This is a genomic window from Curtobacterium flaccumfaciens, from assembly GCF_013359815.1.
Taxonomy (GTDB): domain Bacteria; phylum Actinomycetota; class Actinomycetes; order Actinomycetales; family Microbacteriaceae; genus Curtobacterium; species Curtobacterium flaccumfaciens.
Window position 1 is genome coordinate 285,000 of sequence record NZ_JABMCF010000040.1, and the last position, 55,590, is coordinate 340,589.

The window sequence follows — 55,590 nt, forward strand, 5'->3', positions numbered from 1 at the left end:
GGTCGTGGACGCTCGCGCGGAACCACGTGTCGTACAGGTCGTGCACGGTGGCGTCGAGGCCCTCGATCGGCGGCAGGTCGCCGGCCGCGGCGTTCGAGCGCGCCTGCTCCGGGTTGCGCGCGCCGGGGATCGCCGCGGTGACGCCGTCCTGCGCGAGGATCCACGCGAGCGCCGCCTGCGGGACCGAGACGGCGTCCGGCAGGGACGCCGCGAAGGTCTGTGCGGCACGCACGCCGTCGTCGTAGTCGACGCCGCTGAAGGTCTCGCCCTGGTCGAAGGCCTCGCCGTGGCGGTTGTAGTTGCGGTGGTCGCCCTCGGCGAACGACGTGTCGGTCGTGTACTTGCCCGAGAGCAGCCCCGAGGCCAACGGGACGCGCGCCATGATGCCGACCCCTGCCTCCTGGGCCGCCGGCAGCACGCGGTCGAGCGGCTTGAGACGGAACGCGTTGAGGATGATCTGGACGCTCGCGACGCCGGGCCGGGCGATCGCGGTCAGGGCCTGGTCGGCGGTCTCGACGCTGACGCCGTAGGCGGCGATCGAGCCGTCGGCGACCAGCGCGTCGAGGGCGTCGTAGACGGCGTCGTCCTCGTATACCGGGGTCGGCGGGCAGTGCAGCTGCACGAGGTCGAGGGTGTCCTGCCCGAGGTTCTTCCGCGAGCGGTCCACCCACTCGCGGAAGTTCGCGGCGACGTAGTTCTCGGGGACCTGGTCGGCGCGACGGCCCATCTTCGTGGTGATCGTCAGCGGCACGTCTGGGTTCGCGGCACGCCACGCGCCGATGAGCTGCTCGCTCCGGCCGTCGCCGTAGACGTCGGCGGTGTCGAACAGGGTGACGCCCGACTCGACGGAGGCGTCCATGACGGCGTGGCGTCGGCTTCGGAGACGGGACCCCAGTCACCGCCGAACTGCCAGGTGCCGAGACCGATGGGGGAGACGGAGCGGCCGGTGCGGCCGAGGGTGCGACTCTGCATGGGTCCGAGCGTAGTCAGACGCGGACGGGCGGGGTTCAGCCGATCGTCGAGACGCCGCGGCGCAGGAGCGCTCGCGCTGCCCGCGCGCGGGGGATGACCCAGACGGCTGCCCACAGGGCCATCGCGCTCCAGAGCAGGATGAGCATCGTCGTGATGAGGGTGCCGTGCTGGTCGCGCATCGACCAGGTCATCGCGATCCACAGCACGCCGAGGACGACCTTGCCCCAGCCGGCGCCCTCGCGGTCGGCCTGGGCCTGGACGAGCGGGATCCACTGGTCGGCCGGCACACCCGCGGGCACCTGGCCGTCGGCGATCCACTCGCGGACGACGATCGACCGTTCGTAGCCGCCCTCGGCACGCCAGGCACGGCGCTGCAGGACGACGGCGATCGCGGCACCGGCCACGGCGGTCGGGATACCGGCCGAGACCAGGACGGTGGTGGTCGCCTCGGTCCACGAGGACAGGACCAGCATGACCAGGACGACGGCGAAGGCCGCGCCCGTCACACCGGCGCCGAGCAGGCGGAGCCGCCCGGCTTCGTCGAGGACACCGACTCCGACACCGTTCACGGGGGAGAGCGTACCTGCGGTGATCGGGGGCCGGGGGCGTTGGTCAGCCCAGTGCCAGCAACCAGCACATGCCGGCGGCGGCGAAGGCCATCGCCCAGCTCACCAGGCTGCCGATGAGGAAGTACTCGGCCTGGTACCCGGTCGTCTCGCGGCGGATCTCGGGGAACCGGACGATCCCCTTCGCGGCGATCAGCGCGGCCACGACGGGGAAGGCGCCGGCCAACGAGAACCCGGCGAGCAGCAGGCGCTCGATCGGGCCGATCATGCGGCCGCCCTTGAGGGTGACCGTGCCGTCCGTGTCCGTGTCCGTGTCCGTGTCCGTGTCCGTGTCCGCCCCGGGTGCCCGGGTGGTGCGGCGCCAGTCGAAGCGCTTCCGGCGGGTCGGTTCGGCCGCCACTGCACCGGGCCGTGCGTCGGGCGACATCCCCGGCGGCAGCGCCTGGGCGACGACCACGTTGGCCGAGTCAACCAGGAACAGTGCGGACCCGATGCCGGCGACGAGCGCCGCGAGCGGCACCGCTCCGACGAACGCCGGGCCGGCGTCACGGTGCCAGTCCACCACGAAGCCGGACGCGTCGGCAGCCGGTGCCCAGAGCAGCAGCGCGGCGACGGCGACCGCGAGCAGGACGGCCGGCCAGGACCCGGAGCGTCGGAGCCAGGGGAGTGCCCGATCGCGACCGCCGGGTGCGCCCCCGGACCGCACCGGGATCGTCGTCGCGACCCACAGGGCTGCGAGCACGACCGTGACCAGCACCGACCAGACGGCGAGGCCGAGGCCGAGCACCGCCACGGCCGTCACGGCGACCCAGAGCAGGACGATCACCGTGGCGGTCAGCACGCGCCGTGGTGCCGCATCGGTCCCGGTCCGTGCGCGGACGACGTCGGCGAGCCCGACGAGGGTGAGGAGGACTCCGGCGAGCATCAGCGGCTCCCGTCCCCGAGGACACGCAGGCCCTCGACCAGGGCGGCGACGCCCGACTTCTGCACGGACTGGGACACCGCCGACGGGGTGATGCCCTCGTCCGCGGCGATCTGCGCCTGCGTGCGGCCCTGCACCAGACCGAGTGCGATCCGGCGGGCGCGGGGTGCGAGTCGCGAGACGACGTGGTCGCGGCTGAGGAAGTAGGCGTTCACGAGTCGCTCCGTCGTTCCGTGGCGGTCATCGGCGTCGTGGTACCAGGACCGCAGGAACGCGGTCCGGCCGTCCTCGCGCCGGTGGGTCTCGTTGATGGCGTCCCGCGCCGACCACCAGCCCGGGCCGTCCTGCAGCGGGCCGCCGGCGCCGCCGGTGCCGATCGTCCGGACCTGCCCGCGGCCGATGCCGAGGCGGATCTGCACGGTCGGGGGGAGTGCGAGGGTCGCGGCCGTCGTCGCCACGAGGGCGTCGGTGAGCGTGGCGTAGATGACCTGGAACTCGTCGCCGACGGTGGCGCGGAGGGGGTCGAGTGCGCTGACGTCCGCGGTACTGTCGAAGGCGCGCTCGACGTCCTGCTGGGCTGCGGAGCGGTCCTCGAGCGTGCGGGAGTCGACCAGGTCGACGATCACGGCGATCACGGGCTCGGACTGCATGGGTTAAGCGTAGAGCTTCATATCGCCGAAAGTAAGTCTGGGGCTAAACCATTTGGGGCGGCCACTCTCGCCGGCGCACGGGTCCGCGGCTGAAATGTCACCTTCTGGACGTCTGGCGTCGAACCTGACAGCATGGGCGGACGCTGTCGGAGGGGGACGAGCAGATGGATGGTGCACGACCGGGGACGGGTGTCGCCAGGGCGGGTTCGACCGAGACCGCGGTGCGGCGGCAGGACGGTCCGCCACCCGTGCCGTCGATCGCGTGGAGCGGGGGCCGCGCGGTGCTCGCCCTCGTCGTGCCGTTCGCTGCCGGGCTGCTGCTGGCCGGGGTGGTGCTGCTGCTCGACGTCCCTGGTGGTCGAGTCGCCCTGGTGAACGGTGCGTTCGTGGCGCTCGACGGTGCCGGGGTGCCCGTGGCCCTGCTCGCTGTAGCAGTGGTGATCGCGGGGCTCGGGCTCGGTCTCGGAGTGACCGCAACCACCGTGGTCATGCTCGCGGCCGCAGACGACGCGGTGGCGGGGCCGCGCGACGCCTGGCGGTGGTCGGTCCACCACTGGCGGCTCGTCGTCGAGGCCGCTCTCGTCGCGTTGGCGGCGTTGGCGGCGGGGACAGCCACCACCGTGTGGTGGCGGGCAGGTGGATGGGGCGCCGTCGTGATCGTCGTGCTGCTGGTGCTCGGTACCGTCATCGTGGCGCCGCTGCTGCTCGGGTGGGCGTTGCTCGTGGCCGGTGTGCCCCGTCGATCGGCCTTCCGTCGCGCCTGGGGATCTGGTCGGGTCATCGTCCGTGGTGGGCACGAGGCGACGGCGACGCCGCGTCGTGCGCTCGTCGGGGGAGCGGCGCTGGTGACGGTGCTCGGGGTCGGCGTCCTGCTGGTGCTGCGCCTGTTGCCGCCGTCCGTGCTCCGGAGCAGCGTCGTCGTGGCCTGGTGCTGCATCGCCGTGACCGGACTGGTGCTGCTCGTCGTCGCGATCGCGGTCCGCGGAGCCGCAACGCGGAACGAAGGCGGTCGGCTTCGGTCACCGCTGGCGGTCAATCCGGTCGACCCGGTCGACCCTGTGGCTCGGGGACGACGGGTGCGGCCTGGACTCGTCGGAGCGGGCGTGGTGCTCGTCCCGGCGGTGGTGTTCGCGGTGATCGTCTCGAGCAATCCGCTCGGCGTCGTACAGTACGACGCCGCCCGTGCCGACGCGCGCGGCCTGCTCGGCGGCGACATCGCGGACGTCGGAGGCCGGACGGCGGTCGTGAGCACGCCGTCGAAACCGCCCAGCCGTCTGCGGATGTGTGGGGGTGCGTCGTGCGACACCCCCGTGGAGATGCCCGGCCTGACCGGCGGCTCCGCGATCGGGAGCGCCGGCGACGGCGGGCTGCTCACTGCCCATTGGAAGGTGCGGTTCGAGGACGAGGTCGCGCAGGAGTACGAGCTCGAAGTCGTGCACTCACGCGCGGACCAACTCGATGTGGCACCGAAGTCGGACGATGCCGCCTGGCCCGCGGGGAGACGGGCGGAGCAGCGTGACTCCGCCGACGAGGCGCCGGCCGTCGATCGCCCGGAAGGGCACCGCACCACGGTCGCCGCCGTCGACATCGTGGAGACCGATCAGGGGCGCGTCAGCTACTGGATGACCGACGTGGCAGTCGCGAGTTCCGGCGACCGGCCGGTGGTGGTCGGGATCGCCCGCGGCGGTGAACCGGAAGGACGCTCGCACCTGGTCGCCGTGTTCTGCGAGGACGTGTCCTGCGTCGAACACACGGTTCGGCAGGTGGCGCTGCCGTGGATCCCGCCGCTGGACCACCAGGGTGTGGACGTCGCCGTCGCGCCGGACGGCACCGCGGTGGTCTCGCTGGTGTCGGAGACCGACGCTCGTTCGCCGACCTTCACCGCCCTTCGGCTCGTGTCGTTCAGCCCGGACGGCGGCCAGCCCGTCGTCCGCGACCTGTCGCACGCGATCCCGCCGGGGGAGCCGGTCCGGGCGTGGGACGAGGCGTACGACGCCCGGGTGGCGATCGGCGGCGACGGGAACCCGGTCGTGCTCGCGCGGTCGAACGGGATCGCGACCCAACGGCTGACGTTCTGCGCGGATGCGTCGTGCTCGTCTTCGTCGCACACGGACATCACGCCGAAGGGGCCGACGAACCTGCTTCCGGCGTTCGTCATCGACCGATCGGGGCGGCCACTCGTCGCGGTCCGTGACGAGGAACGCGGCACTCTGGGACTGCTCTCGTGCCGTGACGCACGGTGCACCAGTTCCGAGCAGACGACGATCGCCCGGTTCCCGCCGGTGCAGGACGAACGGTCGAGCACCAGCACGCTGGCGATCGGCCTCAGCGCCGACGACACCCCGATCGTGCTGTCCGGTGGCGTTCCGGAGGACCGGGACGAGGACGCGAAGGGACTCGTGATCCGCTGCGACCGACCCCGGTGCGGGGTGTCGTGACGTGCCCGCCTGGTTCGACGACGATCGAGCGCTGACGCCTTAGGATCGTGGTGAGGGCCTTTAGCTCAGCTGGTAGAGCGCCACGTTTACACCGTGGATGTCGTCGGTTCGATCCCGGCAGGGCCCACCGAGCCACCGCTGGCCGGTCTCCCACCGGGACCGACCAGCGATCCGTCAGTCGCCGAGGGCCCACAGCCATTCGGCTTCGAGGTCGCCTTCGACGAGTTCCGCGAGCTTGCCGAAGTAGTCCTGCATGTGTGGCTGCTGCACGTGGCGCGCGATGTCCGCCCCGGAGGACCACCGCTCGTAGAACGCGAACGCCCCGGGCTGCTCCTTCGTGGTGTGCACCGAGTACTGCTCGTAGCCGTGCTCGGATCGCACTGTGGGGATGATCGCGCGGATCGCGTCTTCGAGTTCCTGCTCCTTGCCGGCCCGGGCGCGGGCGAACCCGTAGACGGCCACCGGGGTCGTCGAGGCCAGGACGTCGGCGGGCATCAAGCCATCGGGGACGGTGTCTTCGGTCGTGCTCATGGTGACTGCTTCTTTCGTTTCGTTGCCGTCCCGAACGAGTGCTCCGGACGTCGTCAACGCTAGGAGCGGTCAGTGGGACGTTCAATGCTCCTGAGGACCAGGTTCATGTCCGCGAGGACCAACCGAAGCGGTTCCATGGTCCATCCGGAAAGACCGGCGTACATTCGTCGAAGTGGACGTCCTCTCCGAAGTGCTCGACGTCTCCGGAGTCCGGGGAAGTGCCGGCGCCCGGATCGCGGCCGCCGGCAACTGGGGCGTGGAATGGGTCCGGGATCGCGACGCCGTCGTCTACGCGGTCACTGCCGGTGTCGCCTACCTGATGGTCGAGGGCGGTGCCCCGAGGCTCCTGACGACGGGCGACGTCGTCGTCCTCACCACCGGCGCCGCCCATGCGCTCTCCAGCGCACCCGAGGTCGACATCCACTCGTGTGACGTCGCGGCCGCGGACGAGGCACGCCGCAACGGTGGCCTCCTGCGTCTGGGCGACGGGGACGAGCAGACGCAGATCCTGGGCGCGTCGTACTCCCACGATCCCGCTGGATCCACACCGGTCTTCGCCCTGCTTCCTCCGGTGATCCACCTCCGGGCCCAGCAACTCGACGCGAGCCTCGCGGACATCGTCCGGCTCATCGGACACGAACTCGCTCGTCCCGGCCTTGCGACCCACCTCGTCCTCGATCGTCTCGTCGACGTCCTCCTCGTCGCGATCTTGCGGACCTGGCTCGCCTCCTCGCCAGAACCCGGCGCCTCGTGGTGGGGAGTCCTCCGCGACCCACTCCTGACGCGGGCGGTCACGAGGATCCACGAGGCTCCTGGTCACCCCTGGACGACCGAAGCGCTCGCACGTGACGTCGCAACGTCGAAGCAGACGCTGGTGCGCCGCTTCCGGACGTTCGCGGACACCACGCCGGGGGAGTACCTAACCCGCTGGAGGATGGACCTCGCAGCGCGTCGACTCCGTGACACCGACGACGGCCTCCAGAAGATCGCCGCTGACGTCGGGTACACCTCCGTCTACGCGTTCAGCCGAGCCTTCAGCCGTGAACGGTCGCTCCCGCCCGGGCGGTACCGAACGGTCGCCCGCGCAGGTGAGCGCCCCGATTGACGGGAGCACTACTCGCTGATCGTCGATGTGCTCGCCGTGCCCATGGACAGCAGGATGAGCGCGCGCGCCGTTGCAGAGCCGGCCTCGCAGCCGTAGACGACCAGCTGCAGGCCGGGTGACCCCTCGACGGCGAAGGTGTGGGCGTCGAACTCCAGCCGCCCGACCTCCGCGTGCTCGAACTGCTTCGCGGTGGTCGTCTTGCGCCGTACCCGTTGCGTGCTCCACCGTTCGGCGAACTCCGGGCTGGCGTCGTTCACTCCCGCGATGAGACGGAGGAGGCGCGGGTCGCTCCCGAACTCCGCGGTCGCCGCCCGCAGGCTCGCGACGGTCGCGTCTGCGGCGCGGGCCCAGTCGGCGTGGAAGTGCCGCGCCGTCGGGTCGAGGAAGGTCATCCGCACGAGGTTGTCGAAGCGTCCGAAGGGTGCGTACACCGCACGGGCCAGGGCATTCGCGGCGAGGATCTCGTGCGCGGGGTCGATCACGAACGCGGGGTGTGCCGACCACGAGTCGAGCAGCTGCCCGAGAGCCGGCGTCACCGACGTCGCCACGCGCGGGAGTCGCGGGGGAGCAACCAGCCCGGCCAACGAGAACAGGTGGTCGCGCTCGTCGCCCTCGAGCTCGAGCCCGTCGGCGATGCCCTCGAGCACGGCGGCGCCGGGACTCACCTCCCGCCCTTGCTCGAGCCGTGTGTAGTAGTCGACGCTGAGGCCGCCCAGCACCGCGAGTTCCTCGCGGCGGAGCCCGGGCACCCGGCGGACACCGCCGCCTGGCAGTCCGAGCGACTCCGGGGCGAGGCGGCCGCGGACGGCGCGCAGGTACGCGGCGAGGGTGAGGTCGTCGGCGGGCACGGGACCAGGGTAGGTGGCAGGAGCGCCGCCTCCCTGGTCCTGCCGTACCCCGGCAGGACAGGGCGATGGTCCGGGGCTGAGCGGCGTCGAGGCTGGGGGCATGGACACCAGCAGCACGCCCCAGCCCGTTCACCCCTACCTCGGCCTCTGGATCACCGCCGACGGCCGCATCCGCCACGAGCTCCGGCCCGACGGCCGTTACGTGGAGGCCCGAGGTGACCGTGAGGCGGCCTACGTGGGCACCTACGAGGTCGACGGCGACCACATCGACTACCGAGACGACACCGGCTTCACCGCGGACGGCGACTTCAGGGACGACGTCCTGCACCACGCGGGCATGGTGCTGCACCGACGGAAGGTCGTCCTCGTGACGGGCGCCTCCAGCGGCATCGGGCGCGCGACGGCCGTCCGCCTCGCCGCGGCCGGCCACCCCGTCGTGCTCGGGGCTCGGCGCACCGACCGGCTCGACGAGCTCGTCACCGAGATCGAGGGGGCGGGCGGTACGGCGATGGCAGTGCCGCTCGACGTGACCGCCCTCGCCTCGGTGCAGGAGTTCGCTGCTGCTGCCAGGGCACGCTTCGGGCGGATCGACGTGCTCGTCGCGAACGCCGGCGTGATGCCGCTGTCGCCCCTCGCCGCAGGCCTCGTCGACGAGTGGGACAGGATGATCGACGTCAACGTCCGCGGCCTCCTCCACAGCATCACGGCGACCCTGCCCACCATGCTCGCGCAGGGCACCGGCCACGTCGTGACGATCGCGTCCGTCGGCGCCTACGACGTCTCGCCCACAGCGGCTGTCTACTGCGGCACGAAGTTCGCAGCACGGGCGATCACCGAGGGGCTGCGTCAGGAGTCACCGCGCGGGATCCGTGTCACCACCGTGTCACCAGGAGTCACCGAGTCCGAGCTCGCCGCAACGATCACCGACGCCTCCGCCGCCGCCGCGATGGTCGTCTACCGTGCCGAGTCGATCTCTGCCGATGCCATCGCCCGCGCTGTCTCCTACGCGGTGGCCGAGCGACCCGACGTCGACGTGAACGAGATCGTCGTGCGGCCTGCGGCCCAGCGTTGAGTTGCTCCGCACGAGGGGCTCTGCGTGCCCGGTCGGCTGGGCAGGACCTCGACGATGCCGTCCGCGGGTACGAGGACCGGAGGACCACCCGGGTCGCGTGAATCTGAACGCTCGGTCACGTGCCTGACGACGCCGGTGTGATCCGTGCTCAGGGGCGCCAGTCGGTCAGCTGGAGCTCCGGGAAGGCAGCCAGCAGCGCGGTGGGATCGCCAGGAGTGACCGGGTTGGCGAGGAGGTCGTCGATCGCTGGCGGGAGATCGTCCCGCCGGGTCGTGGGAGTCGGACCGCCGTGGGCGATGTCCACCCATTCCTGCATCGTGTGCTGCTGAGGCCCGACGAGGTCGAACACGCCACTCGGCGCGCCGGGCCGGGTCGCGAGCAGGATCGCCGTGACGACGTCATCGATGTGGATCGGACGGAAGACCTGGGAGCCGTCCCCGGCGATCGGGACCGGATCTCCGTCCGTGCCGCCACGCACCATGAAGTCGAACGGCTGGGGGTTGTCTCGGCCGCCGACGATCGCGCTGATGCGGAACACGGTGGCGTTCATCGGGGCGAGGATCTCTTCCGCCATGCCCTTGGCGCGCTCGTACCAGTTCTCGGCGGAGGAGTCCGCCCCGAGTTGGGAGAGGTAGACGATGCGGGTGCCTTCGCCGACCGAATCGGCGACCCGTCGGGTGGTCTCGACCGTGCCGGCGAGGTAGTCCTCCCAGTTCGGCGCGCCGAAGTTCCCGGCGAGGTGCGCAACGGCGTCGACCTGGCCGAGGGCGGTCTCGGCGGCAGTCGACGTCGTCCAGTCCGTGATCACCGTGGCGGCATCGACCCGGCCACTCCGGCGAACGAGCGCGACGGCGTCTCCGTGCAGTTCGGCGAGCATCTGCTGACCGGTGCGACTGTTCGCGCCGGTGATCGCGAGGCGAGGGCCATTCAAGTGCGATGTCATAATGTGCTACAGCATATGCCTGCTGTGGGAGGATCGAGGGATGGATGACCTCGAACGACTGGGATTGCTGACGAAGGCTGTCTCGCGGGAGTCGGACAGGCGCCTGACCGAGCTCCTCAAACCGCTCGGCGTGACGCCCAGCCAGGCGGAAGTGCTGCAACTCCTCGACCTGTACGGACCGATGTCGTTGGGAGAGCTCGGCGGGCTGGTGCTCTTCGAAGGCGGGCACCCGAGCAGGCTCGTCGACCGCATGGTCACGGCGGGGATGGTCGATCGCCAGGAGAGTGCGGATGATCGGCGCCGGATCCAGCTCAGCTGCACGCCTGCGGGACGGCAGCTCGCCGCGGCGGCCACGGCGGCGAAGGAACAGTTCCGGGTCTGGCTCCGTGCGCAGCTGGAAGGTGTCGAACTCACACCGGCCATGGACGCCCTCGCAGCCGTCATCGTCGGTACCTCGATGCAGGACACGGTGTCGTCGCGTGCAGCACGTTCGCTCGTCCGTTCCGACAGCACCCCGACCTGATGCAGGCACGAGCGGTCACTGTCTCGATGGGGTCGTGGCGACGCTGGTGGGGACGCGCGGGGAGCTGACGCCGGGCTGTGTTGCGCGGTTCCCGAGGCAGTGCAGCAGGAGTCGGCGTGCCGGAACCTCGACCGCGTCGTGCAGGACGGTCCCGACGGCCAACGCCACCACCAACGCGAGCAGGGCCAGGAGGGCGCTGGTGACGCCTCCGTCGGCCGCGCCCTGGGGCCGGAAGGCCAGCACGGCGTCGATCGTCAGGAGATGGACGAGGTAGAACGCGAACGACCTGGTCCCCAGGTGCACGAGCAGCGGAGACGACAGGCCGGTGGTGCGTCCGTCGACGTCCGCCCTGGCGAGCGCGGGCAGCAGCAGGGAGAACCCCACGACCGTGCAGCCGGTCAGTGCGAACCCCGAGGTGGGGTGCAGGTCTGCGGCGAGGAGGCCCGCGACCGTCAGCAGGACGGGGACCGCGAGTCGTGGTCCGCCCCAGGCGCCCGAGCGCACCAGGGCAGCGCTCAGGACGCCGAGCAGGAACTCCGGGAACCGTGCCGGTGGCCAGCTCGCCGGGACGGGAGAACCGGGCAGGTGCGGCACGAGCACCGGTGCGACCAGGACGAGGACGGCTGCGAGCACGGCGAGGGCCGTGAGCACGGCTGGGTGAGCGTGGCGGATCGGTCGGATGAGGAACGGGAACGTCAGGTAGAAGAACGCTTCGCAGGCGAGGGACCACGACACCGGGTTCCCGGCTTGCCACCACGGTGCGTGCCAGGCGTTGACGAGCAGGACGTTCGCCACGAGGGCTGCCGGCGACGCCGTCCGGATGCTGGGCATCAGTGTCGCTCCCACGACGATCGCGGCGAGGACGGCGACCAGGTGCAGCGGCCAGATCCGTGCGGCACGGCGGTACCAGAAGTGCAGTGCCGCTCGCAGCGGTCCTGCGCGCTCCCCGTCGGTGCGGTCCGACCAGGCCAGGACGAAGCCGGAGAGCATGAAGAACAGCGAGACGCCGGTGTCGCCGCTGCCGACCACGGCGCTCAGGGTGCTCTGCGCGTTCCCGTCGAAGTACCCGAGGTTCCGCACGTGGTAGGCGAAGACCCCGAACGCAGCGACCCAGCGCAGGCCGGTCAACGACGGCAGGACAGGGTTCTCGAGCGCGGGGTCGGTTCTGGACATGCCCTCATCGGAACAGTCGACACGTCAGCCGAGCGTCTGGTCGAGCGCATACGCTCCGCATACATCCGATCTGCTGTGCTGACCGGGTCCGGATCGGCCGGAGCAGCGAGGAGCGACGTGCGGGTACTGGTGGTGGAGGACGAGCCGTTCCTGGCGGAGGCGATCCGCGTGGGCCTGCGGCTCGAAGCGATCGCCGCCGACACGGTGGGCGACGGCTTCGCCGCGCTCGATCAGCTGGCCGTCCACGCGTACGACGTGGTCGTGCTCGACCGGGACATCCCCGGTCTGCACGGCGACGAGGTCTGTGCCCGGATCGTTGCTGATCCGGAAGCGCCGAGCGTCCTCATGTTGACGGCGTCGACGACACTCGCGGAGCGGGTCCACGGCCTCCAGCTCGGGGCCGACGACTACCTGGGCAAGCCCTTCGACTTCGAGGAGCTCGTGGCACGGCTCCGCGCGCTCAACCGGCGAGCACGTCGCGCGGTCGCGCCGGTCCTCGAGACGGCGGGCCTCCGGCTCGACCCCTTCCGACGTGAGGCCTACCGCGACGGTCGCTACCTGCGCCTGGGGCGGAAGGAGTTCGCGGTCCTCGAGGTCCTGCTGCGTGCGGACGGTGGCGTCGTGAGTGCCGAGCAGCTGCTCGAGCAGGTGTGGGACGAGCACGCTGACCCGTTCACCAACGCGGTCCGGCTGACCATCTCGACCCTGCGGAAGAAGCTCGGCAGTCCCGACGCCATCCGGACGCTGCCCGGTGTCGGGTACGCGATCGCACAGGGTCCTGTCCGCGATCGTCCCGAAGCATGAGGATCCCTGCGCTGCACCGTCTGTCGATCCGGGCGCGGCTCACCCTGACCTACACGGCCCTGATCCTGCTCACCGGCGCCGTCATGCTCGCGGTCGTCTTCGCAGTCCTCGCCATCGTCCCCGGCTACGCGTTCACGGCAGGCCCGTTCCCCTACGGGTCGACGCACGACATGTACGAGATCACCGGCCGCGACGACGTCCTCCGCCTCTTCGTCATCGTCTCGGTCCCGGCGCTGCTCGTGGTCGGGGGCATCGGTGGTGTCGTCAGCTGGCTCGTCGCGGGCAGACTCCTCCGCCCGCTCCGCGACATCATCACGACCGCCGACCGGCTCGGGGCCGGGACGCTGGACGCCCGGGTGGACGTCTCTGGTCCACCGGACGAGATCCGCGACGTCGGTGCGACGCTGAACCGGATGCTCGACCGCCTGGAGACCGCCTTCGTCAGTCGGTCGCGGTTTGCGGCGAACGCCTCGCACGAACTGCGGACCCCGCTCGCCACGATGAAGACGATGCTCCAGGTCGCCCTCCGCACGCCCGACGGGCCGGACCGGACGCAGACCCTCGAACGACTGCTCGTCACCACGGACCAGATGATCCGCATGACGACGGCGCTCCTCGACCTGGCACGTGGGGACGAACCCATCGACGCGCGCCCGGTGTCGCTCCGCGACGAGGTCGCGGCCGCGCTGCTGGCAGTGGACGCGGAACGCCTGGCCCGACGGATCGTCGTGTCGGTCCAGCTCGACGACGTCGTCGTGCTGGGCAACCGACCGCTGCTCGGGCAACTCGTCGGCAACCTGATCCGCAACGCCGTGGTCCACAACGTCTCCGGCGGGAGCCTGCGGGTGGTGCTCGACGATCGGTCGTCCGAGCTCCGGGTCGAGAACGACGGCGAGGTGATCCCGACCGACGAGGTGCACGAGTTGACGGAGCCGTTCCGCCGCCGCCACCGCACGCGGACGAACGGGAGCGGGCACGGACTCGGCCTGCCGCTCGTGGCGATGATCGCGACCGTGCACGGTGCGGAGCTGACCCTGACGCCGCGCGCTGCCGGCGGGTTGACCGCTTCGGCCCGTTTCCCGGAACGGCAGCCAGATCCGGAAGGATCCAACTGATCGTCGCCCCGGGGCCTCGGCGATCACCCTGGCGTCCGGTAGCGTCAGCGCCATGACCGAGATGCAGCGACGCAGTCTGCTGGAACGGCTGATCGGCAAGCCCCTGCCGTGGCTCGCCTGGGTGTGGGCGGTCATCGCGCTGGTCTGGCTCGTCCTGGCCGTCGTCGAACCGTCCCGGTTCCACACGCAGATGGCGGTCCTCTGGATCATCCTCGCCGCCGTGCAGATCGGCTCGGTGTCCTACGCCCGCGCGCAGGCGCGGAAGCGTGCTCGGAACGCAGGCGACGACTCGTAGCCGGCCCGACGCCGGCGCCCAGAGCACGTCCGCGCCCGGAGCACGCCCGCGTCCGCCCAGTGCATGAGCGAGCGCAGAGCTCGGCGAGATGCCTGTGCGCTGCGTGAGAGCATGCGGTCGTGACAGACGAACCCCTGCTCGAGATCCGGTCGGCGTCCGAGACGGACGCGGCGTCCGTGGCTGCGGTCGTCGTCCGTGCGTACGCCAACCAACAGGGCTGGGTGAGCGACGCCGAGCTGGTGACCGGGGAGCGGACGACCCCGGACCAGGTAGGAGCGATGATCCGTGCCCCGCGGTCGGTGGTGCTCGTCGCGGTCCACGACGCCACCATCGTCGCGACCTGTCACCTGCGGGCCTCCGACCGGGCGACGGCGCACCTCGGCATGCTCGCTGTGGACCCGGCGTGGCAGTCCCGAGGCATCTCCCGGCGGCTCCGGACCGCGGCGATCGCGTACGCCGAGGAAGCCATGGCATGCGAGTCCGTCGAGCTCGAGGTGCTCAGCGTGCACGAGGGACTGCGACGCGTGTACGAGCGGAGCGGGTTCATCGCGACGGGGGAGACCCGACCGTTCCCGGCACACGTCGCTCGCGTCGCGGGGCTGCACTTCGTCGTGCTCAGGAGATCGCTCGGCGCGTCTGGACAGACCCCGGACGTGTGACCCGAGCGGCGCGCCGCCGCCAGGACCCGTAGGCTCCAGGCGGACCGACCGGTGCACGGGGCGCACGGCGGGATCCGAGGGGGAACCACATGTCCATCACATCCAGGATCACCACCGCGGGGACGGCGACCGTGATCGTCGTGCTCGCACTCTCCGGCTGCGCCGGGACCGGCACCACGGCACCGGGAGCGGAGCGGGCCACACCGCGGTCGTCGACACCGACACAAGCGCCGAACCAGGCACCGACGGAGACGCCGACCGCGCCGGCCACCGTCGACTCGGCAACGAAGGACCTCACGTTCGAGGACGGCGACGCGCTCTCGGCGAGCACGCTGCCCGCGTTCGGGCTCCAGGTCTCGGCACTCGACGGCTGGGAGCAGACCGGCGAGGACCCGACCACCGGGTCGCGGGAGTACACGAACGCCGACGGCTCCGTGGCGACGATCACGCAGCAGCGGCTCACCGACCTCGACCCGACGATCGGGGACCGCGCCGCCACCGAGCAGCTGTTCACGGCGGCGGGGCTGCCGGCCGACCGACTCGAGGAGCAGCTGCTGCCGACGATCACCGGCGGCACCGCGCAGTTCCTGTCGATCGCCGGGCACAACACGGACGGGTCGTGGTCGGCGACGGTCGCGCGCGCCTTCGCGAAGCCGGGAGCGGCGCTCATCGTGAAGGTCCGGACGACCTCACAGGATGCGCTCCGTCCCGACCTGCACGACATCCTGGTCAACGCGCAGGTGGTCGTCGCCTAGCGAGTCGAGCCGGTGCGTCGGGGCGCCGCGTCGGGGCGCCCCGACGGGTCCCTATGCTGAGTCATCGTGCGCCGCTCCGTCCGTCTCCTGACCGTCCTCGTGATCGTCGCCCTGTTCGCCGTCGGGGTCCTGGCAGCGGTGGTCTTCATCCAGCGTGTGCTGGCGGATCCGGCGAGCGACGTCGCCTGGGTCGGCATCGTCCGGGCGATGGGGTTCATCGTCATCGGGGTCATGCTGACACTGCTCGGACGGCGAGGGCTGCCCGCGGCCGTCGACGCGATCAACCTGCTCGCCGACGCCGGTCCGGTGCGGCCGCTCACGGTCGTGGTGTGGGTCGTCCTCGGCGCCACCATCTACTCGATCCTGCGCGGCTGGACGGTGATCGTCCCCGTCGCGGCCGTCATCGGTGCGATCGTGGTGGCGTTGCCGTTCGTCGAACGCTTCCTGGACGCGGCGCTGGCCCGGCAGGCTGCGCGAGCCGACGCCGACGCCGACGCCGACGGCGACGCCGCGACGCCGGTCACACCGGTGGCACCCGCCGGGACCGCCGCCGACGCGTGAGACGGCAAGCGAGACGGCACGCGGGACGGACGTGTGACGGTCACGAGACGGGACGGGAGGCCCGGTGCCAGCTGGCACCGGGCCTCCCGTCCGTCGTCGACGCGGCCTGACCGCCCCTGCCGACCCACGCGGGTCGGCCCGCCTCAGCGCTCCGCGCGCCCGGCGAAGCGGTACCGGAACCCGGGCACACCGTCCGCGGTGACGACCACGTCGTAGTACCCCCACTCGTCGAGCGGCCAGTGCATCGTCTTGTGCCCGGAGCCGCGGACGTGCGCGGTCTCGCGGTGCTGCACGAAGTCGTTGGCCACGAGCACGAAGCGGAGCTCGGCCCTGCCGGTGTTCTCGAGCAGGAGCTGCAGGGTGCGCCGACCGCGGGTGTCCCGGACGACCGAGACGTGCGGGACGCCGCCGGTCGCCGGACCACCGACCGCGACGGCGCCGGCGAAGCGTCGGAGGAACCGGTCGGGCCCGTAGACGCTGACGTCGTACGCGCCGTCGGTCGTCGTGGTGTCCCATGCCCAGTCGGCGGTGGCGCCGACGGGGACGGTCTTCGGGTGGGCGGCGAACGGCATCGCGGTGTTCGGGTACACGAGGAAGTTGACCCCCTGGCGACCGTCGTTCGCGAGCGTCACGGTGACCCGACCGGTGCCGTGGTCGACGGTCGCGTCCGCGTGCTGCCGGTAGGGCAGGCTCCGACGGCGGACGGTGCCGGGCTCCTGGACGGGCACGGTCTGCGCGCCGATCGCGGGTTCCTCGATGGGCGGCTTCGCCTGGTCGGCGTCGGCGGCCGCGACCAGCACGCGGGTCTGCTCGATGCCGGGGACGACGTCGGCGCCGGGGATGCTCGGGTCGGGGGCGCTGAAGTCGAAGCAGCTCGTCAGGTCCCCGGAGACGGTCCGTCGCCAGTCGGAGATGTTCGGCTCGCGGACCCCCGTGACGTGTTCGAGGAACTGGATCACGGACGTGTGGTCCGCCACCTGCGAGTTGACCCACCCGCCACGGCTCCACGGCGACACCACGGTCATCGGCACGCGGGCACCCATGCCGATGGGCAGGCCGTCGACGTACTCGTCGGGGGTGCCGGGTTCGGCGAACGGGGGGACGACGTGGTCGAAGTACCCGTCGTTCTCGTCGTAGTTGACGAGCAGGACGGTCGAGGCCCAGGTGTCCGGGTTGCTGAAGAGCGCCTGCACGACGGCGTTCGTGTAGTGGGCGCCGTAGTCCGGGCTGGCCGCCGGGTGTTCGCTCCAGCCGTAGGGGGCGATGACGTACGACACGGTCGGCAGGCTGTTGGTCGCGCAGTCCTGCCCGAACTGGCTGAGCAGGTGGGTGACGTCGAGGCCCTTGCCGGAGTTCGGCTTCCACCCCTCGTGCAGACCGGCACGCGCGGCGAGCTCCTGCTGGGCGGGATCGGAGGACGCGAGCGCGCGGTGGTACTGCTCGAACAGCCAGAGCGGGTTGTCGCCGTAGTCGCCGACGTACGGGTCGGCGGAGCTGTCGCCGACCTCGTCGTTGGCGTAGGTCTTCCAGGTGACGCCGGCCGCCTGCAGCCGTTCGGCGTAGGTGGTCCAGGCGAACACCGGTTCGTAGTCCGCCGGGTTGTCGGTCGCCGGTCCGCCCTGGGTGCCGCGGGGGTCGATGGTGCCGGACCACTGGTACAGGCGGTTCGGCGTGGTCGGACCGTTGAGCGAGCAGTGGTAGTCGTCGCAGACCGTGAACGCTCCGGCGAGTGCGCGCTGGTACGGGATGTCCTCGCTGGTGAAGTAGCCCATCGTCTGGGCGCTCTTCGCGTCGACCCACCGGTTCCAGGCACCGCCGTTCCACGCGGTGTGCCCACCGCCCCAGGAGTGGTCGAGGCCGTCGGCGTTCTGCGCGTTGAACCGGGTGGTGTCGAGCCGGAACGGCAGCATCGCGCCACCGTCGGTGCGGGCCGCGGACGGCTGGTGGAAGACGTCGTGTCCGGTCGGCAGCTCGAGCGCCTGCTTGTCCGAGAACCCACGGACGCCGGGCATCGTGCCGTAGTAGTGGTCGAACGACCGGTTCTCCTGCATGAGCACGACGACGTGCTCGACGTCGGCGATCGTGCCGGTGGGGACGGCACGAGCGGTCGCGGCGCTGGCGCGGTCGGCCGCGCCCGGTCCGAACGCGGACCCTGCGGCGACGCCGGCCATGATCGCTGCTGCGCCGCCGACCAGGACCGTCCGGCGGCTCAGGCCGGGGCGGACCGCTGCGGTGTACGCCGCGTCCGGGGTCAGCGGTGGTGCGGCGTCCAGGCTGACGTCGGGTGCGCCGTGTTCGGGCTTCCTCGTGCTCATCGCGGGCCTTCCAGGTCGGTGGGAGTGCGGGCGCTGCGGGGGAGGAGCGCCCGTCAGCATGACAACGAGGTGCGCTGAACCGTGCCTTGCCCGGCCGTGGCGGCGGGGTGAACGCGTCCGGTGGAGTCAGGATCGACCTGTCCAGGTGCACCGAGGCTGGGCCCTGTGGTTCCGGTGTCGATCCCACGAGGACTCCGACGCACCTGGACAGCTCGGCCGCAGCGGGGGAGGATCACCGGGTGCGACCACTGTTCCGGGACATCGCCGAGGACCTCGCCGACCGGGTGCTCCGCGGTGAGTTCGACGCCACGGGTGTCCTGCCGGCCGAGCACGACCTGGCGGCCGACTACGCCGTCGCGCGCGGCACCGTGCGGAGCGCGCTCGAGCTGCTCCGCGACCGGCAGGTCCTGACGGCACGTGCAGGCTCCCGCTGGCGCGTCCGCACCACGACGCTCGGTCACGACGCCGGCGCGCTCGAGTCGTTCGGTCAGCTGGCCAGGGCCCGGGGGCACGAGCCCGGCGGGCGGGTCGTGGCGGTCGAGGAACGGCCGGCCACCGTGCGCGAGCGGCGCCTGTTCCGCGCCGCGCACGACGAGCCCGTCCTGCACGTCGTGCGGGTACGCTCCCTCGACGGTGTCGACGTCATGCTCGAGCGCACCGCCTACGCGCCGTGGGTCGCCGCCGTCATCCGGACGATCCCCGGCGGGCAGACGTCGGTGTCGGCGACCCTGGAGGACCGGTTCGGCATCCGGGTCGGTGCCGCCGTCACCACCGTGGACGCGCTGCTGGCCGACGACGCCGACGCCGCGCTCCTCGGGGTCCGGCCCGGCGCGGCGCTCCTGCAGGTGCGCCGGTCCAGCACGGCGGAGGACGGCCGACCGCTCGAGGCCGGCGACGACCGGTACGTTGCCGGGACCGTGCCGCTCCGGATCCGGACGGCGTCCGCAACGGCACCGGTACCGCGGACCGGCACCGGGCACGACGACGCGGGATGAGCCGGACGGGAGGCCCGGTGCCAGCTGGCACCGGGCCTCCCGTCCGTCGCCACTCGACCCCACGACGTGGGCCGGCAGGCGGGGTCAGCGTCGCTGTGCGCCGTCCGCGGCGACGGCCGCCGCCAACCCTGCTTCGATGACGTCGACGGGGTCCGGCAGGGCCGCGATCGACGCCGCGACCTGACGGCTGCGGGCGCGGTGGGCCGGAGTCGTCAGGACCTCGCGGACCGCCCGACGGATCGCCGCAGGCCGTGGCGTCCCGGAGCGCAGGTTCTGCCCGCACCCGGCCCACGCGACCCGGGTGGCGACCTCCGGCTTGTCCTCGGTCGACCCCGCGACCACGAGCGGCACGCCGTGTGCGAGGGCACGCTGCACCCCGCCGAACCCGCCGTTCGTGACGACGACGCTGCACCGCGGCAGCAGCTGGTCGTAGGGCAGGAAGGTCGCCACCCGGGCGTTGGCGGGCAGCGCCGTGCCGAGCGCGCGTTCGACCTGGTCGACGGGGCGGCCACCGGTGGTCGCGACGACGAGGACGTCCTCGTCCGCCAGCGCGCGGAGCGTCGGCGCGATGAGCCGGCCGAGGTCGACGGTGTCGATCGTGCCCTGGGTCACGAGCACCACCGGGGAGTCGGTGTCCAGGTCGTCCCACCACGCGGGCAGGTCGGCCCCGGGCGTCGGTGCCGCGCGGGCCACGACCGGACCGACGAACCGGACCGAGTCGGGGAGCTCGCGCCGCGGGTACTCGAGCTCCGCGACGCTCAGCTGGAACAGGGTGTCGAACGCGCGGTACGCGAAGTCGAAGGTGTCGATCGTCGACGGCGGTGCCCCCACCTCGGCGAGCACGGCGTCCACCGCTCGACGCAGCGGCCGGGTGAGCACGGGGTGGATCGCGGCGGTGAGCAGCCGGTTGCGCACGCGCGCCACCGGCCCGCGACCCGGCGCGAGTGCGGTGCCGAAGGGGGCGGCGTCGACGCTGGTGAGCGTCACCGGGGTGGTCGCGATCCCGAGCACGGGCAGACGCTCCGCGGACGGCAGGGCCAGGTACGGCGCGAGCCCGGTGAACGACGCCTCGCCGAGCACCGCGTCGAAGCGCCCCGCTGCCAGCAGCGCCGTCAGCGCGCGGTACTGGGAGGGGATCGGCCGGACGAACATGGCGATGATGCCCTCGCGGACGACCGCGATACCGCGTGCAGCAGTGGCGTCGGCGAGCCGGTCCTGCAGATCGGCGTCGTCGAAGTCGACGTCGGCCGGCAGCGCCACGAACCGGAGCCCGGCTCCGACGACGAGCTCGCGGTACTTGGACCCCGTCAGCACGGTGATCTCGTGGCCGCGCTCCGCGAGGTCGCGGCCCACGTCGACGAGGGGCGCGAGGTGGCCGTAGACGGGCGGGGCGCAGAGCAGGTACGAGGACACGGGGGCCGCTTCCGTCGGGGGGATGGCCGGACGTTCGGAGCGTAGGCGCGGCGAGCAGGCGCGTGGCGCGGCACGGACTGGGAGTGGGTGAGAGTCCTCGAGCACACCACGGCACACACGTCGGCGCCCGGGTGACGTACTGCGTCCGCAGTAGTCGGGGCGCTCCCGCTGCAGTACCGCTCGCCCTCCGGACCGGCGCACGCTGAGGACCACCACACCCCGACGAGAGGACTCCATGGACATCGCAGTCGACATGACGAAGTGCCAGAGCTACGCCCAGTGCTGCTTCCTCGCACCCGGCGTGTTCCGGTTCGAGGGGGAGGAAGCGTTGGTCTACAACCCGAACCCGAGCGACGAGGAACGCTCTCGCGTCCTGGAGTCCGCGGCGGCGTGTCCGGTGCAGGCGATCCGTGTCGGGGGAACGCGCCTCCCGGTCCGGCATGCCGACCCCGCCGTGCGCGGTGCCGCGCCGTTGACGTCGAGCGACGCGGTCGTCATAGTCGGCGCATCGCTCGCCGGCCTCCGTGCCGCAGAGACGGTGCGCGCAGCGGGGTTCACGGGCGAGCTCACGATCGTCGGGGACGAGCCGCACCGGCCCTACGACCGCCCGCCGCTGTCGAAACAGGTGCTCACCGGCGTCGTCGGCACCACCACGACGGCCCTCCCGCACGCGGACGACCTGGACGTCGACTGGCGCCTGGGCCACGCAGCGGTCTCGCTGGACACAACCGGCCGGGAGGTCGTCCTCGACGGTGGGGAACGCATCCGGTACACCCGGTTGCTGATCGCCACCGGACGTCGCTCCCGGCCGTGGCCGGTCGAGTCCGAGGCCGCCCTGGACGGCGTCGTCGTGATGCGGACGGCCGACGACGCGGCACGGATCCGCACCCGGTTGGAGGGCCGACCTCGTCGAGTGCTGGTGATCGGCGGTGGGTTCACCGGCGGCGAGATCGCGTCGTCGTGCAGCACGCTCGGCATCCCCGTCACCGTCGTCGACCGCGGGCCGGCTCCGATGGTGAAGGTCTTCGGGACCGCGATCGGACGGATGATGGCCGATGTCCAGCGCGAACACGGTGTGGACCTCCGGACCGGCACCGGCGTGCTGTCGTTGCTCGACGACGACAGCGGACGGCTCTGCGGTGCTCGACTCACCGACGGTTCCACCGTCGACGTCGACCTGGCGGTCGTCGCGGTCGGGGCCGTTCCCAACAGCGAGTGGCTCACCGGGTCCGGGGTCGCACAGGACGCCGGTGGAGTGCTGTGCGACGTCGCGCAGCGAGCGCTCGACACCGACGGGCAACCGATGGACGACGTCTTCGTCGCCGGCGACATCGCGCGGCACCCGAGCCCGTCGGCGGGCCCCGGCCCCTGGACGAGCGAGCACTGGGGTGCCGCGGTCAGCCAGGCCGACGTCGCAGCGCGGAACCTCGTGCACGACAGCCACGTGCCGCACGAGAGCACCGCGGTCTTCTGGACGATGCAGTTCGGCAACGTCCTCAAGGCCGTCGGAGAGCCGTCCGTCGCGGACTCCGCGCAGGTCGCCCAGGGGTCCCTCGACGAGCGATCCGGTGTCGTCACGTTCGGCAGGGACGGACGCCTGGTGGCCGCCGTCGCCGTCAACCAGGCGAAGTGGCTGCCGTACTACCGCGCGCAGATCGCCGCTGGTGCGACCTTCCCGCTCGAGGACCCGACCGTCGACCCGTCACGGGATCCCGGAGTGGCCGCAGCACGCTAGCGGACCGCTCCCACCACCACCGATCAGAGCCAGACGACAGGAGCAGAACCCAATGACGAACAACCCGCACACCGCGTCGACGACGTGGGACACGTTGCTCGAGCAGGACAACCGGCACGACCCCAACCCCCTCTACGCGCAGCTGCGCACCCACCCGGTGCAGCAGCTGGACAACGGCGCGTTCCTCGTCACCGGGTACGACGAGGTCGTGCAGCTCATGCACGACCCGCGGATCAGCTCCGACCCCATGGCGAAGCACCGCGCCGAGGGTGCCGATCCGGGCGAACCCGCGCTGACGTCGGCGTTCGTCATGACGGACCCGCCCGTGCACGACCGCCTGCGCCGGCAGACGATGCGCCACTTCGGACCGCCGCACGCCGCCGACTACATCGACGGGCTCCGACAGGACATCGATGCCATCACGAACGACCTCATCGACGGGTTCGCCGGACGCACCGAGATCGACGTCGTGGAGTCGTTCGCGTACCCGCTGCCGGTCGCGATGATCTGCGACGTGCTCGGCGTCCCCCCGGAGGACGAGCCCCGCTTCCACGCCTGGAGTTCAGCCATCATCGCGCCGCCGGAGGCCACGGACGACGCCGACGCCGCCGTCAAGCGGCGCGAAGCAGACGAGGCCAGCCGCGAGCTGGCTGCGTACCTCGGCGCACTCGCCGAGTCGCGGCGCGGCACACCGCAGGGCGACCTGCTCTCCGGACTCGTCAACGACCACGGCCCCGACGGGCCGATGTCGCAGACGGAGGTGCTCAACACGTCCATCATGCTGCTCGTCGGCGGGCACGAGACCACCGTCAACATGATCGCCAACGGCACCCTCACCATGCTGCGCCACCCCGACACCATCGAGCTGATCCGCGACAACCCGCACACCATCGCGCAGGTGTTCGAGGAGCTCATCCGAGTCGAACCGCCGGCGCAGGTGACCCCGAAGTACATCGCCCTCGCCGACGTCACCGTCGCAGGCGTCACCATCCCCGAGGGCGCACCCGTCTGGATCGCCTGGGCTGCAGCGAACCGCGACCCCCGGCACTTCCCCGAGCCGGACCGGTTCGACCCGCACCGCGCGGGCAACGACCACCTGAGCTTCGGCGCCGGGATCCACGCGTGCTTCGGCGCCCCACTGGCGCGGTTGGAGACCCAGATCGCCCTCGCCACCCTGTTCCGGCGGCTCGTCAACCCGAGGCTGGTGCTCGACCCGCCGCCGTACCGCCGCAACGCGCTCCTCCGGGGTCCGAGTGAGCTCCGTGTCACCTTCGACGGAGTCCGACCCGCCGCCTGACCGGAGCCGTGTCGGCGTCGCTGAGCCCGGGCACTAGGGTCGCTGCATGACCACACCCGCGGGGGCGAGTTCGGGCAACGGCTACTGGCGCGGCCAGATCGGGGCGACGGCCCTGTTCGGCGTCGGCATGGTGGCGTGCAGCGTGGTGCTCTTCCGGGTGGACCCCGACGAGCCGGGGCGTGCGGTCCTGCTCGCGTTCGGGGGCCTGCTCTTCCTCACCACGCTCGGTTGGGCGGTCGACGCCGCGACCCGCTCGGACCCCCGACAGCGCGCGCTCTTCGCGTGGGCCGTCGCCCAGCACGAGGCTGCGGGGCACGGCAACGACGCCCTCGCGCTGGCCGATGCGGCGCGTGTCCGGGACGGTGCGCTCGATGCCGAACGGATCCGGGCACTGCAGGCGCTGCGCCCCGACAACCCGTACCCGGGCGGCCCACTCGGCGACGCCTCGGACGGCGGGACCGCCGAGACCGCCGGGGCGAACCGGCTCGGGATCGCCCTGCTCGCGCTGTTCCTCGCGTTGACCGGGCTGTACAGCAGCTGCTGGCCATCGGTGTTCGTGCTCGGGTGGCCGTTCCAGTTCGTCGCGTCGATCCTGGCGGTCGTCGCGATCGTGCCGCCTGGCCGCGGTCGCCGACTCGGCGTCGTCGCGGCGATCGTCTCGGTGCTCGGCACCCTCGTGACGGTCGGCATGCTCGTGTGGCGCGTGGTCGAGGCGAACGGCAGCTAACTGCCCGCGGTCGCGCGTGCGGCCCGCGACGTGGGCGGGTGACGGACTGGAGGCTCGGCGCCAGCTGGCACCGGGCCTCCAGTCCGTCTCGTGACACCCCAGGACGCGGGTTGGCGTGCGCGGGCCGGCCACCTGTTTCGGTGGGCGCGCGGTGCGGCAGGTGGGAACAGACTCGCAACGTCGATGAAACACGCGCCCTGTGGGGTGGATGCATGGACGTCACCACCACGGATCGTGCTCCCGCTCGCTGGTACCACTCGCTGTTCGTACAGATCGCGATCGGGGTGGCCCTGGGCATCGCCGTCGGGGTCTGCTTCCCCGCGGCCGCCCCGGTGCTCAACGTGGTCGGGCAGGGGTTCATCCGGCTGATCGAGATGGTGATCGCACCGCTCGTGTTCATCGTCGTGGTGACGGGGATCGTGCACGTCGGCGACCTGCGGTCCGTGGGCCGGATCGCCGGCAAGGCGATGATCTACTTCCTGCTCGCGTCGTCGTGCGCGCTCGTGTTCGGCCTGCTGGTCGGCAACCTCGTGCGCCCCGGGGCCGGCCTCCGGATCGACCCGTCGTCGCTCGACGCCTCGGCCGTGGCGGCGAAGACCGCGGGCGGCACGGCTCCGGACGCGGGGACCTTCATCCTCGACCTCATCCCGTCGAGCGTCGTGAACGCGTTCGCGACGAACGACATCCTGCAGGTGCTCGTCTTCGCGGTGTTCGTCGGCGCGGCGATCGCCGCGATCGGCAGTGACCGTGCGCGGCCGCTCGTGCGGGGCCTCGACCTGTGCCTCGAGGTCGTCTACCGCATTCTGGGCTGGGTGATGTGCCTGTCGCCGCTCGGTGCGTTCGGGGCGATGGCGTACGTGGTCGGGCAGTACGGCATCGACACCCTGGGGTCGTACGGGTTGCTGATCGCCGCCTGCTACGGCGCGGCGGCGGTGTTCATCGTGGCGCTGCTCGTCGGTGGGCGGCTGCTGTCCGGGGTGCCGATCTGGCGGTTCGTCTGGCACACCCGCGCGGAGTTCGGTCTGGCCCTGGGCACCGCGTCGACCGAGGCCGTGCTGCCGCGGATGATCACGCGGCTCACCGAGGTCGGCGTCTCACGGAGCGTCGCCGGGCTCGTCGTGCCGACGGGGTACTCGTTCAACCTCGACGGGGCGGCGATCTACCTGTCGATCTCGCTGCTGTTCCTGACCCAGGCGTTCGGGGTGCCGCTGACGCTCGAGCAGCAGGTCGCCGCACTGGGGGTGCTGCTGCTGACGTCGAAGGGCATGGCCGGGGTGCCGGGCTCGTCGTTCCTGGCGCTGTCCGCGACGGCGACGAGCCTCGGGCTGTTCCCGGTCGCTGGCGTCGCGCTGCTGCTCGGTGCCGACCGGATCATGGATGCGATGCGGGTGAGCGTCAACCTGCTCGGCAACTGCGTCGCGACGCTCGTGGTGGCGCGGTGGCAGGGCGAGCTCGACCGTGAGCGGGTGGAGGCGGTGCTCCGGCCTGGTCGAGGGGTGCGGCCGTCGTCGGAGCCATCGCCCGCAGCGGCGGTGTCGGCGCCGGTTCGCTGAGGGGTCGGGGCGCGCTCGCGGCGCGGTCAGCGTTCGAGGACGGCGCGCTGCTGGTCGTACTGCTGGCGGGTCCGGTGTCCGCCCATCTTGCGGACGACGGCGCCCGAGGGGTCACGCGTGATCCGCCACCAGATCGCGGTGCAGAGCGCGTCGACCGGCAGGGCCGTGCCGAGTCCGACCAGGAGCTGCCTGCCGAGGTCCGTCCGCCACGGCAGACCCGAGACCTCGAGCGCGGTCACGACGAGCAGACAAACCACGATGGTGATCGGGCTGAGCCAGAGCTTCCGCACGGTGCGTTGACGTGCCACGTCGATCTCCGCCAGCTGCGCCAACGGCAGCGTCGAACCGACGTGCTCGCGCGGCTCGCCACCGACGATGACGGCGGCAGGGCCGGGGATGGTCGCTGTGTCGTCCGCATCCGTGGCGGGTCGCCACACCACGTCGTCCAGGTGCTCCACGTCGTCGTCGATGCGGAACCAGCCGCCTTCGAAGCCGTCGGCAGCGGCGTCGAGATCGGCTCGAGGCGTGGTCGTGGTCACGTCGGTCATCTTGGCAGCAACAGGCGCCGCTGGGGCACCACCGCTTCGGGGGTGGGCGGAGGCGTCGCTCGGGCCCGGGGCGCGTTCTGCTGACAGGATGGTCACGACACCACGGGGGCGGGGGCCGGTATGGGCACGGAACAGCAGGACTGGCGAGACCAGGGGACGGGCCCGACGACGGGGCGGAGCAACGCGATCGCCATCGCGCTCGTGCTGCCGGTGCTGCTCGTCGTGAGCTGGGCGGTCCAGATCGGGGCGTACCTGGCGCGCGACTTCGGGTCGATGGACGACCGGCTCGGTGCCGGGGGCGTGTTGGCACGGCTGGTGATCGGCGCCGTGCTCGCCGTGGGGATCCCAGTGGTCGTGCTCGTCGTGCAGGTCCGGGCTCGCCGGCGTGAACCGCGCCACTCACTGGTCGCCGTCGTTGCGGCGATCGTCGTGCTGGTCATCGCCGTGCCGTGGAACGGCCTGGTCCTGACGTCGCAGGTGCGGAGCGTGGCCGCCGACGCTCGGCGGTGGGCGCAGCCGGCGACCGCCGCCGAGCGGCACTTCGCCGACGGTGACGCCCGGGCCACGCTCGAGCGGATCGGGGACCGCACGGTGCGGATCCTCGGTGGCGACCGGAAGTCCGCCTACCGCGATGGCGAGCGAGCCGGTGGTGCGTACAGCGAGGAGTGCCAGCTGTCGAACGCGCACCAGGGGGTCCGGTGGCGGTACTGGTACCACCCGGGGGAGTACACCGACGAGCACGGCAAGGAACTCCTGCCCGAGGACCACACGCTGATCGAGGGCGCCAACCGCGACGTGGACCGCGTCCGCGCGTACTGGGAGTCCGAGGGCATCGACGCACGGTCCGAGGCGGACATGGTCCCCGACCAGATCTCGCCGACCGCAGACTGGCTCGAGAGCACCTCGTCGTACACGCGGCCCGGTCCGGACGTCGACCTGAGCACGATCTGCCTGGTGCGCTGACCGGAGTGACTTCGGGTCACCTGGTCGCCGCTCAGCGATGGTCAGCACGGTTCGTGGGCAGGCCGACCAGGCGCTCGACGGCGGCGAGGACGACGGCCGGGGGATCGCCGGCGGCGATCTCAGTCCGGATCCGTCTGGCGGCGACGTGGAACGTCGGCTCAGTCAGGAGTCGCGACGCGGCGGTGCGGATGTCCTCCGCGGTCGCCGTCGCGGCGTCGAGGACGAGTCCGGCGCCCAGAGTCTCGACGCAACTGCCGTTCGGCAGCTGGTCCGCACCGAGCGGCAGGACCAGCAGGGGCACCCCGTGCGCGAGCGCCCCGGTCACCGATCCGGACCCGCCGTGGTTCACCACGAGGTCCACGAGCCCGAGCACCGAGTCCTGCGGGACGTACTGTTCGATCCGGATCGCTCCCGGGCCCGCCGGCACCGGGAAGGTCGTCGGGTCGACCCAGGGTCCGGTGGTCACGAGGATCCGCGCCGGCAGGGCCGCGAGCGCGTCGATGAGCCGGGCGAACAGGTCGCCTGACTTCGTGTTGAACTCGGTGCCGAGCGTGACGTAGACGCGGGGTCCGTCGCCGGCGGCCGACCACGCCGCGGCGTCCGACGGTGGTGGTGACCAGGCGTCCGGTCGCATCCGGATGACCGGGCCGTGCAGCTCGTGCCCGGATCGCATCGACGCCGGGAACGGGATGACGGTGAGCGCGCCGCCGAGCATGTGTTGCTGCGGGTCGGGCTCGAGTCCTGCGCGTCGGCGGAGCGCCTCGAGCGGCTCTCGCACCGCGTCGCGCCAGGTCCCGCCGGCCGAGGCGAAGGCCAGGACCACCACGCACGGCACCCCGGCTCGTTCGGCGGCAGTCATCGCGCCGAAGTCGAACTCCCCGCAGACCACGAGGTCGGCCGTCCACCGTGTGACCAGCCGTCCGACGTCGATGACGGCCCCGGCGGCCGCGTCCCCCAGGAACACCTGGGGGACGCGGGTGAGCACCGTGCTCGGGTCGATCGGGGTCAGGGTGCCGGTGCCCGGCCTGCTCGCCGGCAGCTCCACGTCCCGCGGCTGCCGGTGCGAGATACCGGTCTGTTCGAGGACGGCCTCGCGTGCGCCGCTCAGTGCGGTTCGGTGTCCGGCAGCGCCGGCCGCGCGGGCGAGCGGCAGCATCGGCGCGAGGTGTCCCCGCCCGCGTGGGAACGAGAACACGATGCGCAGGGGTTCCGGGGCCCCGTAGCCGGGGCGGCCGTTCGCAGCAGACACCACAGGGCTCCGATCGTCGCACGGGCCGCCTGCCCGCTTCGTCAGACAACCGTATGGCGAACGACGGTCGTGCTCCATGAACCCTTGGTCAGCCTCGCGGGGCGCTCACGCGCCGACCGTGCTCACTTGCCGGCGGCCTCGTTGTACGACTCGATCTGCTTGCCGGCCTGCTGCTCCGCATCGGTCATGGTCGACTCGACGTCGGCGCCCTCGACGATCCGGTTGAAGGCGCCGATGACGGTGGCGCGCACCGTCGGGAACGCTCCGGTGATGCAGCCGGCCGCGGCGACGCTCGTGGGGTCGTCGGCGAGCTGCTGGTACATCGTGGCGATGTTCGGGTCGGACAGGGAGCGCTTGCCCACGGTGGTGTCCTGGGCGTCGGTGTTCATCGCGACGTAGCCGGTCGCCTTCGCCCACTCGGCCTGCACGTCCGGCGTCTGGAGCCACTTGGCGAACGTGTACGAGGCCTGCTGCTCGGCGGACGAGTGGCCCTTGCCGGAGATCCACAGCGCGTTGCCGCCGATGACCTGCCCGGCGTCGTCGGAGGCCGACGTGGTGGGGAACCGGGCGACGACCGACTTCGAGCCGTCCGGATCGACCGTCGTGTAGGCGCCGGACGAGGTCAGCAGCATCCCGACCTTGTTGCTCGAGAACGCCGAGTTCTGCACGGTCGAGTCGGTGCCGGGGTTCAGGGCGGCGCCGTCCTGGTAGAGCTTCTGCAGCGTGGTCATGAACTGCACCTGGGTGTCCGAGGTGAGTGAAACGCCGGTGACCGGCTTGCCCTTCCGGCCGTTGTCCGGCGTGCAGAAGGGCTCGCCGCCCGAGGCGCTGAGCTCCTCGAGCATCCACGAGTCGCCCATGTTCATGCTCATGCCGTAGCCACCGGTCGCGGCGTGGATCTTCTCGGCCCAGGTCGCGACCTGCGCCAGCGTCTTCGGCGGCTTCGTGGCGTCGAGGCCGGCCTTCGCGACGAGTGCCTTGTTCAGGTAGAGCACGGGCATCGAGACCGAGAACGGCATCGCCGCGAGTGACTTGCCGTCGCTGTAGTACGTGGCGGCGGCCGGGGCGATCGTGTCGGTGCCCGACGTCGATCCGCTGATCTTCGCGGGGGACACCGTCTGGCCGGAGTCGATCATGAAGCCGGTCGACACGTCGTTCATCATGAGCAGGTCCGGCGTCGAGCCGGACTGCACCGCCGCCGTGTACTTCGTCTGGACGGCCGCGTAGTCGCCCTGGAACGACGACTTCACGGTGATGTGCTGGTCGTTCTCCTTGTTGAAGCGGGCGACGAGCGCGTCGAGCTCGGTCGCGGGCGGCCCGGACATGGCGTGCCAGAAGTCGACGGTGACGGGGCCGGAGCTGTCCGACGCGGAGCTCGACGTGGAGCACCCGGTCAGGGCGAGGACCGCGACGGCCCCGGTGGCGAGTGCTGTGAGGGCGGTGGAACGACGTGCGGGCATGGTGCGTCCTTCGGGTGTGGGGCGGGCGGGGGTCGGGGAGGGGATCGAACGTGTCGTCACTTGAGCGCCCCGGCGGTGAGACCACCGGCGAGGAACCGCTGGGCGACGAGGACGAGGACCAGGACGGGGAGGGTCACCATGGCGGCACCGGCGAGGACCACGCCGATGTCGGCGGCCTCGGCGTCGGACAGCTGGGCGATGCCGACCTGCACGGTGCGGTGCTCCGGCGAGTTGGTGACGAGGAGCGGCCAGAAGAACCCGTTCCAGGCGGCCGTCGCGCTCACCAGGGTGACCGAGACGAGCGTCGGGCGGGTGAGCGGCAGGAGCATGGACCGGATGAACCGGAAGTGTCCGGCGCCGTCGAGCACCGCGGCTTCGCGCAGCTCGTCCGGGAAGCTCAGGAACGCCTGGCGGAACAGGAAGATCGTCAGTGCCGAGGCCACGAACGGCAGGAAGACGACCAGGAGCGTGTCGATGAGGTGCCACGACGAGACGGTCAGGTAGTTCGCGATCAGGGTCGTCTCGCCGGGGATCATCATGCTGGCGAGCAGGACGAGGAACAGGGCACGGGCGCCCCGGAGCCGACAGAACACCAGGGCGTAGGCGGTGATGATGCCGATGACGACCTGCAGCACCGTCTGGGCGAGGGTGACGACGACGCTGTTCAGGAACTGCTGCCCGAGCGGGACGACCTGCGTGGCGCGGACGATGTTGTCGAGCGTCAGGTGGATCGGCACGAGACCGGCGAGGCCCTGGTCCAGGTACCGGGTCGGGGTGAGCGCGCCCTCGAACACGTAGTAGAGCGGGAAGCAGACGACGACGACCGCGATGACGAGCCAGGCGTAGACGAAGACGCTCCGGAGCCGGCGTGCGGTGACGGGGCGCATCAGTAGTTCACCCGCTTCTCGAGCACGCCGAACTGCACGAGCGACAGCCCGAGGACCAGCAGGAACAGGACGACCCCGAGCGCGGCGGCGAGGCCGAAGTTCGCGCTGCCGGACCCGAAGGCCTGCTGGTAGATCGCGTAGACGAGGGTCTTCGAGGAGTCGGCCGGACCACCGCCCGTGAGGATCTGGATCTGCCCGAAGGTCGTGAGTGCCTCGACGGTTCCGGTCACGACGACGAAGAAGAGCGTCGGCGTGACGAGCGGCAGGGAGATCGACCAGAGCGTCCGCACGGGCCCGGCGCCGTCCAGGTGCGCCGCCTCGATGACGTCCTGGTCGATGGCGCCGAACGCTCCGAGCAGGAGCAGCACGGTGAACCCGAGCGACCCCCAGATCGTCACGACGATGACGCTCGCCAGGGCCCACTGGGTGCTCGTGAGGAACGGCACGGGCGCGCCGCCGAACTGGGTGATCACCGTGTTCAGCAGCCCGTTGCCGGGTGCGAGCATCGCCGCGAACGCGACGGACCCCGCTGACACGGACACGACCATGGGTGCCGTCAGGAGTGCGCGGAAGACCGGCAGGCCGCGGAGCTTCACGGTCAGGGGGATCACGACGAGCAGACCGAACACGATGCGGCCGACGACCACGCCGACGCAGAAGACCGCGGTGGTCAGCATCGTCCGCCCGAACGCGGGGTCGGTGAACGTGCGGACGTAGTTCTGCAGCCCCACCGAGCCCGCCGGCTGACCGAAGATGTCGGTGCCCTGGGTGCTGAGGACGAGGACGCGGCCGAGCGGGTAGAAGACGAAGACCGCGAACGCGAGCAGCGCCGGTGCGAGGAGCACCAGACCGAGCCGTCGGTCCGAGCGCAACGAGGACCGCGTCGTCCGGGTCGCCCGGGGTGGACGCCGCGCTTGCGGCGACCGCGGCGACCCTGCGGTACGCGGGGGACCGGCGACCAGGCCGGACCTGACGGGGACCGTCATGGGGCGGACTCCTCCGAGTAGGGAACGTTCCCTAACCGGGAACGACTCCACTGTGCGGCGGGGGTCGGAGACCGGTCAAGGCACGTCGACCACCCGCCGTCACCCGTTCACGCCGCGTTCAACCCCTCCGACGATCGGGTGCCGACGTTCACCGCCGCACGCCGCGCGTTCACCTCGGGTTCGGCCCGTCGACCGGCGTGGTTCGCCGTCCAGGGGCCTCGACGTCGTAGAACCGGGGACCATGCGAACCGTTCCTGCTCCCCAGACACTCCGGGCGATCGCCGAGGAGGCCGCGCGCACCGTCGCGCCCGACCTGCTCGCCGTGTTCCGCGCCCCGATGACGATCAGCACGAAGCGCGATGCGCACGACGTGGTGACCCTGCACGACCGCGCGGCGGAGGAGGCGATCACGGCGGTGCTCACCGCGGCCGTGCCGGGCTCGGTCGTGCTGGGCGAAGAAGGCGGCACCACCGGCGGTACCGGCAGTACCGGCGCCGCCGGGGGCATCGACACCGCAGGCGACACCGGCACCACCGGCAGCACCGCGGACCCCGTGGTCCGGTGGATCGTGGACCCGATCGACGGCACCGCGAACTTCGCCCGCGGACTCGCGTACTGGTGCATCTCGATCGCGGCCGAAGTCGACGGCGAGGTCGTCGCCGGCGTGGTCTTCGACCCGGTCGCCGACCACGTGTTCGCGGCGGACGACGACGGCGCCTGGCTCGACGGTGCGCCGATGCACTCGTCGTCCGGGCCCGACGACGCAGCGACGGTCCTGACGAGCTTCCCGGTGCAGCAGGACCTCGACCTGCTCGGCGAAGCAGCGGCGTTCGACCTGCTGCGGGACCTGACGCTCCGGTACCGCCACCACCACAGCCTCGGCAGCGGCGCCCTCAACCTGGTGCACGTCGCCGCCGGGTGGTCGGACGTGACGATGGGCTTCGCCACGCACCCGTGGGACGTCGCCGCCGGAGCGCTGGTGCTCGAGCGCGCCGGCGGGTGGTTCCGGGGCTTCCGTGGGGGCGAAGCCGTCGACCGCGCCCACCTGGCCGACGACTACGTCGCCGCCGGCGCCGGGGGATCGCACGCCGAGCTGGTGCGCCGGGTGCAGGAGCTGTCGGCCACGACCGCCACCGACTGAGCCGCCGACCGGGCCGCCAGCCGGCCCGCCGACTGAGCCGCAGACCGGGCCGCCGACCGGTTCGACGCGGGCGTCGCGAGCGGTCAGCCGAGCGCGTGCCCGGCGACCGCCTGCGCGGTGGACCCACGCGGCAGCAGGCGTGTCGGGAGCACCTCGTGCCGGTCGCCGCGACGGCCCCGGAGCCGCTCGACCACGAGCTCGACCGCCCGCGCGCCCATCCGGACGCGCGGCTGGTCGACACTCGTCAGGTCGAGGCGTTCGCCGAGACCGGTGCCGTCGAACCCGGTCACCGCCGCCATCCGGGGGAGTGCGAGCCCCGCGCCGTCGGCGATCGCCACGAGCCGCGCCGCGGTCGCGTCGTTCGTCGCGACGAACGCCGTCACCCCGTCGCCGAGGTGCCGGGCGATCCGCGCCGGGTCGGCCGCCAGGGCCTCGACGTCGTCGACGCGGTGGTCGCCCGGTGCGCCGAGCTGCGCGGTGACCGCGGCGTGCGCGACGGCACGAGGGGTCGTCGAGGGGTGGTCGGACTCCGCCACGAAGCACGTGCGTCGGTGGCCGAGTGCGGCGAGGTGGAGCACCAGCGCGCGCATGCCCGCCTCCTCGTCGGCGCGCACCGTGTCGAGTCCGAGGCCGGCAAGCGCCGACCCGCTCGACCCGAGGACCGCGACCGGCAGGTCGCGCGCGACCGCAGCGAGCCGTGCCGGGGCGAGCCGACTGCTCAGGACCGCGACCCCGAGCACACCGTCGGCCGATCCGTGGGAGGCGTGCAGGGCCTCCAGGCCGTCGGTCAACCGGGCAGGGTCACGGAACCCGTCCGCGACCCGGAGCGCGAACCCCAGGGTCTGCGCGGTCGCGCGTGCGCTCCGGAGCGCTTCGTCGTGGAACGGGTTCGCGGCTTCGGTGACGACCACCCCGAGTACGAGCGGCGCGCCCTGCGCGCGTCGCCTGGCGAGCGAACCGACCGGGAGGCCCAGCTCGTCCGCCGTCCGCACCGCGAGTTCCCGACGTGGCCGGGACACACCGTCGTCGCCCCGCAGGGCGAGTGACACGAGCGATCGAGAGATGGCGCATCGCTCGGCGACGTCGCGGAGGGTCGCGGCCACGGTCAGGCGAGCTTCCAGGTGTGGACGTGCTCCCACGTCATCGTCTGCCACCAGCGACCGGACCAGTCCGGGCTCGCGGTGCGGTAGAGCACGACGGTGTCGCCGCGGAACCCGGTCGGCACGTCGACGTCGAGCTCGCGGATGAACGCGCCGACCTCGTCGTGCAGGTCCGGCCGGCCGTACAGGTCGTGCGAGGCGAGGGAGAGGTGCGCGCGGTACTGCTCCGGGTCGTAGTCGTTCGCCAGCGGGACCTGCATCGGCTGCCGGAACGGTGCGACCACGGCCTCGATGTCGGCGGCGAGCCGGACGAAGTCGTCGTTGTGCGAGCCGTCCGGTCGGGTCGCGACGTCGTAGACGAACCCGATGCCCTGTTCTCGGACGCCGGCGTTGTGGACGTCGAACGCCGGTCGGCCGTCGAGCAGTGCCGTGACGGCCGCGACGACCTGGTCCTCGTTGCTACCGAACGGCTGGCTGCCGACGAGTGTGGCGTGCGGCGGGAAGGCGCCGGCCGACAGCAGGCCGTACTGCGCGCGGAGCTGGTCGGTGACGACCGTGACGGCCCGGCAGGTGCGGGCGTCCGGGCGCAGGTAGATGCCGTGGCGGTAGGGGTCGCTCGGGTCGCGCGGCAGCTTGGCGGTGACGTTCTGGGGCATGGGTCCGTCCGTGGTCGGTCGATGGGGAACGTTCCCGATGGTCGGGAACGTTCCCCATGATCGACCGGACGGGCCCGGATCTCACCCGTCGGTCCGTGACCGAACGGTGAACGATGGGTGTCGGCGGCGCGGGGCCGGCCGTTCTCGTCGGTGCGCTCCGCCCCGGCGCTCAGACGCGGGCGGCGGTCCGGCCCGGTACCAGGGTGCCGTCGACCGCGTTGTGGGTGACGCCCGTCGAACGGCCGTCGATCTGGTCGACCACGTCGTCGACGGACAGACGACCGATCAGGCCGAGCGGCTGTCGCCACGAGGTGATGCCGAGCAGCTCGGTGGCGAGTGGGGCGACCCCGTCGTAGCCCGTGACCGACAGGTCGTCCGGTGCGCGGAGGCCGCGGCGGCGCATCGACTCGAGCACACCGACGGCCCAGCGGTCGCTCGGCGCCATGATCGCCGTGACACCGCCGGCCCGCAGGACCTGCTCGACGAACGAGTCGAGGTCCTCGGGGTCTGCTCCGTGGTCCTCGGAGCGGATCCGGAGCACCTCGGCGCCGCGCGCACGGAGTCGGCGCACCATCGCGTCGGTCCGCGCCGACTGCGTCAGTGACCCGGACGGTGCGACCGTCAGCACGGCGACGCGACGGTGTCCGAGGTCGGCGACGTGGTCGGCGAGCCCCCGTCCGCCGCCGCGCTCGTCGCAGTACGCGCTGCTCACCGCATCGTTCGTCTCGGGGCGCCCGGAGACCACCGTCGGGATGCGGCCGGCGAAGGGCAGGACGTCGGCGATCGGCAGGGCGCCGCTGCAGACGATGAGCCCCTCGACGCGCAGGGAGACCAGGGTCTCGAGCGCCCGGCGTTCCTCGCTGACCGGGAACGACCCCGCACCCGTGGCGGTGACGACGCGGTACCCGCGCGCCGCCGCCTGCAGCTGGAACGCGGTCAGCAGATGCCCGTAGAAGGGGGTGGAGGCATCGCGGACGAACACCCCGAGCGTGTGCGTGCGGTGGGCCGACATGCCCCGGGCGTTCGCGTTCGCGACGTAGCCCAGGTCGAGCGCCGCCCGCTTGACCCGTTCGGTCGTCGACGGAGCCACGCCGTACGCGCCGGCGAGGGCGCGGGAGACGACCGACTTCGACACACCGGCCAGGGCGGCGACGTCGTGGATGGTCGGGACGGCGGAGTGTCCGGTCACCGCGGGCGCCGTTGTCTGGAGGACTGCACGAGTGTCACGGTAGCCGGAGGGACGCCCGGACCGGGCGACGGTGGTGGTGAACAGTTGGTCACGCCGACCGCCCGGCGCGGGCCGCGGGCGGTCGGTGTGGGTGCCGGGCTAGCGCTTCGTCGCCGGGCGACGGACCGTCAGGCGGTACTCCTTCTTCGTGGTGCCGTCCTGGGCGGTGACCGTGATGCGTGCCGTCCGGCCGGACACGTGCACAGCGGCGGCCGCGTTCGGGTTCGTCGTGTGCACGTGGACGTCGGCGACGCGCAGCGTCCGGACCGGGGCGGTCACGGTCGCACCGTGCGACGAGGCAGCGGCGGGCAGGTGGACACGCACGCCCGCGACCGCGATCGAGGACACGGTGGGGTCGTCCGACACGAGGAAACGCTCGCGCAGGGCGGCGGCCTCGTGCTTGGTCACGCCGATCGTGTCGGTCAGGTACGAGCCCATGCCGCCGTACTCGGTCGCGATGTCCTGCTCGAAGGTGCCCTGCAGCAGCTGCGGTGTCGCCCAGGTCACCCCGAGCTGCGTGTTCGAGAGCAGGTAGTCGTGCAGGATGTCCGCGCTGTCCACGCCGAGGACCCGGTCGAGCAGGTCCACGACGGTGCCGGTGCGGTCCATGCCGTGCGAGCAGTGGATCAGGACCGTGCCGCTGGTGTGCGTGGCGAGGATCCGGAGCACCCGGCGGTACGCGGTGATCATCGACCCGGGTGTCGCCTGGTCGACCCGGCCCTTGTCGACCAGGTCGTGGTACATCGCGGTGTCGTCGCTGTAGTCGCCGTCCGCGCCGAACATCGAGATGTCGACGTGGCGCGCACCCGGGATCGCGACGTCCGGCTTCGCGGCGATCTGGGACGGCGTGCGCAGGTCGACGACGAGGTCGACGTGGTACTCGTCGGCCAGGGTCGTGGCCCCCGCCGCGGTGACCTTGTCGAGTGACTCGGAGCGGATGAGGCGCGGGGCGTTCACGGTCTGCCCGGACCGGCCGTGGACCGCGGCGAGTTCGCGACCGTTGACCAGCCCGGGGACGTCGGTGATCGGGTGGTCGGCGGCGGTGAAGGCCGGCTGCAGGGTGGTGTCGGCGTGGGCGGCCGTGACGGAGAACGCGGCGGAGGCGACGACGGCCAGGCCGGCGAGGGCGGTCGCGGCGACGCGGGTGGTGCGCGGGGAACGGGTGAGTGGGGAGTGGCGGAGCGGGGACACGGGGCAACCTCGATCTGATCAGGACCCGGGGGTCGTGGGGAGCCGGACGTGGTGGCGTCCGGCTCCCCGCAGGATCGCGGCGCGGGTCGTCGGCGGTGTGGCGGCGAGGTGGCCGGGGCGTGTCCGGGTCATGAGGCAGCGCTCAGTCGCCCACCCGGCGGCCAGCGGCTCAGGACGCCGGGGCCAGCCGGTACCGGAACAGCTCGGTGAGGACCTGCTGGACAGGTGTGTAGAGCAGCACCGTCGAACTCGTCGAACCCGTCGTGCTCGTCGTGCCCGTTGCGGCCCTCGTCGAACTGCCCGAGACGATCCCGTACAACCGGTTCGTGGCGCTCATCACCGGTCCGCCGGCGTCGCCCGGCTCGATGCCGGCTCCGGCGCCGCCGCGCGCGGCGGCGAGGTGCTGCACGCCGGGACGGCTCCCTGCCGGCACGCGTGTGGCCGTCCAGGAGCAGTGCAGCCCGCTCGCCGCCCCGCTGGTGCAGAAGGGATCGGCATCTGGCTTGCCGATGCCGGTGACGGCGGCGCGTGTCAGGCCCCCGTCCACCCGGTTGAACACTCGACCCGATGCCCGGGGCGTCCACGTTGCGACGGACGGGTCGCACGACCCGGTCGCCGCCCGGGCCCGGGTGCACGCCAGGGGCGGGACGACGGCGAGTTCGAGGTCCGACTCCGCGGACTGCCAGACCACGTTGCCGACGGTCGCGCCGGCGAGCTGCACGGGTGCCTGCAGCGGCGCGCAGTGCTTCGCGAGCACCACCCACCGGGTCGCTCGCTGGTACTGCTTCAGCTGACTCCGGAACCCTTTGACGGCCAGCACGGCACCGACCGTGCAGGTGCCGCCGGGGACCCCGACCTCGGTGCCGGCGATGATCGGCGCTGCGACCCGGTCGGGGTCGCTCGTGGTGGCCGAGGCCGACGGAGCCCAGGTGAGGGTGGCCCCGACGACGGCCGCCAGGGACACGGCGACGGCCAGGGTGCGGACGAGCGCCGGTTGCGCGTGGCGGGTCACGCGTCAGCCGAGCGTGCGGGTGCCGTTGACGCGTCCGATCACCGACAGGGTGTCCGGGTCACCGAGACGGGCGTGCCAGTGCAGCGTCGTGGTGCCGCGCGGCAGGTCCGGGAACGCCGCGGTGAAGCGGTAGTGGCCGCTGGCGCTGACGACGTCGTCGCCCGAGGTGACCTCGGCGATGTGCTTGTTGAACAGTCCCCGCGGCTTGCCCGGTGCGTCGTAGTAGACGATGACCAGGGTGCCGGGCTTCCCGGTCCCGGCGAAGGTGATGCCGGTGAAGCTCTTCCGGTCGGGCCCGCCGTGGGTCTTCGCGGTGAACGCCACGGACGCAGCCCGGGTCGAGGCGTGTGTGACGTGCGCCGTGTGGGAGATCGTGGCGGCTCCGGCCTGCGCGGGGACCAGGACGCCGGCGGCGAGCGCGCCGCCGAGTGTGACGCAGGTCGCGAGCACGGTCAGTCGGCGGACCGATGGGGAGCGGTGGGTGGACGGGGTCGAACGCATGGGGACTCCTCGGTTCGTGGGTGCGGGCCGGGGTGGCCCGGTGTGCGTGAACGCTAACAACGCGCCAGACGATCGTCTATCGAAATCCTGAAGCTGAGGGGATCAGAGGCATTGCGTCCGGCGTGACCGCTGCCGTCTCCTGGCCAGACGTTCGTATGATGAACAAAGACCCGACCGAGGAGTGCGATGAACCAGCGGCAGCAGGCGAAGACCCGGACCCGCGAGCAGATCATCGAGGCTGCGGCGGCGGAGTTCGCGAGCCACGGCTACGCGGGGACCTCGTTCGCGCGGGTCGCCGCCGCGATGGACCGCCCGAAGTCGGCGATCGGCTACCACGTGTTCTCGTCCAAGCACGAACTCGCCTTCGCGGTCATCGAGCGGCAGCAGGCGCGCTGGGCGGCGATCGACTCACTGATCCGGCAGCCCGAGGGGCTCGAGCACCTGCTCGTCATGCTCACGTCCGCCTGTTCCGACGCCATACGGTGTCCGGTGGCTGCCGGGGCGATCCGCCTGAGTCACGAACTCCGCGGTGCGGGGGAGGTGATTCCACGGGTCTTCACGTGGGACGACTACGTCCGTCGGCACCTGTCGGCTTCGAGCGGCGGCACCGGACCGGCCACCGACCCCGAGTGGGCACGTGCGGCGGACCTCGTGCTGACGTCGACCTTCGGGGTGATGTGGGCCCGGACGAGCGCCCGGCTGACGCGGGACACCGAGGGGCAGCTCCGTGACCTGTGGGCGGCGCTCTTCACCGGGCTCGGACTGCCGGGCGTGCACGCGCTGCTCGAGCAGGTGGAGCCCGTGCGCGTGGGCGGGCACCCGGCAGAGCCCGAGGACTGACCCCGGCGGGCGTGGCATCCCTGCCGTCCCGCCGGGGTGCCTGCCCTACTTCTTCTGCTCGGTGCCGTCCGGGTTCACGACGTACCAGACGCCCTTGTCGCCCTGACCCGTCACGTCACCGGCCTTCTTGTCCCCGATGAAGGTGTAGATCGGTCGGCCGTCGATCGTGATCTGCCGTCCGCCGTCCACGCCCGTGATGGTGCCGACCTTGCCGGTGATGCCGGACACCTTCGGTGTCGCCGTCGTCGCCTCGATCGCGGGCCACGCGGTCGCGCAGCCACCGGTGCAGGTGCTCTTGCCGGAGTCCTTGACGTCGGCGTCGAAGTAGTAGGCGGTCATGCCCTTGCCGTCGACGACGACCTTGCCGAGTGTCGTCGCGGCGACGGTCACGTCGACCGACGGTGACGAGTCGGTCGTCGCGGGCGCGTCGCCCTGCGCAGCGGGGGACGGTGATGGCGAGGGTGCTGCGGATCCGGCGGTGGAGCAGCCGGCGAGGCCGAGGGTCAGGAGCAGCGCGGCCCCGAGTGCGATGGACGCGGGTCGGGATGACGGGGTGCGGTGGGGTGTCGACACGGGGGCTCCTCGAGGTCAGGTCTCGCCGCTGACTGCTGGCCAGACGTTCGTCTAGCGAACGTAACCGCAGGACGGGACGGGAGCCAGCACCCTGCGCGCCCTCTCATCGTGCCGGCCGTGGATCGGTGATCAGCGCTCGGTGTGCTCGACGAGGTGGACGCCCTCGACGCGGCCGAGGACGGCCAGCGACGCGGGGTCGATCAGTCGAGCGCTCCACGACGCCCGGTCGGCTCCACGGGGCAGCTCGGGCAGCGCCGCCGTGAAGGCGAACCGGCCGGTCGAGCCGACGGCGCTGCTGCCCGGCTCGACCTCCGCGACGCGCTCGTTCCCGGAGTCGTCCCCGGGGCTGCCGTAGTGGACGACGACGACGACGGCACCGGGGGTGCCCAGTCCGGCGAACCGCACCCTGACCACTCCGCTGGTGCCGACCGTCCGTGGTGGGCGGATCGCGAACCGGTGCGCGCCGCTCGTCACCGGCGGTGCCCCGAGTGCGGCGCCGAGTGCGCCGGATGCGCCGAGGCCGATCGTCTCGGGACCCGGCGTGGTCGGTGACGGCGCGGGCAGGGCGATGGCGACGGCGAGCGCAGCGATCCCCACGGCGAGGACGATCGGAGACGCCCGGACCCGATCGGTGCTCCGCGGCATGGTCGGCCCCTTCGTGGACGGTGTGCGGCAGAGGCCGCCACCACACACGCTACCGGTTCGCCAGACGATCGTCTGCGCTGACCAACGTGCCGACGCGGACACCGGTCCGTGGTGAGCGGTACTGTTCCCCTTCGTGAGTGTTCGTCGCCGTGCTTCCCGTGTCGTCTCCATCGGGGTGGTCGCAGCCCTTGCAGCGTCGTTGACCGGGTGCGGCGAGGGCGCCGGCGTCGACAGTGACTACGCGAAGATCTGCCGCGACAACGCGACCGAGAAGCGGTTGCCGGACGACGACTGCAACAACCACGGCGGGCACGCCGGCTGGTACTTCCTGCCGCTCTTCGCCAACCGTGCCACGAGGGTCCCCGGCGTCGGGGATGCGGTCTCCGGCGGCACGAGCGCCCTGCCCGCCGGGAAGACCGCGAAGGCTGGCGTCTCGTCCCGCGGGAGCTCGGTCACCAAGGGCGGCTTCGGCGGAGCCGGCGGACACGGTGGGTTCGGCGGCTGATGGAGCGCATCGAGTTCCCCGAGCGTCCGGACTGGCGGCGCCGGATCCAGCAGACCGGGTTGATCTACTCGCGGTCCGTCCGCGACGACGGCACGCCCGTCGAGTACTGGAACGACACCGCCGCGTACGTCTTCACGCTGCCGGAGGTCGAGGCGCTCGAGCGGCAGACCGAGGAACTGCACCGGATGTGCCTCGAAGCCGCCCGGTACCTCGCCACCGGCGCCCTCGGCACGCTGGGCCTGACGCGAGCCGGGTTCGACCTCGCCGCGTGGTCGCTCGAGCACGATGAGCCCGACCTGTACGCGCGGTTCGACCTGGCCTACGCCGGAGACGGTTCACCCGCCAAGATGCTCGAGTACAACGGGGACACCCCGACCGGGTTGATCGAGGCATCGGTCACGCAGTGGCACTGGATGCAGGACCGGCTCGCCACCGGCGAACTCTCCGCCGAGACCGACCAGTGGAACGGCATCCACGAGGCGATGGTGGCGCGCTGGCGGACACTGCTGCACGAGTCCCTGCGCGCCGAGGACGGTGGCCGACTGTTCGTGGCGCACTCCGACCTCGACACGGCGGGCGAGGACTGGGACACGGTGGCCTACATGCGCGACCTGGCGGGGGAGGCCGGGTGGGAGCACACCGGCATCGAGATGAAGGACATCGGCTGGCACGCGACGGCCCGCCAGTTCGTCGGCGACCAGGAGCCGGTCGGTTCGTCGCGGAGCGTGTTCACGCTGCCCGGGGACGCTCCGGGGGCCCAGTACCCGGTGATCCGCAACCTCTTCAAGCTGTACCCGTGGGAGGACCTCGTCTCCGGGGACGACCGGGCGCAGGGCGACGAGGAGTTCGGCGCCTTCCTGGTCAGCGACCGCGGGCGGGTCGGCCGCTGGTACGAGCCGGCGTGGAAGATGTTCCTGTCGAACAAGCTGCTGCTCGTCGCGCTCTGGCGCTTGTTCCCGGGTCACCCGAACCTGCTGCCGGCCTTCGCGGACGGTCCGAACGGCATGCGCGACTTCGTCGTGAAGCCCGTTTTCGGGCGTGAGGGCGACGGCATCGCGGTGCACCGATCCGACGGTTCGGTCACGACGAACGGTCGCGAGTACCGGCGCCCCGGCACCGGGGCCGAACGGGTGTGGCAGCAGTACCACGAGCTCCCGGACTTCCCGGGGTCGAACGGGCACAACCACCCGGTGCTCGGGTCGTGGGTCGTGGGCGGCGAGTCCTTCGGAGTCGGCATCCGCGAGTCCGACGGGCCGATCACGGACTACTGGTGCCGGTTCGCCCCGAACATCATCGCGGCCTGACGTCGGTCAGTTGACGATCTCGCCGCGTTCCTCGGGCGGGATTGCGATGAGTCGTTCCCGCCACTGGCGCAACGCCTCCGGGGTGAGCCGTGTCCATCCGGTCTCCTCGCCGACCACGCGGAGCGGGAGGGCACTGCGGTACGACCGGCTCGGGTTGCCGGGGAACTTCTTGTCGGTCACGTTGGGGTCGTCCTCGAAGGGGCCGGTCGGCTCGACGCGGTACACACGCGGCTCGCGGTCGCCGGGCACGAGCTCGGCCGCGAGTTCGGCCGCGAGCCCCGCTCCGTCGCGGGTGGCCGTGAAGTAGACGTGGTTCATCACGACGTCGGGGCGGTAGTTCGAGCGGAAGCCGGGGGAGAGGAACTCCCCGGGCCGCAGGGCTGCCACTGTGCCGTGCCAGAACGGACCGGTCTCGTCTGCTGCTGCCATGGCGTCAGCCTACGAACGGCTCAGCGCCCGCGTCCGACCAGCGCGCGCCACCGCGGCTGTTCTGAGACGACGACGGCGACGCACAGGGCGGTGACGGCGATCGCGACCGCCGTCGGCCACAGGACCCAGGCTGCAGCGACCGCCCCCACGAGGTGCGCGAGGACCGACGCGATGGTGACCGCTCCCGGTGCCGCGACCGGCGGGTCGCCGCCGGGGCGGTCACCCGGGGTCCCGAACACCGCCGGCGGCACGACGAGGGCCAGCACGGCGGCGACCGCGAGCACCGGTGAGTGGGGCCAGAGCGCCCAGGGCACGGCCACCCACGCGACGAGCTCCGCCAGGAACCGCAGGCCGCCACGCAGCGGGTCGTGACCGACGGGCCTCGACGGGCGCGCCGCCGTGGACACGGTCACCGTGTCGTCGCGGCACGGAAGCCGCGATCCAGGAAGTCGACCATCCACGCGGCACTCGCATCGACGTCCGTGTCCATCTGGAACCCGCCGGACGCCTCGATCGTGGCGAACCCGTGCAGGACGCTGCGGAGCACCCGGAGCGCGTGGACCTCGTCGGCGGGGTCGAGCGGGTAGTCGCGGAGCGCCGCGGCGAAGGACGCCAGGGTGCGGCCGAGTGCGACCGCCAGGGGGTCATCGGCACCGGTCGGCCGGACGCCGACGGCTGCCTGGTACCGCGCCGGGTGCTCCCGGACGCTCCGGCGCACGGTCTGCACCGCCGCCTCGAGCGCACTCCGACCGCTGCGCCCCTGCATGGCGTCGCGGAGTGCGTCACCGAGCTCGTTCGCGCCGAGGATCGCGATCCTGCGCGTGAGGTCGCCGAGTCCGTCGACGTGCTTGTACAGCGACGGTGCCTTCACCCCGAGGCGGTCGGCGACGACGCTCATGCTCAGCTGGGCCAGGCCGATCTCGTCGGCCAGCGTCGCAGCGGCCTCGGTGACGGTCGCCGGGTCGAGCCCCGCCCTAGGCAACGGGACCTGCGACGGGCAGCGTGCGGGCGAGGAACGGCAGCAGCAGGGCGAGGAGCGCTGCCGGCGTCTCGGTGTGGGGGTAGTGACCGGCACCGTCGATCACGGCGAGTTCCCCGAGGCCGTCCGGCAGGTCGGCGAGGATCCGCTCGCCCTCGGCGCGGGGCGCGGCCCAGTCCGGATCGGCACTGCCCTCGACGACGAGCACGGGGCACCGGACGGCACCCAGCTGCTCGCCGGCGTCGGCGGGCGACGTGCGGGTCATGGCGCGGAGGACCGCCATCCGCTCCGGTTGCCGCAGGGTCGTCTCGATCCGGCTGCGCTCCGTCGCCCAGTCGGCGGGCTTGGCGGGGACCGCGATGTCGAGGTACGCGAGCCAGCCGGGCAGGCTGCCGCTCGTCATGACCCGCGCGAGCTGGACGGTGCCGGCGCGGTGCCGGCGGTTGCGCAGCAGTCCGCCCAGGTCGACGGACTGCTTGCGCGTGAACGGCGCCAGCTCGACGATGCCCGCGACCAGGTCCGGTGCGGTGGCCGCGGCGATCGTCGCCGCGCCCCCGCTGATGGACTGCCCGACGACCACGGCCGGGCCACCGAGGTGACGGGCCACCGCGACGAGGTCACGTGCGATGTCGGCGCGCTGGTAGCCGTCCCACCCGGTGCTCGAGTCGCCGCAGCCGCGGAGGTCGACGTTCGCCACCCGGTAGCCGGCCGCGACGAGCTCCGGCACGACGAAGCGGTAGGCGTGCCGGCTGTCGCCCATGCCGTGAGCGAGGACCACGAGCGGCCCTGTTCCGGAGAGGTCGTAGGCGATCGTGCCGCCCTCGGTGTCCAGGTGTTCGAGCATGACGTGGCTCCTTCGGCTACGGGTAGTAACTCATAGGCTAATATCCGTAGCCGACGGTGGCAAGGGGCAGTCGTCACGCATCCAGGTCGAGCGTGGTCGACAGCTCGGGGAACGCCTGCGCCTGCTCGACGAGCTGCTGTCCCTTCTGCACGATCCCCGCCACGCTGTCCGCTCCGGCGGCGAACCGCAGCGGCGGCTCGGGCATCGCGATCAGCGTCAGCAGTACCTGCGCGAGCTTCGCGGGGTCGCCGGACTGGTTGCCCCGCATGCCGCGGAAGAACTCCTTCGACCCGGCCGAGAGCGGGGCGTAGTCGTCGATCGCGACGTCGCCCCAGAAGGTCGAGTCGCCCTCGGCCAGCAGGTCGGTGCGGAAGAAGCCGGGCTCGACCACGGTGGTGTGGATGCCGAAGGGAGCCACCTCGTCGTGCAGGGCCTCCATCCAGCCCTCGAGCGCGAACTTCGACGCCGAGTAGGCGCTCCCACCGGCGCCGGCGACGATGCCCGCGGTGGAGCTGATGCTGACGACGTGCCCGGAGCGCTGCCGTCGCATGACCGGGAGCACGGCGCGCGTCACGGCGAGCGCTCCGAAGAAGTTCGTCTCCATCTGCGCGCGGAACTGCTCGGCTGAGATCTCCTCGAAGTACCCGGCCTGGAAGCTCCCGGCGTTGTTCACCAGGACGTCGACGCCGCCGAAGCGGTGGGTCGCGGCGTCGACTGCGGCTCGGACCGACTCCGGGTCGGTCACGTCGAGCGCGACGGCGAGCAGGCGCTCGTGGTCGCCGAGGACGGCGCGGACCCGCTCGGGGTCGCGTCCGGTCGCCACGACCCGGTGCCCGGCGTCGAGGGCGGTCCGGGCGAAGTCGGTGCCCATCCCGCGGCTCGTGCCGGTGATGAGGAAGGTGCTGGTTCCGGTCATGGGGTGTGGTTCCTGTTCGGTGGAAGGGACGCGAGGCGAGGCAGGGACGCGAGGAAGGGGCGGACGCCCGTCAGCCGCGCACTCGGATGGTGGCGGCGCCGGACGGCAGGTCGCGCACCGCTCCGACGTCGTCGACGGTGCCGATCGGCACGATCCCCGGGAAGCTGCCGACGTCCGTGTAGTACAGGACGATCGACTGGTCGGGCACGTAGTAGGCGATGGTGCCCGCCGGCGCATCGCTCGTGCTCGGGGCGCCGGTCGTGTCGAGCGGCGCGGGGAGCCGGGCGATCTGCTCCTGCCCGCCGTAGTCGGCGAAGGTCAGCGTCGCCGGCAGCCGGGCGGCCAGCGCGCGCGCCGTCGCACTGTCGGTGAACCGGCCGGACAGGGTCTCGCCGTCGAGCTCGATGGTGATGTGCACGGGGTCGGCCTCCGTCGGGGTGGTGATCGTGGGAGCAGCAGTCGCAGTCGCGGCCGCCGATGCCGGCGCCGACGCAGGCGGCTCCGCGCGGTCGACGCCGCTGCACCCGGCGAGCGCCCCCACCACCAGCGCGACGACCGGAGCCAGCGCGAGTGGACGCAGCGCGAGGTGCGGACCCGCGGCGGGACGGCGTCTGGTGCGGACGGGCATCGGGGCTCCCTCGGTTCGTGGACACCACCATCGAAGCCCCACCACCACCCGCCCAGTGAGGCTCCGGCGAAACGGGGTCCAGCCGAACCTCCCTGTCCGCCGGACCATGCCCCTACCGTCGGTCCGTGACCACGACGACCTCCGACCTCCCCGCAACCGACCGGGCCACCGACGGTCGACTGCCCTGGTTCCCGCTCGCCCTGCTCGCCGCGATCGGGTTCCTCCTGGTCGCCATGGAGACGATGCCGGCCGGGCTGCTGCCGGCGATCGCCGACGGGATGGGCACGAGCGAGGGCACGGTCGGCCTGTTCGTCAGCGCGTACGCGATGGGGACGGTCATCGCCACGGTCCCGGCGATCGCCCTGACCCGCGGGTTCCGCCGCAAGCCGCTCATCGTCGCCGCCATCGCCGTGCTCCTCGTCGCGAACACCCTGACCGCGTTCGCCCCGAACGTCGCGGTCGCACTGGTCACGCGGTTCGTCGCCGGCGCGATGTCGGGGACGATCTGGGGCATGTTCGCCACCTACGCGCGGCGGATCAGCCCGGCCCGCTTCGCCGGGGTGTCGCTCGCGATCGTCTCGACGGGCGCGCCGGTGGGGTTCGCGCTGGGCACCCCGCTCGGGTCCTTCATCGGCAACGCCCTGGGCTGGCGGTCGTCGTTGATCGGGCTGAGCCTGGTCGGCGTGGTGGTCCTGGCGCTGATCGCGCTGTTCGTGCCGGACGCCCCGGGGCAGACGAGCGCCGCGAAGCTGTCCGTCGTGCAGGTGTTCCGGATCCGCGGCATCGCGGTCATCCTCGCGGTGATCGCGACGTGGATGGTGGCGCACAACACGATCTACACGTACATCTCGCCGTACCTGCGGGCGACCGGCACCGACCTGAGCGCCGGGCTGGTGCTGCTCGTCTACGGGATCGCCGCGATCCTCGGCGTCGTCGTGACGGGCGCGCTGCTCGACCGGCACCCCCGACCCCTGCTGCACGGCAGCGTCGGCCTGTTCGTCCTGGCGGGCGTGGTGCTGCTCGTCGGGCACACCTCGCCGGTCGCGGTCCTGGTGGCCGCGGGCCTGTGGGGCATCGGCTTCGGCGGTTCCTCCACGCAGCTGCAGGCCGCCCTGACGACCGCCGGCGGCGAGGACGCCGACGTCGCGAGCGCGTTCCTGCCGGTTGCGTTCAACATCGCGATCTTCGCGGCCGGCCTGTTCGGGGCCGCCCTGCTGACGGCCTTCGACGGGCTGGTGCTCGCCGTGGTGATGATCGTGTTCGGGGCGGTCGCAGCGCTCCTCACCGTGATCGGCCGCGGATCGGCGTTCCCCGCGAAGCTCTGACGCGATCGACGACGGCGACCGCGACGGCGACCACGACCACGGGCTGCGATCATGTCCGGGTGCACCACGACGACGACCACCCCCGCCCGGACGTCACGACCGTCGAGATCATCGGCGGCCCGGAACCGGTCACCGTGACCCTGCACCCCGCCGACAGCGGGTGGGCTGCGGTCTTCGCCGACCACCGGCGACGCATCCTGGAGGCCCTCCCCGGCTCCGGCGCGGACGCCCCGGTCGTCGAGCACATCGGCTCCACGGCCGTCCCCGGCCTGGCAGCGAAACCCATCGTCGACATCGTGGTCGTCGTCGCCGACGTCACCGCCGAGGCCACGTACCTCGACCAGCTCCTCGCCGCCGGGTACGAGCTGCGCGTCCGCGAGCCGGGCCACCGCCTGGTCCGGACGCCGGCCCGCGACGTCCACGTGCACGTCTACGAGCGGGGTGCGACGGCGGTCGACGAGTACCTGCTCCTCCGTGACCACCTGCGCGCCGACGCCGACGACCGGGCGCTGTACGAACGGACGAAGCGGGAGCTGCTCGACCGGAGCTGGGACGACATGAACGCCTACGCCGAGGCGAAGACGGCCGTCATCACCGCGATCAAGGAGCGGGCACGACGGAGCCGCGCGTCCTGAGACGCGCGGCTCCTCCGGCCGAGCCTCAGCTCGTCGGGACGACGTCCCAGTGCTCGCGGATCAGGTTGTCGTCGACCCGGAACAGGTCGGCCGCGCCGAACGGGGCGTCGGCCTTCGCCCCGACCGGCTTCGAGAACGTCCACACCAGGTCGCCGTCGGCGAGCGAGATGACGGACTCCTGCTTCGGCAGGCTCTGCGCGGCGCTGCCGGCGAAGAACTGCTTGAGCGCGGCCGTGCCGTTCGCGGCGACCGAGTTGTGCTGCAGGTACGCCGGGTCGAACTTCTCGTCGAGGACGGACACGTCGTGGTCGCGGAACAGCCGGTCGTACGCCGTCACGGCGAGCACCCGGTTGTGCTCCTCCTGCCGCTCGGTCAGGTGACGGTCACGCTTCGCGGCCGGGTACAGGTCGCTGAACATGCTGTTCGTGTTGCCGCTGGCCGGCGTGCCCGTCGGGACCGTCTGACGGAGTGCCCACCACTCGCTGATGCGCCCGTCGCGCATGCGGAACAGGTCGACGGCGGCGTCACCGGTGCGTTCGTCCTTCGGCTTCGCGGTGATCTGCCAGTGCACGGCCACCAGGTCGGCGTCACCGGCGATGTGCTTGATCACGGCGTGGGCACCGGGCACCCGGGAGCGGTCGGCGGTGAACTCGGCGAGCAACGCGGACGGACCCGAGGCGCTCGTCGCACCGTGGGCGACGGCACCGGTCGCGACGGCGGTCCGTGCAGCCGCACGGGCCTTCGCGGACGCGGGCGACCGGAACGCGCACCGGAACAGGTGCCGGACGGTGGCCTCGTTGCGCTGCTCGGCGCGACGGTCGAGCCGTGAGACCGCCGTGCCACCCGAGGTCGTCCGCGCCGCACGGTTCACCGTGTGGTGCGCGGAGGTCGCCGTGGTGACGGAGGTGGAGGAGGAGGTGGAGGTGTGGAGGGGTGCCGCCACGGCCGGACCGGCCACGAGCGACACGGCGATGGCGACCGGAGCTGCCACCGCACACGCCTTGGCGATGATGGGGAGAAGTGATGTCGTCTGCACGGCAGAACGATGGAACCGGACCCTGGAAGCCCACGCGCGCCCTGGAGCCGTCACACGTTGCGACCGTGACCGGCTTCTCAGTCGCGGTGCGCGCCTCCAGGGCGGCCTGTGCGCGCGCTGCCAGGGTGACCCGCTCCCGCTGGTGATCGACGAGCCGGACCTGTGCGACGGCTCACCCGCACTGTCAGCCGATCCCTACGCTCCGGGCTCGTCGATGGCCAGACGGAGCTCGGCGAGCACGGGCAGCGCGGCGCGCAGCGCGTCGACCCCGTCCGGGCCCAGGCGTTCGAGCGCGCCGACCAGGACGTGCTCGGCCGAGGCGTCGTAGACCCGGAGCCGCTCGGACGCGAGCTCGGTCAGGGCGATCTCGGTGCTGCGGCCGTCACCGGTGGCGAGCCGCCGGTGGACGAGCCCGCCGCGTTCCATCGCGGTGACGAGGTTGCTGACCGTGGAGCGGGCGAGGCCGAGGGACCGGCCGAGCGCCGTCGGCGTGAGCCACCCGGCCTCGTCGAGTCGTCGCAGGACCTCGATCTGGGCGTCGGGCAGTTCCGGCAGTGCACCGTCACGGCGTGATGCGTTCAGCAGGGTGCGGCGGAACGGGCCGACCTGGTCGCTGAGCCGCCGGGCGATGTCCCGGAGTCCTGCGGTGTCGTGCTCGCTGCCCATGTCCTCAGCTTAGGTCCTCGAAAAAGGTTTGCGACAAAACTATGTTTGGCGCAGGATGGGTGCATGACGATCACCACCTCAGTCGCACAGCCCGTCCCGTCGCAGGACCTCTCCGGCATCGTCGGACACCGGTTCATCTACACGTACGCCAACGGCTGGCAGTACGAGATGTACGTCAAGAACGCCACCACCCTCGACTACCGCATCCACTCCGGCATGGTCGGCGGGCGCTGGGTCAAGGACCAGCAGGTCGATCTCGTGGTGCTCACCGCCGGCGTCTACAAGGTGTCGTGGAACGAGCCCACCGGCACGAGCGTCGTCGTGACCGTGGTGCCGGGGGAGCGCGTGCTGCACGGCACGATCTTCTTCCCGCACTGGGTCGAGGAGGACGGCAGCAAGACCGTGCTGTTCCAGAACGACCACCTGGACCGGATGCGCGAGTACCGCGACGCCGGCCCCACCTACCCGATCTACGTCGTCCCCGAGTTCGCCCACATCACCCTCTTCGAGTTCGTCGGCCAGGACGACGAGACCGTCGTCGACACTGCGCCCGCCGACCTGCCGGCCGGGTTCGCCGACCGGAGCAACTGAGCATGACCGCGGAACGTCCGCTGGAGCGTGCCCTGACGAGCATCCGGCTCGAGCACCGGGGCGGGGCGCTCCGGGGGTGGGAGTACCGCCCGGCGTCGGCGTCGGCGTCGGCGCCCGCGGCTGCCGGCGGCGCGGTGCTGTTCGTGCACGGGTTCGGTGACTCGTCGATCGGTCCGCGCCAGCTCTTCGTGCAGGCCGCGACCGCCCTGACCGACACCGGCCTGACGGTCCGCTCCTACGACCGTCTCGGGCACGGCACGAGCGACGGACGGTTCGCGGACATCTCGATCGGCGACGAGGTCGAGCAGGTCGTCACGATGATCCGGGCGTTCTCGGCCGACCAGGGGGCACCGGTCGACGTCGTCGCCCACAGCCTGGGCGCGGTCGAGTCGGCGATGGCGGCGGCGAGGGTCCCCGACCTGGTCCGGAGCCTGACCCTGTGGTCGCCGGCCGGGGTCGTGGTCGACGACATCGCCGTGCACGACACCATCCAGGGGCAGCCGCTCGCACCCGTCCGTGACCGCGGCTGGTTCGACTTCGGTGGGACCGCCCTCGGGCGCGGGTTCGTCGACGAGGTCCGGGACGGACTCGACGTCTACGCCCAGGCACGCGGGTACGACGGGCCGGTCGACGTGCTGCACGGCACCGCCGACGAGATCGTCCCGGTCGAGTACGGCCGGCGCTACGGCGAACTGCTCAGCGGGGCGACGTTCACCGCGGTCGAGGGTGCGGACCACGTCTGGTCGTCGGTCCCGTGGCGCGAGCAGCTCGTCGACCGCCTGCTCGACCGCGTCAGGGAGCGGTCCGGGCGATGAGGTCCTGCACCCGTGCGCGCACGTCGTCGCGGATCCGCCGGACGGAGTCGAGGTCGAGCCCCGCAGGGTCCGTGAGCTCCCAGTCCTCGTAGCGCTTGCCCGGGAACACCGGGCAGGCGTCCCCGCACCCCATCGTGATGACGACGTCCGCGGCGCGGACGGAGTCGGTGCTGAGCAGCGCGGGCTGCTCGTTCCGGATGTCGATGCCCTCCTCGAGCATCGCTGCGACGACCACGGGGTTGAGCTCATCGGCGGGTTCGGAGCCGGCGCTCCGGACGTCAACGCGTCCACCCGCCAGGTGCTGCAGGAAGCCGGCGGCCATCTGGGAACGGCCGGCGTTGTGGACGCAGACGAACAGGACGGTGGGCATGTGGAGTGCTCCGATCAGAGGACGACGGCGCCGAGCAGGCCGGCTCCGATGACGACGGCCCACGGGGGAGCGGACCAGCGGGTGAGGGCGGTGAAGGCGGCCACGGCGAGCGCCAGTGCGGGTGCCGAGCGGACTCCCTCGGTGATGACCGGGTCCCAGAGCGCCGCGGCGAGGAGCCCGACGACCCCCGCGTTCACGCCGGCCAGCACGCGCCGGGCCCACGGCAGGGCACGGAGCACGTGCCAGAACGGCAGGGCGCCGATGACCAGGAGTGCCGCCGGCAGGAAGATCGCGACGAGTGCCACCGCCGCGCCGACGAGCCCGCTCGGACTGCCGTCGGCGACGGCGCCGAGGTACGCGGCGAAGGTGAACAGCGGCCCGGGCACGGCCTGTGCGGCGCCGTACCCGGCCAGGAAGTCCGCGTGGCCCACCAGGTGCGTGGCCACGGTCTGTGACTCGAGCAGCGGCAGGACGACGTGGCCGCCGCCGAAGACGAGCGAGCCCGCCTGCGCGAAGACCCCGAACAGGCGCACGGCACCGGTGCCGCTCGCGGCCACGGGTGCCGCGACGAGCAGGGCGGCGAACGCGACGAGCGCCGACACGGCGACCCAGCGGGGGAGGCGCACGGCGATCTGGGAGCCGGCGTCCTGGGTGTCTCCGACATCCTCGACCGAGTCGACCACCCGACCGAGCCACAGCACGCCGACCACACCGCACACCGCGATGACCGCGACCTGCGCCGCCGGGCCGGGGATGAGCAGCACCACGATCGCGGCGGCGGCCGCGATGGTCGCCCGACGGCGGTCCGGTGTGAGCGAGCGCGCCATGCCGAGCACCGCCTGCGCCACCACAGCGGCTGCGGCGGCCTGCAGCCCGAGCAGCCACCCGGCGCCGGCCAGGTCGGGCGTGCCGGACACGAGCAGGGCGAACGCGACGAGCAGCACCGCGGACGGCAGGGTGAACCCGCACCACGCGGCGAGGAGCCCGAGCAGTCCGGCGCGCTGCAGCCCGAGCGCCATGCCGACCTGGCTCGACGCCGGTCCGGGCAGGAACTGGCACAGCGCGACGAGGTCGGCGTAGGCGTCGTCCCGCAGCCAGCGGCGACGCACCACGAAGGCTTCACGGAAGTACCCGAGGTGTGCGACCGGTCCGCCGAACGAGGTCAGCCCGAGCCGCAGGAACACCAGGAACACCGATGCCGCGGACGACCGCAGGGGCTCGGGGTTGGTCGTCACCCGCTCATCTTGACGACGGTAGATGGTTCAGTCAACATTGAACCGATGAACACCGGGCGGCAGGACCTCGAGCGGCGTGCGGCGCAGCACGCGGCCCTCGGCGACGTCGCCCGCCTGGCGATCGTCGACCTGCTCGCCGCGTCCGACGCCAGCCCGAGCGAGGTGCGGGCCGCCCTCGGGATCTCCGGGCCGCTCCTGGCGCACCACCTGCGCGTCCTCGAGCAGGCCGGTCTGGTCACGCGACGCCGCTCCGACGGCGACGGGCGCCGCAGCTACCTGCACCTCGAGCCGAGCGGTGTCCCGCACGGTACGGCAGCGGTGCGCCGACCGGTGTCCCGCGTGCTGTTCGTCTGCACCGGCAACTCCGCGCGCTCCCCGCTGGCCGCGGGCGTCTGGGCGCAGGTCAGCGAGATCGGTTCGCTGTCGGGCGGGACGCGTCCCGCGGCCGCCATCGCCCCCGGGGCGGTCGCCGTCGGGGAACGCCACGGCCTGGACCTCGGCGACCACGTCCCGCGTGCCTTCCGCGACACCGTCGCCGACGGCGACCTGGTCGTCACGGTCTGCGACCGCGCGCACGAGTCGATCGACGACGGCGACAGCCTGCACTGGTCGATGCCGAACCCCTCGCGCGTCGGCACGCCGGACGCGTACGAGGCCACCTACGCGGACCTCCGGTCCCGCGCCACCGCGCTCGCTGCGCGCCTCGCCGCCTGACGCGGCCCCACGAACGGAACGCCCCGATGAGATCCCCCCTCCTCATCGGGGCGTTCTCCTTTGCTCGACCGCCTGCGGACTGGAGGCCCGGGGCGGGCCCGAACCGTGCCTCCCGTCCGTCCCGTGGTGCGCCCAGGGCGGCGCGCGCTCGCGGGGGAGCCGTCACTCAGGGCCGGCAGCTGCCGGCGACCAGCCGGAGGACCTGATCGGTGTGCCGCTCCGCCGTCGCGAGCCGCGCGTGCTCGATCGCGGCGGCGGTGTGCGGCCGCAACAGCGTCCGGTCCGAGGCGAGTTCGATGATCGTCGTGGCGAGCCCGAACGCGGTCTCGTCGTCGGTCAGGACGGCGGCGGAGCCGAACTCGCTCGCCAGGCGGATGTCGGACACGATGACCGGACGGTGGTCCCGGAATGCCTCGAGCGCGGTCATCGGCTGGCCGTCGTGCTCGAGCGAGCAGACCACCGCCGCGTGTCCGCACAGCAGCAGGTCGTGGACAGCCTGCGACGACAGGCGGCCGTGGACACGGACCGACACCGGCGTTCGGGTCGGGGGGACGGTCCCGCCGGCGACGTCGACCCGCACGGCGTGTGCCCCGAGTCGGATCTCCACCAGCCGGATCGCGTTGAGGAGGACGTCGAGGCGCTTGTCCGGGGTGAACCGCGACGCCCAGACGAGCCGGAGTGGGCCGAGCTCCGGCGCCGGCGGCGGTTCGACCGGCCGGCGGCCGAGGGCGTTGGGCACCACGTGGACCGGGCCGACGCCGGCCTCGCGCAGGACACGGGCCTGCCGCGTCGTCGGGGTGACGACGACGTCGGCCGCCCTCGAAACGGCCACGGCCATGTTGCGGCGCGCGTCGTCCATGGGGTGCCCCGTGAAGCGGTGCCGCGTGGGCCGGATGCCGGTCACCACACGGTGCGCGTGCCGTGCGAGGGGCGCCATCGCCGCCGCGGTCCGGCCCCGGACCGGCGCCGAGCCGTGCACGGTGTGGATCGTCGGCAGCTCGAGGGAGCGCGCCGTGGTCAGCGCCGCCGCGGCGAGGCCGAAGTCCGAGTGGGTGACGACGAGGTCGATCCGTTCCTCGAGCATCAGCGTGCCGAGGCACCGGCGGACACGGACCGAGTTGCGGACCACCGGCAGGTCGCTCTCCGGCGCGCTGATCGACGGTTCGACCTCGAACAGGCGGACGCCGTGCTTCCGCAGCTCCGCGGTCTCGCTCGAGCGCGGAGTCGCCACCCAGACGACGTGACCGGACTCGGCGAAGGCCTTCGCCTGCTCGACCAGCGCGGCGCGTTCACCCCGCATCGCCGACAGGGGGAAGTCGCTCACGAGCAGGACCGTCGCCTTCGCCGCCACCACGTCAGCGGCCGGTCTCGAGCACGGTGGTCTGGCGGGGGCTGCGCATGCGGTCTCTCACGGTTCGGGAGCGGAACGGGGTGCTGGGAACCGTAGGCGTTCAGAAGACGATCGTCTAGTGAGCCGCTGTGCTGCTGAGCGGGCCTTCACGACTCCCCGGGCGGACGCCCAGGCCGGGGTGCGCGGCGGACGGTCAGGAATTGTCCGGTTCCGGCGGATCCTGTACACGTCTGAGCCGTGGTCGTCGTACAGTCTCCGGAAGCTACCCCGCCGGACCGTACCGGCGGGTGCCCGACCCCC

At 72.2% G+C, this 55,590-nt stretch carries 58 protein-coding genes, 1 tRNA gene and 1 pseudogene (1 of these 60 cut by a window edge); 26 read left to right on the top strand and 34 right to left on the bottom strand.

Features of this window, described 5'->3' with window-relative positions:
• From HP445_RS15060 to HP445_RS15075, 4 genes and pseudogenes are all read right to left on the bottom strand, one after another.
• Nucleotides 1-972: pseudogene (locus HP445_RS15060) on the bottom strand (aldo/keto reductase); it reaches 8 nt to the left of the window's first position.
• Nucleotides 973-1,007: 35 nt separating this feature from the next.
• Nucleotides 1,008-1,541 (bottom strand): hypothetical protein, encoded by a 534-nt coding sequence (locus HP445_RS15065; protein WP_071405333.1) that lies wholly within the window; start codon nucleotides 1,539-1,541, stop codon nucleotides 1,008-1,010.
• A gap of 43 nt (nucleotides 1,542-1,584) precedes the next feature.
• Entirely contained in the window at nucleotides 1,585-2,463 is an 879-nt protein-coding gene (locus tag HP445_RS15070) for a hypothetical protein (RefSeq protein ID WP_128779734.1), read from the bottom strand.
• Nucleotides 2,463-3,110 carry a SatD family protein gene (locus tag HP445_RS15075; protein WP_128779735.1) on the bottom strand — a complete coding sequence of 216 codons (648 nt, stop codon included), beginning with the start codon at nucleotides 3,108-3,110 and terminating at the stop codon, nucleotides 2,463-2,465. The genes HP445_RS15070 and HP445_RS15075 overlap by 1 nt, the downstream gene beginning before the upstream one ends.
• A 248-nt stretch (nucleotides 3,111-3,358) precedes the next feature.
• Between HP445_RS15075 and HP445_RS15080 the strand changes: the two genes are divergently transcribed.
• Complete coding sequence (locus HP445_RS15080; RefSeq protein ID WP_128779736.1) at nucleotides 3,359-5,548, top strand: hypothetical protein; 2,190 nt, start codon at nucleotides 3,359-3,361, stop codon at nucleotides 5,546-5,548.
• A gap of 54 nt (nucleotides 5,549-5,602) precedes the next feature.
• Nucleotides 5,603-5,675 (top strand) — tRNA-Val (locus HP445_RS15085).
• A gap of 47 nt (nucleotides 5,676-5,722) precedes the next feature.
• On the opposite strand, the gene HP445_RS15090 is transcribed toward HP445_RS15085, so the two are convergent.
• Nucleotides 5,723-6,079, bottom strand: coding sequence for a putative quinol monooxygenase (locus tag HP445_RS15090; RefSeq protein WP_128779737.1), 357 nt, complete (start codon nucleotides 6,077-6,079; stop codon nucleotides 5,723-5,725).
• 172 nt (nucleotides 6,080-6,251) lie between these two features.
• On the opposite strand from HP445_RS15090, the gene HP445_RS19225 reads away from it, so the two are divergent.
• Nucleotides 6,252-7,184: an AraC family transcriptional regulator gene (locus HP445_RS19225; RefSeq protein WP_128779738.1), complete on the top strand. Its 933-nt coding sequence runs from the start codon at nucleotides 6,252-6,254 to the stop codon at nucleotides 7,182-7,184.
• An 8-nt stretch (nucleotides 7,185-7,192) separates the two neighbouring features.
• Here HP445_RS19225 and HP445_RS15100 read toward each other — a convergent pair whose 3' ends face one another.
• Nucleotides 7,193-8,032 carry a helix-turn-helix transcriptional regulator gene (locus tag HP445_RS15100; protein WP_128779739.1) on the bottom strand — a complete coding sequence of 280 codons (840 nt, stop codon included), beginning with the start codon at nucleotides 8,030-8,032 and terminating at the stop codon, nucleotides 7,193-7,195.
• A gap of 100 nt (nucleotides 8,033-8,132) precedes the next feature.
• On the opposite strand from HP445_RS15100, the gene HP445_RS15110 reads away from it, so the two are divergent.
• Nucleotides 8,133-9,104 carry an SDR family NAD(P)-dependent oxidoreductase gene (locus tag HP445_RS15110; protein ID WP_128779740.1) on the top strand — a complete coding sequence of 324 codons (972 nt, stop codon included), beginning with the start codon at nucleotides 8,133-8,135 and terminating at the stop codon, nucleotides 9,102-9,104.
• 148 nt (nucleotides 9,105-9,252) lie between these two features.
• Here HP445_RS15110 and HP445_RS15115 read toward each other — a convergent pair whose 3' ends face one another.
• Entirely contained in the window at nucleotides 9,253-10,035 is a 783-nt protein-coding gene (locus tag HP445_RS15115) for an NAD-dependent epimerase/dehydratase family protein (protein WP_164941091.1), read from the bottom strand.
• 52 nt (nucleotides 10,036-10,087) lie between these two features.
• On the opposite strand from HP445_RS15115, the gene HP445_RS15120 reads away from it, so the two are divergent.
• Nucleotides 10,088-10,570: a MarR family winged helix-turn-helix transcriptional regulator gene (locus HP445_RS15120; protein WP_164941092.1), complete on the top strand. Its 483-nt coding sequence runs from the start codon at nucleotides 10,088-10,090 to the stop codon at nucleotides 10,568-10,570.
• A 15-nt stretch (nucleotides 10,571-10,585) separates the two neighbouring features.
• Here the strand turns inward: HP445_RS15120 and HP445_RS15125 are convergent, their stop codons facing one another.
• Nucleotides 10,586-11,743: an acyltransferase family protein gene (locus HP445_RS15125; RefSeq protein ID WP_128779743.1), complete on the bottom strand. Its 1,158-nt coding sequence runs from the start codon at nucleotides 11,741-11,743 to the stop codon at nucleotides 10,586-10,588.
• Nucleotides 11,744-11,860: 117 nt separating this feature from the next.
• On the opposite strand from HP445_RS15125, the gene HP445_RS15130 reads away from it, so the two are divergent.
• The 6 genes from HP445_RS15130 (at nucleotide 11,861) to HP445_RS15155 (ending at nucleotide 15,932) form a co-directional block, all read left to right on the top strand.
• Nucleotides 11,861-12,547, top strand: a complete 687-nt coding sequence (locus tag HP445_RS15130) for a response regulator transcription factor (RefSeq protein WP_128779744.1) — start codon at nucleotides 11,861-11,863, stop codon at nucleotides 12,545-12,547.
• The gene (locus tag HP445_RS15135; RefSeq protein WP_128779745.1) at nucleotides 12,544-13,662 is read left to right on the top strand and encodes a sensor histidine kinase; all 1,119 of its coding nucleotides are present in this window, start codon (nucleotides 12,544-12,546) and stop codon (nucleotides 13,660-13,662) included. Before HP445_RS15130 ends, HP445_RS15135 begins: the two co-directional genes overlap by 4 nt.
• A gap of 52 nt (nucleotides 13,663-13,714) precedes the next feature.
• Nucleotides 13,715-13,957, top strand: coding sequence for a hypothetical protein (locus HP445_RS15140; RefSeq protein WP_111055364.1), 243 nt, complete (start codon nucleotides 13,715-13,717; stop codon nucleotides 13,955-13,957).
• A gap of 119 nt (nucleotides 13,958-14,076) precedes the next feature.
• Entirely contained in the window at nucleotides 14,077-14,616 is a 540-nt protein-coding gene (locus HP445_RS15145) for a GNAT family N-acetyltransferase (RefSeq protein WP_128779746.1), read from the top strand.
• 89 nt (nucleotides 14,617-14,705) lie between these two features.
• Nucleotides 14,706-15,371, top strand: coding sequence for a hypothetical protein (locus tag HP445_RS15150; protein WP_128779747.1), 666 nt, complete (start codon nucleotides 14,706-14,708; stop codon nucleotides 15,369-15,371).
• A gap of 66 nt (nucleotides 15,372-15,437) precedes the next feature.
• A complete protein-coding gene (locus HP445_RS15155) occupies nucleotides 15,438-15,932 on the top strand; it encodes a hypothetical protein (protein ID WP_128779748.1) in 495 nt (164 codons plus the stop codon).
• A gap of 143 nt (nucleotides 15,933-16,075) precedes the next feature.
• Here HP445_RS15155 and HP445_RS15160 read toward each other — a convergent pair whose 3' ends face one another.
• A complete protein-coding gene (locus HP445_RS15160) occupies nucleotides 16,076-18,247 on the bottom strand; it encodes a phosphocholine-specific phospholipase C (RefSeq protein WP_128779749.1) in 2,172 nt (723 codons plus the stop codon).
• Between the two features lie 239 nt (nucleotides 18,248-18,486).
• Here HP445_RS15160 and HP445_RS15165 point away from each other — a divergent pair, with 239 nt between their 5' ends.
• On the top strand, nucleotides 18,487-19,242 hold the full coding sequence (locus tag HP445_RS15165) for a GntR family transcriptional regulator (RefSeq protein WP_128779750.1): 756 nt from the start codon (nucleotides 18,487-18,489) through the stop codon (nucleotides 19,240-19,242).
• Between the two features lie 84 nt (nucleotides 19,243-19,326).
• Here the strand turns inward: HP445_RS15165 and HP445_RS15170 are convergent, their stop codons facing one another.
• Complete coding sequence (locus HP445_RS15170; RefSeq protein ID WP_128779751.1) at nucleotides 19,327-20,655, bottom strand: glycosyltransferase; 1,329 nt, start codon at nucleotides 20,653-20,655, stop codon at nucleotides 19,327-19,329.
• Nucleotides 20,656-20,890: 235 nt separating this feature from the next.
• Between HP445_RS15170 and HP445_RS15175 the strand changes: the two genes are divergently transcribed.
• The 4 genes from HP445_RS15175 to HP445_RS15190 all read left to right on the top strand — a co-directional run bounded on the left by HP445_RS15175 (nucleotide 20,891) and on the right by HP445_RS15190 (nucleotide 25,967).
• Nucleotides 20,891-22,390: an FAD-dependent oxidoreductase gene (locus HP445_RS15175; protein ID WP_128779752.1), complete on the top strand. Its 1,500-nt coding sequence runs from the start codon at nucleotides 20,891-20,893 to the stop codon at nucleotides 22,388-22,390.
• A 52-nt stretch (nucleotides 22,391-22,442) separates the two neighbouring features.
• On the top strand, nucleotides 22,443-23,687 hold the full coding sequence (locus HP445_RS15180) for a cytochrome P450 (protein WP_128779753.1): 1,245 nt from the start codon (nucleotides 22,443-22,445) through the stop codon (nucleotides 23,685-23,687).
• A gap of 46 nt (nucleotides 23,688-23,733) precedes the next feature.
• A complete protein-coding gene (locus HP445_RS15185) occupies nucleotides 23,734-24,414 on the top strand; it encodes a hypothetical protein (protein WP_128779754.1) in 681 nt (226 codons plus the stop codon).
• A 212-nt stretch (nucleotides 24,415-24,626) separates the two neighbouring features.
• Nucleotides 24,627-25,967, top strand: coding sequence for a cation:dicarboxylate symporter family transporter (locus HP445_RS15190; RefSeq protein ID WP_128779755.1), 1,341 nt, complete (start codon nucleotides 24,627-24,629; stop codon nucleotides 25,965-25,967).
• A gap of 26 nt (nucleotides 25,968-25,993) precedes the next feature.
• On the opposite strand, the gene HP445_RS15195 is transcribed toward HP445_RS15190, so the two are convergent.
• Nucleotides 25,994-26,506 carry a hypothetical protein gene (locus HP445_RS15195; RefSeq protein ID WP_128779756.1) on the bottom strand — a complete coding sequence of 171 codons (513 nt, stop codon included), beginning with the start codon at nucleotides 26,504-26,506 and terminating at the stop codon, nucleotides 25,994-25,996.
• 129 nt (nucleotides 26,507-26,635) lie between these two features.
• Here HP445_RS15195 and HP445_RS15200 point away from each other — a divergent pair, with 129 nt between their 5' ends.
• Entirely contained in the window at nucleotides 26,636-27,478 is an 843-nt protein-coding gene (locus HP445_RS15200) for a hypothetical protein (protein WP_128779757.1), read from the top strand.
• A gap of 31 nt (nucleotides 27,479-27,509) precedes the next feature.
• On the opposite strand, the gene HP445_RS15205 is transcribed toward HP445_RS15200, so the two are convergent.
• From HP445_RS15205 to HP445_RS15220, 4 genes are all read right to left on the bottom strand, one after another.
• Nucleotides 27,510-28,727 carry a glycosyltransferase gene (locus HP445_RS15205; RefSeq protein WP_241660349.1) on the bottom strand — a complete coding sequence of 406 codons (1,218 nt, stop codon included), beginning with the start codon at nucleotides 28,725-28,727 and terminating at the stop codon, nucleotides 27,510-27,512.
• A 122-nt stretch (nucleotides 28,728-28,849) separates the two neighbouring features.
• Complete coding sequence (locus tag HP445_RS15210; protein ID WP_128779759.1) at nucleotides 28,850-30,187, bottom strand: ABC transporter substrate-binding protein; 1,338 nt, start codon at nucleotides 30,185-30,187, stop codon at nucleotides 28,850-28,852.
• A gap of 56 nt (nucleotides 30,188-30,243) precedes the next feature.
• A complete protein-coding gene (locus tag HP445_RS15215) occupies nucleotides 30,244-31,074 on the bottom strand; it encodes a carbohydrate ABC transporter permease (protein ID WP_111033542.1) in 831 nt (276 codons plus the stop codon).
• Complete coding sequence (locus HP445_RS15220; RefSeq protein WP_231495659.1) at nucleotides 31,074-31,919, bottom strand: carbohydrate ABC transporter permease; 846 nt, start codon at nucleotides 31,917-31,919, stop codon at nucleotides 31,074-31,076. Before HP445_RS15220 ends, HP445_RS15215 begins: the two co-directional genes overlap by 1 nt.
• A 382-nt stretch (nucleotides 31,920-32,301) precedes the next feature.
• Between HP445_RS15220 and HP445_RS15225 the strand changes: the two genes are divergently transcribed.
• The gene (locus tag HP445_RS15225) at nucleotides 32,302-33,201 is read left to right on the top strand and encodes an inositol monophosphatase family protein (RefSeq protein ID WP_128779760.1); all 900 of its coding nucleotides are present in this window, start codon (nucleotides 32,302-32,304) and stop codon (nucleotides 33,199-33,201) included.
• A gap of 83 nt (nucleotides 33,202-33,284) precedes the next feature.
• Here HP445_RS15225 and HP445_RS15230 read toward each other — a convergent pair whose 3' ends face one another.
• From HP445_RS15230 to HP445_RS15255, 6 genes are all read right to left on the bottom strand, one after another.
• On the bottom strand, nucleotides 33,285-34,304 hold the full coding sequence (locus HP445_RS15230; protein WP_164941093.1) for a LacI family DNA-binding transcriptional regulator: 1,020 nt from the start codon (nucleotides 34,302-34,304) through the stop codon (nucleotides 33,285-33,287).
• Between the two features lie 2 nt (nucleotides 34,305-34,306).
• Nucleotides 34,307-34,957 (bottom strand): 2'-5' RNA ligase family protein, encoded by a 651-nt coding sequence (locus tag HP445_RS15235; protein ID WP_111093233.1) that lies wholly within the window; start codon nucleotides 34,955-34,957, stop codon nucleotides 34,307-34,309.
• Between the two features lie 169 nt (nucleotides 34,958-35,126).
• Nucleotides 35,127-36,146 carry a LacI family DNA-binding transcriptional regulator gene (locus HP445_RS15240; protein WP_128779762.1) on the bottom strand — a complete coding sequence of 340 codons (1,020 nt, stop codon included), beginning with the start codon at nucleotides 36,144-36,146 and terminating at the stop codon, nucleotides 35,127-35,129.
• A gap of 138 nt (nucleotides 36,147-36,284) precedes the next feature.
• Nucleotides 36,285-37,376, bottom strand: coding sequence for a tyrosine-protein phosphatase (locus HP445_RS15245; protein WP_128779763.1), 1,092 nt, complete (start codon nucleotides 37,374-37,376; stop codon nucleotides 36,285-36,287).
• A gap of 169 nt (nucleotides 37,377-37,545) precedes the next feature.
• On the bottom strand, nucleotides 37,546-38,388 hold the full coding sequence (locus tag HP445_RS15250) for a trypsin-like serine protease (RefSeq protein ID WP_128779764.1): 843 nt from the start codon (nucleotides 38,386-38,388) through the stop codon (nucleotides 37,546-37,548).
• 3 nt (nucleotides 38,389-38,391) lie between these two features.
• A complete protein-coding gene (locus HP445_RS15255; RefSeq protein WP_128779765.1) occupies nucleotides 38,392-38,889 on the bottom strand; it encodes a hypothetical protein in 498 nt (165 codons plus the stop codon).
• Between the two features lie 186 nt (nucleotides 38,890-39,075).
• On the opposite strand from HP445_RS15255, the gene HP445_RS15260 reads away from it, so the two are divergent.
• Nucleotides 39,076-39,729, top strand: a complete 654-nt coding sequence (locus tag HP445_RS15260; RefSeq protein ID WP_128779766.1) for a TetR family transcriptional regulator — start codon at nucleotides 39,076-39,078, stop codon at nucleotides 39,727-39,729.
• 45 nt (nucleotides 39,730-39,774) lie between these two features.
• Here HP445_RS15260 and HP445_RS15265 read toward each other — a convergent pair whose 3' ends face one another.
• Entirely contained in the window at nucleotides 39,775-40,302 is a 528-nt protein-coding gene (locus HP445_RS15265) for a COG4315 family predicted lipoprotein (protein WP_128779767.1), read from the bottom strand.
• A 129-nt stretch (nucleotides 40,303-40,431) separates the two neighbouring features.
• Nucleotides 40,432-40,947 (bottom strand): hypothetical protein, encoded by a 516-nt coding sequence (locus tag HP445_RS15270; RefSeq protein WP_128779768.1) that lies wholly within the window; start codon nucleotides 40,945-40,947, stop codon nucleotides 40,432-40,434.
• A 133-nt stretch (nucleotides 40,948-41,080) separates the two neighbouring features.
• On the opposite strand from HP445_RS15270, the gene HP445_RS15275 reads away from it, so the two are divergent.
• Nucleotides 41,081-41,452, top strand: a complete 372-nt coding sequence (locus tag HP445_RS15275; RefSeq protein ID WP_152377983.1) for a tRNA-dihydrouridine synthase — start codon at nucleotides 41,081-41,083, stop codon at nucleotides 41,450-41,452.
• A complete protein-coding gene (locus HP445_RS15280; protein WP_128779769.1) occupies nucleotides 41,452-42,756 on the top strand; it encodes a glutathionylspermidine synthase family protein in 1,305 nt (434 codons plus the stop codon). The genes HP445_RS15275 and HP445_RS15280 overlap by 1 nt, the downstream gene beginning before the upstream one ends.
• 6 nt (nucleotides 42,757-42,762) lie before the next feature.
• On the opposite strand, the gene arr is transcribed toward HP445_RS15280, so the two are convergent.
• The 6 genes from arr to HP445_RS15310 form a co-directional block, all read right to left on the bottom strand.
• On the bottom strand, nucleotides 42,763-43,185 hold the full coding sequence (gene arr, locus HP445_RS15285) for an NAD(+)--rifampin ADP-ribosyltransferase (RefSeq protein WP_128779770.1): 423 nt from the start codon (nucleotides 43,183-43,185) through the stop codon (nucleotides 42,763-42,765).
• A 20-nt stretch (nucleotides 43,186-43,205) separates the two neighbouring features.
• The gene (locus HP445_RS15290) at nucleotides 43,206-43,598 is read right to left on the bottom strand and encodes a hypothetical protein (RefSeq protein WP_128779771.1); all 393 of its coding nucleotides are present in this window, start codon (nucleotides 43,596-43,598) and stop codon (nucleotides 43,206-43,208) included.
• Complete coding sequence (locus HP445_RS15295) at nucleotides 43,595-44,167, bottom strand: TetR/AcrR family transcriptional regulator (RefSeq protein ID WP_111095176.1); 573 nt, start codon at nucleotides 44,165-44,167, stop codon at nucleotides 43,595-43,597. Before HP445_RS15295 ends, HP445_RS15290 begins: the two co-directional genes overlap by 4 nt.
• Entirely contained in the window at nucleotides 44,160-45,008 is an 849-nt protein-coding gene (locus HP445_RS15300) for an alpha/beta fold hydrolase (protein WP_128779772.1), read from the bottom strand. Before HP445_RS15300 ends, HP445_RS15295 begins: the two co-directional genes overlap by 8 nt.
• Before the next feature lie 73 nt (nucleotides 45,009-45,081).
• Nucleotides 45,082-45,924 carry an SDR family NAD(P)-dependent oxidoreductase gene (locus HP445_RS15305; RefSeq protein WP_128779773.1) on the bottom strand — a complete coding sequence of 281 codons (843 nt, stop codon included), beginning with the start codon at nucleotides 45,922-45,924 and terminating at the stop codon, nucleotides 45,082-45,084.
• 70 nt (nucleotides 45,925-45,994) lie between these two features.
• Nucleotides 45,995-46,552, bottom strand: a complete 558-nt coding sequence (locus tag HP445_RS15310) for a cyclophilin-like fold protein (protein WP_164941094.1) — start codon at nucleotides 46,550-46,552, stop codon at nucleotides 45,995-45,997.
• Between the two features lie 125 nt (nucleotides 46,553-46,677).
• On the opposite strand from HP445_RS15310, the gene HP445_RS15315 reads away from it, so the two are divergent.
• Nucleotides 46,678-47,877, top strand: a complete 1,200-nt coding sequence (locus HP445_RS15315) for an MFS transporter (RefSeq protein ID WP_241660351.1) — start codon at nucleotides 46,678-46,680, stop codon at nucleotides 47,875-47,877.
• 59 nt (nucleotides 47,878-47,936) lie between these two features.
• On the top strand, nucleotides 47,937-48,512 hold the full coding sequence (locus tag HP445_RS15320; RefSeq protein WP_128779775.1) for a GrpB family protein: 576 nt from the start codon (nucleotides 47,937-47,939) through the stop codon (nucleotides 48,510-48,512).
• 25 nt (nucleotides 48,513-48,537) lie between these two features.
• Here the strand turns inward: HP445_RS15320 and HP445_RS15325 are convergent, their stop codons facing one another.
• Complete coding sequence (locus HP445_RS15325) at nucleotides 48,538-49,548, bottom strand: nuclear transport factor 2 family protein (protein ID WP_241660352.1); 1,011 nt, start codon at nucleotides 49,546-49,548, stop codon at nucleotides 48,538-48,540.
• A gap of 195 nt (nucleotides 49,549-49,743) precedes the next feature.
• A complete protein-coding gene (locus HP445_RS15330; protein WP_017885670.1) occupies nucleotides 49,744-50,214 on the bottom strand; it encodes a MarR family winged helix-turn-helix transcriptional regulator in 471 nt (156 codons plus the stop codon).
• Between the two features lie 63 nt (nucleotides 50,215-50,277).
• Here HP445_RS15330 and HP445_RS15335 point away from each other — a divergent pair, with 63 nt between their 5' ends.
• Nucleotides 50,278-50,805 (top strand): phenolic acid decarboxylase, encoded by a 528-nt coding sequence (locus HP445_RS15335; protein ID WP_128779776.1) that lies wholly within the window; start codon nucleotides 50,278-50,280, stop codon nucleotides 50,803-50,805.
• Between the two features lie 2 nt (nucleotides 50,806-50,807).
• The gene (locus HP445_RS15340; protein WP_128779777.1) at nucleotides 50,808-51,620 is read left to right on the top strand and encodes an alpha/beta hydrolase; all 813 of its coding nucleotides are present in this window, start codon (nucleotides 50,808-50,810) and stop codon (nucleotides 51,618-51,620) included.
• Here the strand turns inward: HP445_RS15340 and HP445_RS15345 are convergent.
• Together HP445_RS15345 and chrA are read right to left on the bottom strand one after the other, a co-directional pair.
• A complete protein-coding gene (locus HP445_RS15345; RefSeq protein ID WP_128779778.1) occupies nucleotides 51,598-51,990 on the bottom strand; it encodes an arsenate reductase ArsC in 393 nt (130 codons plus the stop codon). The two genes, HP445_RS15340 and HP445_RS15345, sit on opposite strands and share 23 nt — an antisense overlap.
• A 14-nt stretch (nucleotides 51,991-52,004) precedes the next feature.
• Nucleotides 52,005-53,225: a chromate efflux transporter gene (gene chrA / locus HP445_RS15350; RefSeq protein WP_128779779.1), complete on the bottom strand. Its 1,221-nt coding sequence runs from the start codon at nucleotides 53,223-53,225 to the stop codon at nucleotides 52,005-52,007.
• Between the two features lie 45 nt (nucleotides 53,226-53,270).
• On the opposite strand from chrA, the gene HP445_RS15355 reads away from it, so the two are divergent.
• Nucleotides 53,271-53,939 (top strand): arsenate reductase/protein-tyrosine-phosphatase family protein, encoded by a 669-nt coding sequence (locus HP445_RS15355; protein ID WP_128779780.1) that lies wholly within the window; start codon nucleotides 53,271-53,273, stop codon nucleotides 53,937-53,939.
• 166 nt (nucleotides 53,940-54,105) lie between these two features.
• Here HP445_RS15355 and HP445_RS15360 read toward each other — a convergent pair whose 3' ends face one another.
• A complete protein-coding gene (locus HP445_RS15360; RefSeq protein ID WP_128779781.1) occupies nucleotides 54,106-55,263 on the bottom strand; it encodes a glycosyltransferase family 4 protein in 1,158 nt (385 codons plus the stop codon).
• Nucleotides 55,264-55,590 lie beyond the last annotated feature (327 nt).

Excerpts from the sequence above, each read along its gene's own strand:
- HP445_RS15135 (WP_128779745.1), top strand. The coding sequence starts at position 12,544 with ATGAGGATCCCTGCGCTGCACCGTCTGTCGATCCGGGCGCGGCTCACC.
- HP445_RS15335 (WP_128779776.1), top strand. The coding sequence starts at position 50,278 with ATGACGATCACCACCTCAGTCGCACAGCCCGTCCCGTCGCAGGACCTC.
- HP445_RS15140 (WP_111055364.1), top strand. The coding sequence starts at position 13,715 with ATGACCGAGATGCAGCGACGCAGTCTGCTGGAACGGCTGATCGGCAAG.
- HP445_RS15305 (WP_128779773.1), bottom strand. The coding sequence starts at position 45,924 with ATGACCGGAACCAGCACCTTCCTCATCACCGGCACGAGCCGCGGGATG.
- arr (WP_128779770.1), bottom strand. The coding sequence starts at position 43,185 with ATGGCAGCAGCAGACGAGACCGGTCCGTTCTGGCACGGCACAGTGGCA.
- HP445_RS15210 (WP_128779759.1), bottom strand. The coding sequence starts at position 30,187 with ATGCCCGCACGTCGTTCCACCGCCCTCACAGCACTCGCCACCGGGGCC.
- HP445_RS15125 (WP_128779743.1), bottom strand. The coding sequence starts at position 11,743 with ATGTCCAGAACCGACCCCGCGCTCGAGAACCCTGTCCTGCCGTCGTTG.
- HP445_RS15270 (WP_128779768.1), bottom strand. The coding sequence starts at position 40,947 with ATGCCGCGGAGCACCGATCGGGTCCGGGCGTCTCCGATCGTCCTCGCC.
- HP445_RS15070 (WP_128779734.1), bottom strand. The coding sequence starts at position 2,463 with ATGCTCGCCGGAGTCCTCCTCACCCTCGTCGGGCTCGCCGACGTCGTC.
- HP445_RS15075 (WP_128779735.1), bottom strand. The coding sequence starts at position 3,110 with ATGCAGTCCGAGCCCGTGATCGCCGTGATCGTCGACCTGGTCGACTCC.
- HP445_RS15235 (WP_111093233.1), bottom strand. The coding sequence starts at position 34,957 with ATGCCCCAGAACGTCACCGCCAAGCTGCCGCGCGACCCGAGCGACCCC.
- HP445_RS15150 (WP_128779747.1), top strand. The coding sequence starts at position 14,706 with ATGTCCATCACATCCAGGATCACCACCGCGGGGACGGCGACCGTGATC.
- HP445_RS15175 (WP_128779752.1), top strand. The coding sequence starts at position 20,891 with ATGGACATCGCAGTCGACATGACGAAGTGCCAGAGCTACGCCCAGTGC.
- HP445_RS15190 (WP_128779755.1), top strand. The coding sequence starts at position 24,627 with ATGGACGTCACCACCACGGATCGTGCTCCCGCTCGCTGGTACCACTCG.
- HP445_RS15200 (WP_128779757.1), top strand. The coding sequence starts at position 26,636 with ATGGGCACGGAACAGCAGGACTGGCGAGACCAGGGGACGGGCCCGACG.
- HP445_RS15345 (WP_128779778.1), bottom strand. The coding sequence starts at position 51,990 with ATGCCCACCGTCCTGTTCGTCTGCGTCCACAACGCCGGCCGTTCCCAG.
- HP445_RS15185 (WP_128779754.1), top strand. The coding sequence starts at position 23,734 with ATGACCACACCCGCGGGGGCGAGTTCGGGCAACGGCTACTGGCGCGGC.
- HP445_RS15340 (WP_128779777.1), top strand. The coding sequence starts at position 50,808 with ATGACCGCGGAACGTCCGCTGGAGCGTGCCCTGACGAGCATCCGGCTC.
- HP445_RS15215 (WP_111033542.1), bottom strand. The coding sequence starts at position 31,074 with ATGCGCCCCGTCACCGCACGCCGGCTCCGGAGCGTCTTCGTCTACGCC.
- HP445_RS15255 (WP_128779765.1), bottom strand. The coding sequence starts at position 38,889 with ATGCGTTCGACCCCGTCCACCCACCGCTCCCCATCGGTCCGCCGACTG.
- HP445_RS15110 (WP_128779740.1), top strand. The coding sequence starts at position 8,133 with ATGGACACCAGCAGCACGCCCCAGCCCGTTCACCCCTACCTCGGCCTC.
- HP445_RS15355 (WP_128779780.1), top strand. The coding sequence starts at position 53,271 with ATGAACACCGGGCGGCAGGACCTCGAGCGGCGTGCGGCGCAGCACGCG.
- HP445_RS15090 (WP_128779737.1), bottom strand. The coding sequence starts at position 6,079 with ATGAGCACGACCGAAGACACCGTCCCCGATGGCTTGATGCCCGCCGAC.
- HP445_RS15280 (WP_128779769.1), top strand. The coding sequence starts at position 41,452 with ATGGAGCGCATCGAGTTCCCCGAGCGTCCGGACTGGCGGCGCCGGATC.
- HP445_RS15120 (WP_164941092.1), top strand. The coding sequence starts at position 10,088 with ATGGATGACCTCGAACGACTGGGATTGCTGACGAAGGCTGTCTCGCGG.
- HP445_RS15160 (WP_128779749.1), bottom strand. The coding sequence starts at position 18,247 with ATGAGCACGAGGAAGCCCGAACACGGCGCACCCGACGTCAGCCTGGAC.
- HP445_RS15180 (WP_128779753.1), top strand. The coding sequence starts at position 22,443 with ATGACGAACAACCCGCACACCGCGTCGACGACGTGGGACACGTTGCTC.
- HP445_RS15310 (WP_164941094.1), bottom strand. The coding sequence starts at position 46,552 with ATGCCCGTCCGCACCAGACGCCGTCCCGCCGCGGGTCCGCACCTCGCG.
- HP445_RS15330 (WP_017885670.1), bottom strand. The coding sequence starts at position 50,214 with ATGGGCAGCGAGCACGACACCGCAGGACTCCGGGACATCGCCCGGCGG.
- HP445_RS15300 (WP_128779772.1), bottom strand. The coding sequence starts at position 45,008 with ATGCTCGAACACCTGGACACCGAGGGCGGCACGATCGCCTACGACCTC.
- HP445_RS15260 (WP_128779766.1), top strand. The coding sequence starts at position 39,076 with ATGAACCAGCGGCAGCAGGCGAAGACCCGGACCCGCGAGCAGATCATC.
- HP445_RS15225 (WP_128779760.1), top strand. The coding sequence starts at position 32,302 with ATGCGAACCGTTCCTGCTCCCCAGACACTCCGGGCGATCGCCGAGGAG.